Source organism: Plantactinospora sp. KLBMP9567 (assembly GCF_033446045.1).
Classification (GTDB): Bacteria; Actinomycetota; Actinomycetes; order Mycobacteriales; family Micromonosporaceae; genus Plantactinospora.
Window position 1 is genome coordinate 57672 of record NZ_JAWQRR010000046.1, and the last position, 57488, is coordinate 115159.

At 72.9% G+C, this 57488-nt stretch carries 51 protein-coding genes (2 of these 51 cut by a window edge); 32 read left to right on the forward strand and 19 right to left on the reverse strand.

The window, feature by feature from the left end; translation table 11 throughout:
* The 11 genes from R6Y94_RS34910 to R6Y94_RS34960 all read left to right on the forward strand — a co-directional run.
* Nucleotides 1-412: the end of a LacI family DNA-binding transcriptional regulator gene (locus R6Y94_RS34910; RefSeq protein ID WP_318400669.1), read on the forward strand. It extends 719 nt beyond the left edge of the window; 412 of the gene's 1131 nt are visible here — the last part of the coding sequence; the start codon falls outside the window, past its left edge; its stop codon occupies nt 410-412.
* Nucleotides 409-1344 carry a sugar ABC transporter permease gene (locus R6Y94_RS34915; RefSeq protein ID WP_318400671.1) on the forward strand — a complete coding sequence of 312 codons (936 nt, stop codon included), beginning with the start codon at nt 409-411 and terminating at the stop codon, nt 1342-1344. Before R6Y94_RS34910 ends, R6Y94_RS34915 begins: the two co-directional genes overlap by 4 nt.
* Nucleotides 1345-1346: 2 nt before the next feature.
* Entirely contained in the window at nt 1347-2210 is an 864-nt protein-coding gene (locus R6Y94_RS34920; protein WP_318400673.1) for a carbohydrate ABC transporter permease, read from the forward strand.
* Nucleotides 2211-2253: 43 nt separating this feature from the next.
* A complete protein-coding gene (locus R6Y94_RS34925) occupies nt 2254-3546 on the forward strand; it encodes a sugar ABC transporter substrate-binding protein (protein ID WP_318400675.1) in 1293 nt (430 codons plus the stop codon).
* A gap of 2 nt (nt 3547-3548) precedes the next feature.
* Nucleotides 3549-4682 carry an ADP-ribosylglycohydrolase family protein gene (locus R6Y94_RS34930; RefSeq protein ID WP_318400677.1) on the forward strand — a complete coding sequence of 378 codons (1134 nt, stop codon included), beginning with the start codon at nt 3549-3551 and terminating at the stop codon, nt 4680-4682.
* 100 nt (nt 4683-4782) lie between these two features.
* Entirely contained in the window at nt 4783-6150 is a 1368-nt protein-coding gene (locus tag R6Y94_RS34935; protein WP_318400679.1) for an ADP-ribosylglycohydrolase family protein, read from the forward strand.
* Nucleotides 6151-6250: 100 nt separating this feature from the next.
* The gene (locus tag R6Y94_RS34940) at nt 6251-7207 is read left to right on the forward strand and encodes a ribokinase (protein WP_318400681.1); all 957 of its coding nucleotides are present in this window, start codon (nt 6251-6253) and stop codon (nt 7205-7207) included.
* On the forward strand, nt 7204-9156 hold the full coding sequence (locus R6Y94_RS34945; RefSeq protein ID WP_318400682.1) for an SUMF1/EgtB/PvdO family nonheme iron enzyme: 1953 nt from the start codon (nt 7204-7206) through the stop codon (nt 9154-9156). Before R6Y94_RS34940 ends, R6Y94_RS34945 begins: the two co-directional genes overlap by 4 nt.
* A 33-nt stretch (nt 9157-9189) precedes the next feature.
* Complete coding sequence (locus tag R6Y94_RS34950) at nt 9190-11361, forward strand: alpha/beta hydrolase-fold protein (protein WP_318400684.1); 2172 nt, start codon at nt 9190-9192, stop codon at nt 11359-11361.
* A 50-nt stretch (nt 11362-11411) separates the two neighbouring features.
* On the forward strand, nt 11412-12617 hold the full coding sequence (locus R6Y94_RS34955) for a CoA transferase (RefSeq protein WP_318400686.1): 1206 nt from the start codon (nt 11412-11414) through the stop codon (nt 12615-12617).
* A complete protein-coding gene (locus R6Y94_RS34960; protein WP_318400687.1) occupies nt 12617-13444 on the forward strand; it encodes a CoA ester lyase in 828 nt (275 codons plus the stop codon). Before R6Y94_RS34955 ends, R6Y94_RS34960 begins: the two co-directional genes overlap by 1 nt.
* A gap of 20 nt (nt 13445-13464) precedes the next feature.
* Here R6Y94_RS34960 and R6Y94_RS34965 read toward each other — a convergent pair whose 3' ends face one another.
* From R6Y94_RS34965 to R6Y94_RS34980, 4 genes are all read right to left on the reverse strand, one after another.
* Nucleotides 13465-14283: a hypothetical protein gene (locus R6Y94_RS34965; RefSeq protein WP_318400689.1), complete on the reverse strand. Its 819-nt coding sequence runs from the start codon at nt 14281-14283 to the stop codon at nt 13465-13467.
* Between the two features lie 68 nt (nt 14284-14351).
* Entirely contained in the window at nt 14352-15806 is a 1455-nt protein-coding gene (locus R6Y94_RS34970) for a serine/threonine-protein kinase (RefSeq protein WP_318400690.1), read from the reverse strand.
* 16 nt (nt 15807-15822) lie between these two features.
* Nucleotides 15823-18213: a protein kinase domain-containing protein gene (locus R6Y94_RS34975; RefSeq protein WP_318400692.1), complete on the reverse strand. Its 2391-nt coding sequence runs from the start codon at nt 18211-18213 to the stop codon at nt 15823-15825.
* Nucleotides 18214-18453: 240 nt separating this feature from the next.
* Nucleotides 18454-19032 (reverse strand): hypothetical protein, encoded by a 579-nt coding sequence (locus R6Y94_RS34980; protein ID WP_318400694.1) that lies wholly within the window; start codon nt 19030-19032, stop codon nt 18454-18456.
* A 362-nt stretch (nt 19033-19394) separates the two neighbouring features.
* Here R6Y94_RS34980 and R6Y94_RS34985 point away from each other — a divergent pair, with 362 nt between their 5' ends.
* Nucleotides 19395-19961, forward strand: coding sequence for a hypothetical protein (locus R6Y94_RS34985; protein ID WP_318400695.1), 567 nt, complete (start codon nt 19395-19397; stop codon nt 19959-19961).
* 209 nt (nt 19962-20170) lie between these two features.
* Here R6Y94_RS34985 and R6Y94_RS34990 read toward each other — a convergent pair whose 3' ends face one another.
* From R6Y94_RS34990 to R6Y94_RS35020, 7 genes are all read right to left on the reverse strand, one after another.
* Nucleotides 20171-20653 carry a DUF6232 family protein gene (locus tag R6Y94_RS34990; RefSeq protein ID WP_318400697.1) on the reverse strand — a complete coding sequence of 161 codons (483 nt, stop codon included), beginning with the start codon at nt 20651-20653 and terminating at the stop codon, nt 20171-20173.
* Nucleotides 20654-20747: 94 nt separating this feature from the next.
* The gene (locus R6Y94_RS34995; protein ID WP_318400699.1) at nt 20748-21722 is read right to left on the reverse strand and encodes a carbohydrate ABC transporter permease; all 975 of its coding nucleotides are present in this window, start codon (nt 21720-21722) and stop codon (nt 20748-20750) included.
* The gene (locus R6Y94_RS35000) at nt 21719-22681 is read right to left on the reverse strand and encodes a sugar ABC transporter permease (protein ID WP_318400701.1); all 963 of its coding nucleotides are present in this window, start codon (nt 22679-22681) and stop codon (nt 21719-21721) included. The genes R6Y94_RS34995 and R6Y94_RS35000 overlap by 4 nt, the downstream gene beginning before the upstream one ends.
* A gap of 11 nt (nt 22682-22692) precedes the next feature.
* A complete protein-coding gene (locus R6Y94_RS35005; protein ID WP_318400702.1) occupies nt 22693-24006 on the reverse strand; it encodes an ABC transporter substrate-binding protein in 1314 nt (437 codons plus the stop codon).
* A gap of 190 nt (nt 24007-24196) precedes the next feature.
* Complete coding sequence (locus tag R6Y94_RS35010; protein WP_318400704.1) at nt 24197-24454, reverse strand: hypothetical protein; 258 nt, start codon at nt 24452-24454, stop codon at nt 24197-24199.
* A 57-nt stretch (nt 24455-24511) separates the two neighbouring features.
* Entirely contained in the window at nt 24512-25087 is a 576-nt protein-coding gene (locus tag R6Y94_RS35015; protein WP_318400706.1) for a hypothetical protein, read from the reverse strand.
* A gap of 68 nt (nt 25088-25155) precedes the next feature.
* Entirely contained in the window at nt 25156-25635 is a 480-nt protein-coding gene (locus R6Y94_RS35020) for a DUF6232 family protein (RefSeq protein ID WP_318400707.1), read from the reverse strand.
* Nucleotides 25636-25780: 145 nt separating this feature from the next.
* Here R6Y94_RS35020 and R6Y94_RS35025 point away from each other — a divergent pair, with 145 nt between their 5' ends.
* Nucleotides 25781-26554: an enoyl-CoA hydratase-related protein gene (locus R6Y94_RS35025; RefSeq protein ID WP_318400709.1), complete on the forward strand. Its 774-nt coding sequence runs from the start codon at nt 25781-25783 to the stop codon at nt 26552-26554.
* Between the two features lie 109 nt (nt 26555-26663).
* On the forward strand, nt 26664-28286 hold the full coding sequence (locus R6Y94_RS35030; RefSeq protein ID WP_318400711.1) for an acetolactate synthase: 1623 nt from the start codon (nt 26664-26666) through the stop codon (nt 28284-28286).
* Between the two features lie 41 nt (nt 28287-28327).
* Here R6Y94_RS35030 and R6Y94_RS35035 read toward each other — a convergent pair whose 3' ends face one another.
* Nucleotides 28328-30265 (reverse strand): DUF6020 family protein, encoded by a 1938-nt coding sequence (locus R6Y94_RS35035; protein WP_318400713.1) that lies wholly within the window; start codon nt 30263-30265, stop codon nt 28328-28330.
* 242 nt (nt 30266-30507) lie between these two features.
* Here R6Y94_RS35035 and R6Y94_RS35040 point away from each other — a divergent pair, with 242 nt between their 5' ends.
* Nucleotides 30508-31470 (forward strand): ATP-binding cassette domain-containing protein, encoded by a 963-nt coding sequence (locus tag R6Y94_RS35040; protein ID WP_318400715.1) that lies wholly within the window; start codon nt 30508-30510, stop codon nt 31468-31470.
* Nucleotides 31467-32273: an ABC transporter permease gene (locus tag R6Y94_RS35045; RefSeq protein WP_318400716.1), complete on the forward strand. Its 807-nt coding sequence runs from the start codon at nt 31467-31469 to the stop codon at nt 32271-32273. Before R6Y94_RS35040 ends, R6Y94_RS35045 begins: the two co-directional genes overlap by 4 nt.
* Before the next feature lie 143 nt (nt 32274-32416).
* Here the strand turns inward: R6Y94_RS35045 and R6Y94_RS35050 are convergent, their stop codons facing one another.
* From R6Y94_RS35050 to R6Y94_RS35065, 4 genes are all read right to left on the reverse strand, one after another.
* Entirely contained in the window at nt 32417-35674 is a 3258-nt protein-coding gene (locus R6Y94_RS35050; RefSeq protein WP_318400718.1) for an AfsR/SARP family transcriptional regulator, read from the reverse strand.
* An 89-nt stretch (nt 35675-35763) separates the two neighbouring features.
* Nucleotides 35764-36174: a PLD nuclease N-terminal domain-containing protein gene (locus R6Y94_RS35055; protein ID WP_318400719.1), complete on the reverse strand. Its 411-nt coding sequence runs from the start codon at nt 36172-36174 to the stop codon at nt 35764-35766.
* Between the two features lie 27 nt (nt 36175-36201).
* Nucleotides 36202-36528: a DUF202 domain-containing protein gene (locus R6Y94_RS35060; RefSeq protein ID WP_318400721.1), complete on the reverse strand. Its 327-nt coding sequence runs from the start codon at nt 36526-36528 to the stop codon at nt 36202-36204.
* Nucleotides 36525-36917, reverse strand: a complete 393-nt coding sequence (locus R6Y94_RS35065; protein ID WP_318400723.1) for a YidH family protein — start codon at nt 36915-36917, stop codon at nt 36525-36527. Before R6Y94_RS35065 ends, R6Y94_RS35060 begins: the two co-directional genes overlap by 4 nt.
* 42 nt (nt 36918-36959) lie before the next feature.
* On the opposite strand from R6Y94_RS35065, the gene R6Y94_RS35070 reads away from it, so the two are divergent.
* The 14 genes from R6Y94_RS35070 to R6Y94_RS35135 all read left to right on the forward strand — a co-directional run bounded on the left by R6Y94_RS35070 (nt 36960) and on the right by R6Y94_RS35135 (nt 52893).
* Nucleotides 36960-37781: a GNAT family N-acetyltransferase gene (locus R6Y94_RS35070; RefSeq protein WP_318400725.1), complete on the forward strand. Its 822-nt coding sequence runs from the start codon at nt 36960-36962 to the stop codon at nt 37779-37781.
* Nucleotides 37778-38185: a hypothetical protein gene (locus R6Y94_RS35075; RefSeq protein WP_318400726.1), complete on the forward strand. Its 408-nt coding sequence runs from the start codon at nt 37778-37780 to the stop codon at nt 38183-38185. Before R6Y94_RS35070 ends, R6Y94_RS35075 begins: the two co-directional genes overlap by 4 nt.
* 240 nt (nt 38186-38425) lie before the next feature.
* A complete protein-coding gene (locus tag R6Y94_RS35080) occupies nt 38426-39205 on the forward strand; it encodes an electron transfer flavoprotein subunit beta/FixA family protein (RefSeq protein ID WP_318400728.1) in 780 nt (259 codons plus the stop codon).
* Between the two features lie 28 nt (nt 39206-39233).
* Nucleotides 39234-40193 carry an electron transfer flavoprotein subunit alpha/FixB family protein gene (locus R6Y94_RS35085; RefSeq protein WP_318400730.1) on the forward strand — a complete coding sequence of 320 codons (960 nt, stop codon included), beginning with the start codon at nt 39234-39236 and terminating at the stop codon, nt 40191-40193.
* A gap of 198 nt (nt 40194-40391) precedes the next feature.
* Nucleotides 40392-41570, forward strand: coding sequence for a cysteine desulfurase family protein (locus tag R6Y94_RS35090; RefSeq protein ID WP_318400731.1), 1179 nt, complete (start codon nt 40392-40394; stop codon nt 41568-41570).
* Nucleotides 41571-41691: 121 nt separating this feature from the next.
* Nucleotides 41692-42771, forward strand: a complete 1080-nt coding sequence (gene mnmA, locus R6Y94_RS35095; protein WP_318400733.1) for a tRNA 2-thiouridine(34) synthase MnmA — start codon at nt 41692-41694, stop codon at nt 42769-42771.
* A 195-nt stretch (nt 42772-42966) separates the two neighbouring features.
* Nucleotides 42967-43914, forward strand: coding sequence for a methionine synthase (locus R6Y94_RS35100; RefSeq protein ID WP_318400829.1), 948 nt, complete (start codon nt 42967-42969; stop codon nt 43912-43914).
* Between the two features lie 34 nt (nt 43915-43948).
* Nucleotides 43949-44323 carry a VOC family protein gene (locus R6Y94_RS35105; protein ID WP_318400735.1) on the forward strand — a complete coding sequence of 125 codons (375 nt, stop codon included), beginning with the start codon at nt 43949-43951 and terminating at the stop codon, nt 44321-44323.
* Between the two features lie 58 nt (nt 44324-44381).
* A complete protein-coding gene (locus R6Y94_RS35110) occupies nt 44382-45413 on the forward strand; it encodes an ADP-ribosylglycohydrolase family protein (RefSeq protein WP_318400737.1) in 1032 nt (343 codons plus the stop codon).
* A 67-nt stretch (nt 45414-45480) separates the two neighbouring features.
* Nucleotides 45481-47613: an NAD-dependent DNA ligase LigA gene (gene ligA, locus R6Y94_RS35115; RefSeq protein WP_318400738.1), complete on the forward strand. Its 2133-nt coding sequence runs from the start codon at nt 45481-45483 to the stop codon at nt 47611-47613.
* Nucleotides 47614-47791: 178 nt separating this feature from the next.
* The gene (locus R6Y94_RS35120; RefSeq protein ID WP_318400741.1) at nt 47792-50194 is read left to right on the forward strand and encodes a putative bifunctional diguanylate cyclase/phosphodiesterase; all 2403 of its coding nucleotides are present in this window, start codon (nt 47792-47794) and stop codon (nt 50192-50194) included.
* Nucleotides 50195-50335: 141 nt separating this feature from the next.
* Nucleotides 50336-50677 carry an Asp-tRNA(Asn)/Glu-tRNA(Gln) amidotransferase subunit GatC gene (gene gatC / locus R6Y94_RS35125; RefSeq protein WP_203865007.1) on the forward strand — a complete coding sequence of 114 codons (342 nt, stop codon included), beginning with the start codon at nt 50336-50338 and terminating at the stop codon, nt 50675-50677.
* A 5-nt stretch (nt 50678-50682) separates the two neighbouring features.
* Nucleotides 50683-52158: an Asp-tRNA(Asn)/Glu-tRNA(Gln) amidotransferase subunit GatA gene (gatA, locus tag R6Y94_RS35130; RefSeq protein WP_318400743.1), complete on the forward strand. Its 1476-nt coding sequence runs from the start codon at nt 50683-50685 to the stop codon at nt 52156-52158.
* Between the two features lie 45 nt (nt 52159-52203).
* The gene (locus tag R6Y94_RS35135; protein WP_318400745.1) at nt 52204-52893 is read left to right on the forward strand and encodes a GNAT family N-acetyltransferase; all 690 of its coding nucleotides are present in this window, start codon (nt 52204-52206) and stop codon (nt 52891-52893) included.
* Here the strand turns inward: R6Y94_RS35135 and R6Y94_RS35140 are convergent.
* Nucleotides 52881-53153 (reverse strand): NADPH-dependent FMN reductase, encoded by a 273-nt coding sequence (locus R6Y94_RS35140; protein ID WP_318400746.1) that lies wholly within the window; start codon nt 53151-53153, stop codon nt 52881-52883. The two genes, R6Y94_RS35135 and R6Y94_RS35140, sit on opposite strands and share 13 nt — an antisense overlap.
* Nucleotides 53154-53258: 105 nt before the next feature.
* On the opposite strand from R6Y94_RS35140, the gene R6Y94_RS45440 reads away from it, so the two are divergent.
* Both R6Y94_RS45440 and R6Y94_RS35150 read left to right on the forward strand, forming a co-directional pair.
* The gene (locus R6Y94_RS45440) at nt 53259-54029 is read left to right on the forward strand and encodes a hypothetical protein (RefSeq protein ID WP_412102953.1); all 771 of its coding nucleotides are present in this window, start codon (nt 53259-53261) and stop codon (nt 54027-54029) included.
* Nucleotides 54030-54177: 148 nt separating this feature from the next.
* On the forward strand, nt 54178-55260 hold the full coding sequence (locus tag R6Y94_RS35150; protein ID WP_318400747.1) for a hypothetical protein: 1083 nt from the start codon (nt 54178-54180) through the stop codon (nt 55258-55260).
* A 75-nt stretch (nt 55261-55335) separates the two neighbouring features.
* Here the strand turns inward: R6Y94_RS35150 and R6Y94_RS35155 are convergent, their stop codons facing one another.
* Entirely contained in the window at nt 55336-56223 is an 888-nt protein-coding gene (locus tag R6Y94_RS35155) for an alpha/beta fold hydrolase (protein ID WP_318400748.1), read from the reverse strand.
* Between the two features lie 163 nt (nt 56224-56386).
* Nucleotides 56387-57488: the 3' portion of a CehA/McbA family metallohydrolase gene (locus tag R6Y94_RS35160; RefSeq protein ID WP_318400749.1), read on the reverse strand. 131 nt of this gene lie beyond the right edge of the window; only the last 1102 of its 1233 coding nucleotides appear in the window; its start codon lies off the right edge, out of view; it ends in the stop codon at nt 56387-56389.

Consider the following 57488-nt stretch of genomic DNA (forward strand, 5'->3'; position numbering starts at 1 on the left):
CCGGCTGTTCGCCCGGGCCGAGCCCGACGCGCTGCTCTGCGCCAACGACCTGATCGCGGTCGGTGCCCTGCACGCGCTGCTCACCGAGGGGCGCCGGGTACCCGAGGACGTGGCGCTGGTCGGCATGGACGACACCGAGCTGGCGCAGATGGCGTTTCCGCAGCTCTCCAGCGTCTCGCTGGGCTCCGCCGACCGGGGACGTCGGGCGGCCGAACTTCTGCTGGAGCGGATCGCCGACCCCGACCTGCCGCCCCGGCGCGAACACGTCGCGCCGAGCCTGGCGGTACGCGCCTCCAGCGCCGTCGGCCGGCCCACCCGAAGCGGTCCGCCACCGACCCGGCGGCCACCGAGCGGCCCGGCGAGCCGACCTCCGGCGGCCCCGGCCGACGGCGCCCTGGGGGTGACCTCGTGACCACGCTGGCCGAACGACCCGACGTCGACCGGACCGGGCGGGGGGACCGCTCCCGGCGCCGCCGCTCCGACCGGACCACCGTCTACCTACTGCTGCTCCCGTCCCTGCTGCCGGTACTGGTGCTGTCGGTGTTCCCGCTGTTGCGCGGCATCTACCTCGGCTTCACCGACGCCCGGGCCGGCCGGAACGTCGAGGTCAGCTTCACCGGCCTGGCGAACTACCGGGAACTGCTCGGCGACAGCCTGTTCTGGAGTTCCTTCCGGATCGGCCTGCTCTGGGCGTTCGCGGTGACGGTGCTCCAGTTCCTGCTCGCCCTCGGGCTGGCACTGCTGCTCGACCAGCGGCTGCGGTTCCGGGGCGTGGCCCGGGTGCTCGCCGTGGTGCCCTGGGCGATGCCACCGGTGGTGGTCGGCATCCTGTGGCGGCTGGTCTACCACCCGGACGCCGGCCTGCTCAACGAGTTCCTGCACCGGATCGGCGCGGACGGGCTCCGCACCACCTGGCTCGGCGACTTCAACACCGCCCTGCCGGCGGTGATCCTCGTCGGGGTCTGGGCCGGCATGCCGCAGACCACCGTCGTACTCCTGGCGGGTTTGCAGGGGGTGCCGCGCGAGCTGCACGAGGCGGCGGCGATGGACGGGGCCAGCGCGTGGCAGCGGTTCCGCAGCGTCACGCTCCCCTCGCTGATGCCGGTGATCGTGGCGATCACCTCGCTGGACTTCATCTGGAACTTCAACTCGTTCGGGCTGGTCTACGTGCTGACCGCCGGTGGGCCGGGCGGCCGCACCATGCTGCCGATGCTCTTCGCCTACGAGGAGGCGTTCCGGTACGGCAACTACGGCTACGCGGCGGCGCTCGGCAACGTGATGGTGGTGATCGTCGTGGCGTTGCTCGCGGTGTACCTGCGTCGCCGGCTACGGGAGGCGAACTGACGATGGCGCGGACCGACGTGACGCGCAGGCCCGGGCGCCGCAGCCGGGTCGGCCGGGGACTGCAGTACCTGGCCCTCTCGGCGTACCTGGTCTTCCTGGCGTTCCCGCTGGTGTGGCTGCTCTCCACCTCGTTCAAGCCGCCCCGTGAGCTGGTCAAACTGCACCCGACGCTGATACCGGAGAGCCCGACGCTGGCCAACTTCGTGCAGGCGTTCACCGAGCAGGACCTCGGCCGGGCGGCCTGGAACAGCATCCAGGTGTCGCTCGCCTCGGCACTGCTCACCGTGCTGATCGCGACCCCGGCGTCGTACGCGCTGGCGCGCTTCCGGACCCGGCTGGGCACGGTCGCGCTGGGCTGGGTACTCCTCTCCCAGCTCTTCCCCTTCGTGCTGCTGATCATCCCGATCTTCCTGGTACTCCGGCAGGCCGGGCTGGCCAACACGCACGCCGGGCTGGTGCTGATCTACGTGGTCTGGGCGCTGCCGTTCGCGCTCTGGATGCTCCAGGGCTTCGTCCGCAACATCCCGCGCGAGCTGGAGGAGGCGGCCTCGGTCGACGGCGCCAACCGGATACAGACGCTGCGCCGGGTGATCTTCCCGTTGCTCACCCCCGGCCTGGTCGCCACCGCGCTGTTCGCGTTCATCTCCGCCTGGAACGAGTTCTTCTTCGCCCTGGTGCTGATCAAGACTCCGGAGCTGGCGACCCTGCCGGTCGCGCTGGCCCGGTTCGTCGGCATCGAGGGCACCGCCCGGCTCGGGCCGCTGGCCGCCGGCTCGCTGCTGGCGACCATCCCGAGCCTGGTCTTCTTCGCCGTCATGCAGCGCCGGCTGGCCTCCGGGTCGCTCGCGGGCGCTGTCAAGGGATAGCTACACACACCCCCACCACAACCAGCAACAGGAGGTATCCCCCGTGCTCGACAGAGTTTCCCGACGACTCGCCGCCGCCGCGCTGGCGGGCGTCGTCGGACTGGGTGCGCTCGCCGCGTGCGGCGGCGGGAGCGGAGACGACGAGAGTTCCGGTCCGGTCAAGCTGCGATTTCTCAGCCTGGCCTGGCAGAAGGAGTCGCTCCAGGCCAACAAGGACCTGGTCGCCAAGTGGAACGCCGACCACCCGGACATCCAGGTCGAGTACGTCCAGGGTGACTGGAATTCGGTACACGACCAGTTGCTGACCGCCTTCGAGGGCGGCGACGCCCCGGACATCGTGCACTACGAGGCGGCGTCGATCGGCGAGTTCAGCAAGCAGGGCTACCTGGCCGACCTCGCAGGCCTGCTCTCCGACGACTTCAAGGGCCAGATCGACAAGGGGATCTGGGACACCGCGACCTTCGACGGCAAGGTCACCGGCGTGCCGTTCCTGCTGGAGTCGCAGGTCGTGATCGCCAACAAGAAGCTGCTGGACGCGGCCGGCGTCGCGGTGCCGCCCGCCGACGGCGGCTGGACCTGGGACGAGTTCCAGGCCAACGCGCAGAAGCTGACCGGCCCCGGCAGGTACGGCGTCGCCTGGGCGCTGAAGTCGCCGACCAACCGGGTGCTGAACCTGGCGCTCAACTTCGACGGCAAGTACTTCTACACCGACGGCGGCAAGACCGAGGTGCGGATCGGGGACGCCGAGAAGGAGGTGCCGAGGCGGATCCACGACATGCTCTACACCAGCAAGACCGCCTCGCCGGAGGCGCTGGGGATGAGCGGCGCCGACACCCTGCCCGGCTTCTTCGCCGGCAAGTACGCGATGATTCCCGGCTCGGTCTCGCTGCGCCAGCAGATGGTCGAGCAGGCGCCGGCCGGCTTCGAGTGGGTGACGATCCCGCCGGTGAAGGGCATCTCCGCCAACCAGGCCGCCAACCCGCAGACCCTCTCGGTCGCGGCCGACTCGGAGCACCAGAAGCAGGCGGCGCAGTTCCTGGAGTACTTCCTCAACCCGACCAACATGGCCGCGTTGGCCAAGGGCGACTGGCTGGTGCCGACCGGTAAGCAGGCGAACGAGGAACTGGTCAAGGTGACCGGCGGCAAGCAGGGCTGGGACGTCGCGGCGGACAGCGCCAGGGACCTGACCGTGGCGCCGTTCCAGATGGTCGACGGCTACCCGGAGTGGAAGCTGAAGTACGCCACCCCGGCCCTCCAGCAGTACTTTGCCAACAAGATCACGCTCGACCAGCTCGGTACGCAGCTCGTCGACGGTGGGAAGCAGGTCCTGAGGTAACCATGGAACACTTGCTCGACAAGTCGGTCGGCTGCCTGGTCGGCGCCGCGGTGGGTGATGCCCTCGGCGGAGCCACGGAAACGGCGCTGCCCGAGCAGATCCGGGCCCGGTACGGCGGCTGGGTGCGGGGCGTCGCCCCGCCGTTCCACGCCGACTGGGCCACCGCGCGGCCACTGGCGCCGTACCACAAGGGCGACGGGCACATCACCGACGACACGTTGATGACCCACGCGCTGGTGCGGGCGTACGCGAACAAGCGCGACCACCTCGACGCGTACGACGTGGTGGAGCTGCTCGTGCCCGACCTGCTCGAGCGGGTGGTCTACATCCCGGACCTGGAGCGGGAGGGGGTGACCTTCCACCGCCTCGCCGCCGCCGAGCGGTGGCTGGTCACCCGCTTGCACCACGCGCACGCCGACCCCCGGGAGGGCGGTGTCGGCAACATCGTCAACTGCGGTGCCGCGATGTACATGGCCCCGGTGGGGATCGTGAACGCGGGCGACCCGGTCGGCGCGTACGCCGAGGCGGTGGAGATCGCCGGGGCGCACCAGCACAGCTACGGCCGGGAGGCGGCGGCGGCGCTGGCCGCGGCGGTGGCCGCGGCGATGGCCCCCGGCGCGGGCGTCGACGACGTGCTGGCCGCCGTGCTCGACCTGGCCCGGGACGGCACCCGCGCGGCGATCGCCGCCGTGGTCAAGGAGGCCGAGGGGTACGCCGACTGGCGTGACGCCATCGCACCGCTGCGCGCCGCCGTCGCCCCGTACGACACGGTGGGCGAGGAGTACCGCAATCCGGGGCTGGGGGCGCGGCGGCCCAGCCGGCTGCACTCCATCGAGGAGTTGCCGGTGGCCCTCGGCATGCTCGTGGTGGCCCGGGGGAAGCTGTCGGAGGCGGTGCTCGGCGCGGTCAACTATGGCAGGGACGCCGACTCGACCGCGACGATGGCCGGGGCGATCGCCGGGGCACTCGGCGGGGCGGCGGCGGTCCCGGCCGAGTGGTCGGCGACGGTCGCCGAGGCGTCCCGGACCGACCTGGTCGGTCCGGCGAAGGAACTGGGCGAGGTGGCGGCGGAGGTCTTCGCGCTGGACCGGGAGCGGTTCACCCGGCGCGCCGAGCGGTTCGCGGGGCTGTCGTGACCGGCCTGCCGTCGCAGCCGAACCTCCGCGCCGCCGAGGACTGCCGCGCGGCCGGGGCGTGCCCTGCGGCCGGCGGGTGCTGTGCTGCCGGGGTGTGCCGATGAGGCTCACCTGGGTGCAGCCGGAGGACCTGCTGCCGCACGAGCTGGCGGCCAGCGCCGACGAGGGGCGGGACGTCGCGGCGATCGCGCGGCGTTGGGTGGCGGCCGGCGGGTCCGTACTGCCGCCGGCCAGCGGGGCGTCCCCGGAGCCGGCCGGTCCCCGGTTGCGGGCGCTGGCGGCGGAACTGCTCGACGAGTGCGACGCGCTGCCGCCGGCCGGGTCGGCGGCCGAGCCGACCGAGCTGGCCGCGATCCGGGCGAGCTGGCCGACGGGGTACGGGCTGCCGACCGGGGCGCCGGAGCCGGACCGGGTGCACGGCGGCTGGCTGGGCCGGGCGGTCGGCTGCCTGCTCGGCAAGCCGGTGGAGAAGATCCCCCGGCAGGGCATCCGGGAGATCCTGACCGCGACCGGGCGGTGGCCGCTGGCCGGCTACTTCACCGGGGTCGGCTTGCCGGCCGAGGTGGCGGCCCGGTGGCCGTGGAACCGGCGCAGCGCGCCGACCAGCCTGGCCGAGAACATCGACGGGATGCCGGAGGACGACGACCTCAACTTCGCGCTGCTGGCGTTGCGGGTGCTGGAGACGCACGGCCGGGAGTTCACCAGCGCCGACGTGGCCCAGGCGTGGCTGGACTGGCTGCCCGGGGGACGGGTCTTCACCGCCGAGCGGGTGGCGTACCGGAACCTGCTGCTCGGGCTGTCCCCACCGGCGACGGCGCTGCGGCACAACCCGTTCCGGGAGTGGATCGGCGCCCAGATCCGCACCGACGTGTACGGCTGGGTGCACCCGGGCCGGGCGGACCTGGCGGCCGAGCTGGCGCACCGGGACGCGGTCGTCAGCCACCTCCGGGGCGGGGTGCACGGTGCGCTCTGGGTGGCGGCGATGACCTCGGCCGCCGTGGTGGCCTCCGACGTGGACGCCGTACTCGACGCGGGCGAGTCGGTGTTGCCGCCGGGCAGCCGGTTCGCGGCGGCGGTACGCGAGGCCCGGGCGCTCGGTGCCGAGGCGGCGGCCGGCTCGACCGACTGGGAGTCGGTGCTCGACACCCTCTACGCCCGGCACGGCCACCTGCACTGGGTGCACGTACGCAACAACGCCGCCCTGGTGGCGGCGGCGCTGGCGTACGGCCGGGGCGACCTGGCCCGGTCGATCTGCGCGGTGGTCAGCGGTGGTTGGGACACCGACTCCACCGGGGCGACGGTCGGCTCGGTGACCGGGGCGCTGACCGGTGCCGCCGGACTGCCGGCCGAGTGGACCGGACCGCTGCGCGGCCGGCTGCGCAGTAGCATCGCCGGCTTCGACGGCGTGGAGTTCGCCGAGCTGGCCGAGCGGACCCGGCGGCTGGTCCGGGGCGGGGAGGGATCGTGAGCGCGGGCGGGAGGGATCGTGAGCGCGGGCGGGGAGGAATCGTGAGCGCGAGGTGCGAGCGGGTGCCGCGAGCCCGGCAGTCGCGAGAAGGTGGGCCGGCATGACGGGCGGATCCGGCGAGGTCCGGGTGGTGGTGGTCGGCAGCGCCAACCTGGACCTGGTGGTGTCGACGCCGACGCTGCCCAGGCCCGGCGAGACGGTGCTCGGCGACGCGCTGCGGACCATCCCCGGCGGCAAGGGGGCCAACCAGGCGGTGGCGGCGGCCAGGGCCGGGGCCAGGTGCGACTTCGTCGGCGCGGTCGGGCAGGACGGCTTCGCCGACCAGCTCCGGGCCAACCTGGCCGAGGCGGGGGTGGACCTGCGCCGGTTGCGTACCGTGCCGGGGCCGTCCGGGGTGGCGCTGATCGCGGTGGACGCCGGCGCCGAGAACCTGATCGTGGTGGCCCCGGGCGCGAACGCCGAACTGACCAGCCTGGATGCCGACGACCAGGCGGTGGTGGCGGCGGCGGACGTCCTGCTGTGCCAGTTGGAGGTGCCGCTGCCGGCGGTGACCCGGGCCGCCGGGTGGGGCCGGACCGCCGGTACCACGGTGGTGCTGAACGCCGCACCGGCCCGGCAGTTGCCGGTGGAGCTGCTCGACGTGGTGGACGTGCTGGTGGTCAACCAGGTCGAGGCGGCGATGGTGGCCGGCCTTCCCGCCGAGACCGGCCTCGACGCCCTGCTGGACGCCCTGCTGCACCTGGTCCCCCGGGTGGTGCTGACCCTCGGTGCCCGGGGCGCGTGTTACGCCGACCGGCTCGGCCTGCGGCTCGCGGTCGAGGCGCCGACGATCGACGCGGTGGACACCACCGCCGCCGGGGACGCGTTCACCGGGGCGCTGGCGGTGGCCTGGGCACAGCGGCGCGGGCCGGTCGAGCCGGCGGCGGTGACGGCGGCGCTGCGCTGGGCCTGCGCGGCGGGCGCCGCCTGCGCGCGGCGGCCCGGCGCCTCCACCGCGCTGCCCACCCGGGACGAGATCGACGCCCTCTACGCACAGAGCTATCCGGAGCCGGTATGACGTTCAACCCCTATCTGCCGAGGCCGATCGACCTGCCCACGGCGGTGCCGCTGGCGGCCGGTGCCGACCTGTCGGTGCTGGACGAGGCGAAGATCTTCGCCGCCCCGGACGACCCGGCGGACTGGCCGGCCTGGCGGGACCGGCTGACCCGCTGGCGGACCGAGGCGCGGGCCCGGCTCGGCTACGACGGCGGGCACTACGCCGAGATCGCCGGGGACTGCTTCACCGTCTGCCTGGCCTGGCTCTGGGACGAGTCGCTCTACGACGCCGAACGCGGCGTCTTCACCGTCGACAGTTTCCTCGATGGCGCGGAACGCGACTTCGGCGGCTTCGACGGGGTGGTGCTCTGGCACGCGTACCCGGTGATCGGGCTGGACGACCGCAACCAGTTCGACTTCTACCGGCAGGTGCCGGAGCTGCCCGAGGTGGTCCGGGCCTTCCAGGCGCGCGGCGTACGGGTCTTCGTCGACTACAACCCGTGGGACGTCGGCACCCGCCGGCCCCAGCGCACCGACCCGGACGAGGTGGCCGCGCTGGTCGGCTGGCTCGGTGTGGACGGGGTCTTCCTGGACACCCTCAAGGAGGGCGCGGGCGAGCTGCGGAAGACCCTGGACGCGGCCCGGCCGGGCATCGTGCTGGAGGGGGAGTCGCGGGTGCCGTTGGCCCGGGTCGCCGACCACGCGATGTCCTGGGCGCAGTGGTTCGCCGACTCGCCGGTGCCGGGCGTACTCCGGGCCAAGTGGTTCGAGCGGCGGCACCTGCTGCACCACACCCGGCGCTGGCACCGCAGCCACCTCGACGAACTGCACTCGGCCTGGCTCAACGGGGTCGGGGTGCTGGTCTGGGAAAGCGTCTTCGGGGTCTGGGTCGGCTGGAACGAGCGGGACCGGGCGGTGCTGGCGGCGATGCGGCGGGTGCAGCGGAGTCACGCCGCCTGGCTGCGCGCCGAGGACTGGACCCCGCTCGCCGACCACGTCGCCGGGACCGAGATCTACGCCTCCCGCTGGCTGCACGACGGCACTCCGTTGTGGACGGTCGTCAACCGGGGCGGAGCGTACGACGGGCCGTGGCTGGTCACCGAGGAGCGTCCCGGCCACCGCTGGTACGAGCTGACCACCGGCGCCGAGCTGGCTGCCACCCCGGCCGGCCCCGGTCGGGTGGCGATCGGCGGGGCGCTGCCGGCTGGCGGGATCGCCGCCGTGCTCGGCACGGTCGAGGCGCTGACCCTGCCCCGGCACGCCCCCGCCGAAGGTGACCCGAGCTTCCCGGCCCGCTCGGCGGTCCGCCGGGCCGCGCCGGTGGTGCGCCGCGACGACGTACCGGACGGGATGCGGGCGGTCGACGGCGGGCGGCGGGAGTTGCTGGTCCGGCACCGGCAGCGCGAGACCGGGCTGTACGGCGAGGCGCCGTACGTCGACGAGTGGAAGCCGCTGCCACCCCGGCTGCACCAGCCGGTTACCCTGCACCGCACCGTCCGGTTCGGACGATTCGCGATCGGCGAGCGCGAGGTGAGCAACGCCGAGTACGCCGAGTTCGTCCGGGCCACCGGCTACCGCCCGGTCCGGCCGGAGCGCTGGCCGTGGGCGGACGGCGGGCTGCCGGGACCGGCCGACGGGCCGGCCACCCACGTGGAGCTGGCCGACGCCCGGGCGTACGCGGCCTGGGCCGGGTCGCGGCTGCCGACCGAGGACGAGTGGCAGGTCGCCGCCGAGCTGGGACTGCTGCGCCGGGCCGCGCCACTGGTGTGGAACCTGACCGAGAGCGAGCACACCGACGGGCGCACCCGGTTCGTGATCCTCAAGGGCGGCGTGTCGTACCGGGCCGACGGCTCGGACTGGTATCTCGACGGCGGCCCGCAACCTCCGGGGGTGTCGGTGAAGCTGCTGACCCTGGGTGCCGGACTGACCCGTTCGGAGTCGGTCGGCTTCCGCTGCGCAGTCGACCTGTGACCGCCGATTTTCAGACCTGAGGGAGAGGACCGGATGAGGAGACCATGGCGGCTCGGCGGTGTGGCCGGGGTACTGCTGCTCTCGGTCGGCCTGGTCGGCGCCGTGCCCGGCGGGGCCGCCGCGGGCCGGGACCGGGCGGGCACGCTGAGCACGGCGAGCGCGCCGTCGGCGGCGCTCGGCTCGCCGATCGACTACACCGTCTACCTGCCGTACGGCTACGCCGACCGGCGCAACGCCACCGTCCGGTATCCGGTGCTCTACCTGCTGCACGGGCGTGGCGACACGATGTCGGCGTGGACCCGGGTGAAGGCCGACCTGGACCGGGTGATCGCCGACGGCGAGCTGCCGCCGGTCATCGCGGTACTCCCGGACGCGCCGTGGAGCGGCCGGGGAAGCTGGTACGTCGACTCCGGCTACACCGGGGCGGACGACCCGGGCCGGCCGGTCGAGACGGCGCTCACCCGCGACCTGATCTCCTATGTGGACGCCACCTACCGCACCTCGGCACACCGGGGAGCCCGGCTGGTCGGCGGCTATTCGATGGGCGGCGCCGGTGCGCTGCGGTACGCCCTGGCCCACCAGGACCTCTTCGCGAACGCCCTGGTGCTCAGCCCGGCGGTCTACCGCCCGCTGCCGCCGTCGGACTCGTCGGCCCGGGAGTACGGGGCCTTCGGCGCGGGCGAGGAACGGTTCTCCGCCGACGTCTACCGCCGGCTGAACTATCCGGCCCTGTTGCCGACCCTTGACCCGGAGCTGCCGGTGCGGATGTTCGTCGCGGTCGGCGACGACGAGTGGGCCAACCCCGATCCGGTCGACGCCGCGCACGACCTCGACTACGAGGCCGCCACGCTCTACAACACCGTGCGCCGCTCCGAGGCGGTCGCCGCGCAGTTCCGGGTCGTCGACGGCGGCCACGACTGGGACGTCTGGCGGCCCTCCTTCGTCGACGGTCTTCGGCAGCTCGCGCCGACACTCAATGCCACCCCGCCGGCCGGGCTGCCCGGTCCGCCGCTCGGCTCCGCCGGCACCGACTGGGCCGGCGGCATCGCGGCGGCGCCGGACGGCGGCGCCACCATCGGGTACGCCGCCTCCGGCCCGGTCGGCGGCCAGCCGTACGCGGGCGGGCTCGACGCGGTCGTCACCCGGCTCGGGCCGGACCGTCGTACACCACGGTGGACGACGCAGTTCGGCACTCCCGCGAACGAGCGGCTCTACGGCGTCGTACCGGTCGCCGAGGGTGAAGTGCTCGCCGCCGGCTACACCCGGGGCGACCTCGACGGGGCGCATCCGGGCAGCCCGGCCGACGACGGGTTCGTGGCCAAGCTGACCGGCACCGGCGAGCGGGCCTGGCTGACCCAGCTCGGCGACCCGACCAAGGCGGACCGGTTCTACGCGGTCGCACCCGCCCCGGACGGCGGCGCGTACGTCGCCGGCTACACCAGCGGTGCCTACGGTGGCACCAGCGCCGGGGACAAGGACGCGATCCTGGTCCGGCTCGGCCCGGACGGGCGGGTGGGCTGGAGCCGACAGTTCGGAGGTCCCGGCGAGGACAAGGCGTACGCGGTCGCGGCCGACGCCTCCGGCGTCTACCTCGCCGGCAGCACCTCGGCCGGGATGCCCGGCAGCCCGCACCTGGGCGGCACGGACGGCTGGCTGGCCCGGTTCACCCCGGACGGTGCCCGGCAGTGGACGGACGCCGAGGGCGGCACCGGCGACGACCTGCTGACCGGGCTCGCCGTCACCACCACCGGCACCGTGGTCGCCACCGGCGGCACCGGCGGGGAGGCCACCGTCGGCGGCACCGACGTGCTGACCGTGGCGTACGACGGAACCGGCCGGCAGCGGTGGCGGACCGTCAGCGGCGGGGCCGGCGACGACGCCGGTGCCGAGGTGCTGGCGCTGCCCGGCGGCGAGGTCGCGGTGGTCGGATTCACCGGCAGCGCCCTGGGCGTACCGGCCGGTGCGGCCGACGTGCTCACCCTGCGGCTCGACCGGCGCGGCAAGCAGGTGCTGGCGGCGCAGTACGGCACCGCCCGGGACGACGCGGTGGACGCCTTCGGCGAGGAGAACGTCTACGCCACCCGGGCCGGGGACGGAAAACTGCTGGTCAGCGGCTTGACCGTCGGCACTCCGGCCGGCGGTGCCGCCCTCGGCAGCGGCGACGTCTTCGTGGCGTCGGTCGACCCGACCGGAGGACTGCCGTGACGACGGGCGACTCTGCTCCGGCCGTGCCGGCGCAGGGCTCTGGTCCGGCTGTGCCGGCGGAGAGCTCTGGTCCGGCCGCGCTGGCCGGGGTGAAGGTGGTGGAGTTGGCGACGCTCTTCGCCGGCCCGCTCGCCACCGCATTCCTCGGCGACTTCGGGGCCGAGGTGGTCAAGGTGGAGCATCCGGCCAAGCCGGACCCGTCCCGGGGGCACGGTCCGGCGAAGGACGGGATCGGGCTCTGGTGGAAGGTGCTGGGCCGCAACAAGCGGACCGTCACCGCCAATCTCTCCGACCCGGCCGGTGCCGAGGTGCTGCGCCGACTGGTCGCCGACGCCGACGTACTGGTGGAGAACTTCCGCCCCGGCACGCTGGAGCGCTGGGGGATCGGCCCGGCCGAGCTGCACGAGGTCAACCCCCGGCTGGTGATCGCCCGGATCAGCGGCTTCGGCCAGTCCGGCCCGTACGCCCGGCGGCCCGGGTTCGGCACCCTCGCCGAGGCGATGAGCGGATTCGCCGCCGCGACCGGTGAACCGGACGGCCCGCCGACACTGCCGCCGTTCGGGCTGGCCGACTCGGTGACCGCGCTGGCCTGTGCCTACGCGGTGATGCTGGCACTGCGGGCCCGGGACGTCACCGGCACCGGGCAGGTGGTCGACCTGGCGATCATCGAGCCGATCATGGCGATGCTCGGCCCGCAGATCACCTGGTACGACCAGCTCGGCTACGTACAGCCCCGGCTCGGCAACCGGTCGAACAACAACGCGCCCCGGAACACGTACCGGTGTGCGGACGGGCGCTGGGTGGCGGTCTCGACCAGTGCGCAGAGCATCGCCGAACGGGTGCTGCGGCTGGTCGGCCGCCCCGAGCTGGTCGACGAGCCGTGGTTTGCCACCGGCAGCGGCCGGGCCGCGCACGCAGACGTGCTCGACGGCGCCGTCGGGGCCTGGGTGGCGGCCCGGGACTCCGACCAGGTGGTGGCCGCCTTCGAGGAGGCGCAGGCGGCGGTCGCGCCGATCTACGACGTACGCGACATCCTGGCCGACCCGCAGTACACGGCGCTCGGCACCGCAGTCTCGGTGCCGGATTCCGACCTCGGGCCGGTGCGGATGCAGAACGTGCCGTTCCGGATGTCGGGGACGCCGGGGCGGATCCGGCACACCGGCCGGGCGCATGGCCAGGACACCGACGAGGTGCTGGCCGGGCTCGGCCTCACCGCCGAGGAGATCGCGCAGTTGCGGGCGGCGGGAGCGATCTGATGCTGCTCACCCTGCTCTACGTGCCGGGCGACCGGCCGGACCGGTTCGGCAAGGCGGTCGACTCCGGCGCCGACGCGGTGATCGTGGACCTGGAGGACGCGGTGGTGGCGGCCCGCAAGGCGTACGCCCGGGACGCCGCCGCCGAGTTCGTCGCCGCCCCCCGTCGGGTGCCGGTCTTCGTCCGGGTGAACGAGCTGACCGGGCCGGACCTGCCCGCCGACCTCGACGCCCTGGCCGGTGCGCCGGGGCTGGCCGGGCTGCGATTGCCCAAAGTGGAGTCCCCGGAGGCGGTCCGGGCGGTCGGTGCGCGGGTGTCGGTGCCGCTGCATCCGCTGGTCGAGTCGGCGGTCGGGGTGGAGCGGGCGTACGAGATCGCCGGCGCGGACCCGGCGGTCGCCTCGATCGGGCTCGGCGAGGCGGACCTGCGCTCCGATCTCGGGGTGACCGCCGAGGAGGGGCTTTCCTGGGTACGCGGCCGGATCGTCGTCGCCGCCCGCGCCGCCGGCCTGCCCCCGCCGCTGCTGCCGGTCTACCCCAACGTCACCGACCTGTCCGGGCTGGCCGAGTCGTGCGCGGCCGGGCGCCGGATGGGCTTCCTCGGCCGGACCGCGATCCATCCCCGGCAGCTACCGGTGATCGTGGAGGCGTTCCGGCCCTCGGCCGAGGAGGTGTCCCGGGCCCGGGAACTACTGGACGCGGTGGCCGAGGCGCAGACCCGGGACTCCGGCACGGTGGTGCTGCCGGACGGCCGGTTCGCCGACCGGGCGATGGTGGCGGCGGCCCGCCGTACCGTCGAACTCGCCGAGCGGTACCTCTGCGGGAGCTGACCTCGGTGCCGCCGGCCGGCTCACCCGGGCGGCGCCGGCGGCACCGCCTCCTCGTCGAGCAGCCCGAGATCGACCCTGGTGATCGTCGTGGTGACCAGGAGTTCGGTGATCAGATTGTGGTTGAGGGTGTTGCCGACCGGCGGCGGGACCTCCTTCTCGATCAGCCCCGGGACCGTACGGCTGAGCCGGGTGCGGACCTTGGCGACGATGTGGGCCGCCCGCCGCCAGCTCCACTCCTCGGCCGGCTGCAACGCGCCCAGTTCGGCGGCGACCTGAGCCCAGGTCAGCGGCTGCGGCTGTGGTTCGTGCCGCAGGTACCGCTGGCTGAGGCAGGCCAGCACCAGCCTCTCGACCGGGCTCAGCTCCCATCGCTCGCGGTCCCGCGTCTCGGCTTCGTGCCCGTCCGTCGCGCCCGACCGCGAGGTCGACGCGGCGACCCGGACCTCCAGCAGGTGATCCTGGCGCGGGCCGACGATGAACAGCGGCGTGTAGCCGAGCGGCAGCTCGGCCCGGTCGCCGCCGAGCACCAGGCACGAGCCTGGCAACCGGATCGGCAGCCGGCCGATGTTGTTCAGCACCCAGCGCGAGTGCTCCCGGGTGATGATTCCGTGCCGCCGGCTGACGTGCGGGTCACCGGCGCCGACGCAGACGTGCACCTGCGGCTCGTTGCGCCCGAAGACCAGTGGAAAACCGGCGTCGGGGGCGACGCTCATCCCGCCGTTGACCCCGAGCACGAACAGGGTCTCCGGCCGGGCCGGCGGTAGGCCGCGAGCCAGGCTGCCGGTCTCCCTCGACAGCAGGCTGACCTTGCCGGACGACCTGGGAAAGGACATCGTCACCGCTCGTCTCCTTCCGCTGCACACCCAGGACGCCACGGTAGGCGACCGGGTTCGGGAGGGGTCCCGGATCAGACGACGCCGTGGCCGGAGCCGTCGGTCTCCTTGCCGGTGGTGGAGCCGTTGCCGTTGTAGCGCTCGACGCCGTCCAGCAGGACCACGCAGCTTAGGTTGCCGGTGGTGATGCGGTAGTCGATCCGCCAGGTGGTCTGGTTCTCCGCCATTGATATCTCGACGGTCCGCCGGTACGGCAGCGGCACGTTGCGTACCGTCACCGCCTCGCCGTTGACCGTGATGGTCAGGGACTTCAGCGTGGTCCTGCCGAAGACGTAGAACTCCAGCGTACGGGTCTGGCGCACCGCGACGGTGCTGGCCGGGGGCGGTGCGGGCGGGGTGCTGGACCGCGGTGGCGTCGTCTCCGGCCCGGGCTCGTCCGGCAGCAGCGCCAGCAGCCCGGCGGCGGCGCCGGCCACCGCGAGCACCCCACCGGAGAGCAGCAGGGCCCGTCGGTCCACCCGACGCACCGGCCCCGGCCGATCGGTCTCGCCGCCGACGCCCGGCGCTGCCGCCTGCGGTGATCGGGGATGTGCGCGGGCCACGTCGGACGGTCCGCGTCCGAGCGGCTGCGGTTCGCCGGTTTCGATCCTGACCGTCGGCCCTGTCGGCCCTGTCGGCCCTGTCGGCCCCGGGGTCAGCGGGGGCAGCGGGAGCGGCGGGTTTTCCGCCTCGCTGGCATGGAGGTCGATCTCGGCCGTTACGGCCGGCGGCAGCCCGGCGGCACCGGCCGGCCGCTCCCGGATGGCCGAGGCCAGTCGACCGGTCAGCTCGGGCAGGCTGGGCCGGGCGGCGGGATCGGGACGCAGACAGCCGGCGATCAGCGTCCGCAGTTCGTCGTCGGCGAGCCCGGCGAGCCCGTTCTCGGACGGCGGGGCGCCGGTGCTGGCGTACGCGATCGTCGCGCCGAACGAGAAGACGTCGCTCGCCGGACCGACCGGCGTACCGGCCAGTTGCTCCGGGGAGAGGAATCCCCACGAGCCGGCCCGGGCGCCGTCCGGCGCCGTCGAGCCGGGTCCGGTTGCCGTGGCGATCCCGAAGTCGATCACCCGTGGGCCGTCGGCGGTCAGCAGTACGTTCGCCGGCTTCAGGTCGAGGTGCACGATGCCGGCGGCGTGGATCGAGGTGAGCGCCTCCGCGATGCCGGCCGCCAGCGACCAGACCGCGTCGGGGGGCAGCGGGCCGAGCTGGCGTACCGCGTCCCGGAGCGACACCGCCGGCAGGAACTGTGTCGCCATCCAGGGGCGCGGGGCGTCCGGAGCCGCGTCCAGGACCCCGGGGCTGTACCGTCCACCCGCCGCCCTGGCAGCGGCGACCTCGCCCCGGAAGCGCGCCCGGTACGCCGGGTCGACGGCGAACTCGGCGTGCATCACCTTGACCGCCACCGCCCGGCCGCCGACCGAGCGTCCGAAGTAGACGAGCGCCATGCCGCCCGCGCCTATCCTCGCGAGGATGCGGTACTGCCCGATCACTCGCGGATCGTGCTGCTCAAGCGGCCGCACCGGCGACTCCCGTCGGCGGGACCAGCGCTTCCACGTACCCCTCTCGGGTGCCGACGAACACCAGCCCGCCCATACCCACCAGCCCGCTGTTGGACAGCACCGGCGGCCGGACAATGCTCGCCTCGTACGTCCAGCGCAGCCGACCGTCGGCCGCGTCCAGCGCGTACAGCGTCCCGTCGGTGCTCGCCGCGTAGAGCGTGTCACCGGAGAGCCGCACCGCGCTGTCGGCATCCAGGCTCCGGGACCAGCGCGGCTCACCGGTGGCGGCCGTCAGCGCGAAGACCTCGCCGCGACCCCCGGTGGCATAGAGCGTGCCGCCGCCCAGTTGGGGTGGTGAACTGCCGCCGAACGTCGCGATCCGCCAGGCGATCGCCCCGGTGTCGGCGCGTACCGCGTGCAGGGCGCGGTTGCGGTCGACGGCGAAGACCAGTCCCTCGCCGACCAGCAGGTAGAACGCGTAGTCCATCGGGCACCGCCACCGGGTCCGCCCGGTCTTGGCGTTCAAGGCGATCAGTTCGGTGTCGCTTGCCGCGATGACGACTCCGTCGCCTGCGGCGAGGTTGTGGATCTCACCGATCCGCGCCGCCCAACGCTCCCGACCGTCCCGTACCCCCAGCGCCCTGACCGGATCCAGACCGCAACACAGCACCGATCCGGCGACCACCGGCCAGAGCGGAAACTCGCCAAACCGCACCCGGTACCTCCACCGGGTCGTGCCGGAGACCGGGTCGACGGAGGTCAGTCGAGGGTTGCTGCTCTGTGCAACCAGCACCAGGCCGCCGGCGACCGTGCCGGTCAGCGTCGCGGGATGCTTCCAGCGGGTCCGGCCGGTCCGCGCGTTCAGCGCGTACAACTCCTGCTCCTGGGTTTTCGCCAGCACCACGCCACCGGCGGCGAACAACTCCGGGTAGTAGGCGCTCACCTTCGCCCTCCACCTGGGTACCGCCGTCGGTGGGGCGGCGGTCGGGGCCGGCGGGGCGCTCGACGGGGCGGGCGTACCGGTCGGGGCGGCGCGATCCGAACTCCGCCCTCGGAACAGGAACCCGGCGCCGCTGGCGACGGCGAGCGCGCCGACGGCACCGCCGAGCAGGTACCGGCGGTCCAGCCGTCGATTGCCGGCAGGGGTGCCGTGCTTCGCCGGCTCCGCCGTCCCGACGGCCGGCCAGCCGCCCTCGGCACCGGGGACCGGGACCGCCGTACCCGGGACCGGGACCGCCGCACCCGGAACTGCGTTGCCAGGCTCCCGTGTGCCGTGGCCCGGATCCAGTGTGTTGGCACCCGGGGCCCGGGTGTTCGCGTCGGGCGCCCACGTGTGCCCGGTCGGGTCCCGGGTCTTCTCGGCCGGGCCCGATGGGTTCCCGGTCGGGCCCGGTCGGCTCTCGCTCGGTGCCGAGGTGCTTCCGCCTGGTGCGAGGGGGTCTTCCCCCGGGGGTGCCGGCATCGCCGTCGGGATCGGCGTCGAGGCCGTGGCCCGGGCCGCCGACGACCGGAGCAGGTGGCGGGCCTGGGCGGTGCGCCGGTCGATCTCCTCGGCGAGCGACGCGGGCAACCATCCGGTACCCGCCACCGCCCTCGCCATCGCGCCGAGCCGGTCCAACAACTGCGCCGCCGACGGCCGTTGCCCGGGTACCACCCGCAGGCAGGTCGTGATCAGGTCCAACAGCCAGGGATCCGGGATGCCGTCCAGATCCGCCTGGGCCGTCTGTACCCGGTACAGGGTGGTCAGGGTCGCGTCGGATCCGAACGGTTCCCGACCGGTCGCCGCGTACGCCAGCACCGCGCCGAGCGAGAAGATGTCGCTCGGCGGCTCGGTCACGCCGCCGGAGACCTGCTCCGGTGACATGAACCCCGGGGTGCCGATGATGGAGCCGACCTGGGTGATCGCGGTGGCGTCCTCGGGTCGGGCGATGCCGAAGTCGATCACCCGTGGGCCGTCGGCGGTCAGCATGACGTTGCCGGGCTTCAGGTCGCGGTGGGTCAGGCCGACCCGGTGGATGCCGGCGAGCGCCTCGGCCAGGCCGGCGGCCAGCAGGCGTACCGCTGCCGGCGGCAGGTGTCCCTCGGCCCGGACCGCCTCCCGGAGCGAGAGGCCCGGCAGGTAGGCGGTGACCAGCCACGGCGCGGCGGCCTCCGGGTCGGCGTCCAGTACTGACGCCGTGAACGCACCGGTCACCGTGCGGGCGGCGGCCACCTCGCGCCGGAACCGGGCCCGGAACTCGAAGTCGCTGTGGAACCGTTCCCGGACGACCTTGACCGCGACCGCTCGGCCACCGGGTGAGTGTCCGAGGTAGACCACGCCCATCCCGCCCCCGCCCAGCCGGGCCGCCAGACGGTACGGGCCGACACGGTCCGGGTCGGACGGCAGTAGCGGCTTCAACCTCTGCCCTCCCGGTGCCGTGACGCGGTGCGGTGCGGCCGTCGACACGATCACGGAAGGTCGTCATATCGACCGGGCCACCTAACGTCCGACTGTAGTCAGTCCGCCCCGACCATCGGCAGCCCGTCCGGCGCACCCGTCCCCGGCAGGCGGGTACGGGCCCGGCCGCGACGGCCGGGCCCGATCGGGCGGCACAAAAGCGCCGTCCGCCCCCCTTTTTTTGGTACGGCCTTGTCCGTCCTAACCCGACACCAGACGCAGTACGCCGGCACCGTCGGAGGTCCAGCCGGCCAACTGCACCAACAACGCTCCGCGTTCCCGTGCCGGTCGCTCCGGTACGCCGTCGGCGCCGCAGGTGACCACGCCTCCGCCGCCGCCGAGATAGAACTTCATCACGCCGCAGCTCTTCAACGTGCCGGATCCGCCGGCACCGGTCGGCATTGTCAGCTTGAAGTCGAGCTGGACGTCCCGCTTCACCTTGGTCACCGAGAAGGTGCCGCCGTCCACCCTGATCCGGACCGGTTTGGTCACGGCCACCTCGCAGGTGCCGTCCGCGCAGGCCGCGTAGCGCCGGCCGTCGGCGGCGGCGCGGACCCGGATCGGAGCTGGGGTGGTGGCGTCGGGAGCGGGGGTGGGGGTCGGCGAGGCGGTGGCGACGGCGGATGCGGCGGTACTGGACGGGCTACTGGTCGGGTTTTCCGCTACGTCGCTGTCGCGCCGTGCGCCGCAACCGGCCGAGAGCAGTACGGCGAGCAGCGCGCATCCGGTCTGCCACGAGATCCTGCGGGCCACGCCGGTGGCGGCGGTAGAGACAGTCATCATCGGCTCCTGATGCTGGGCTCGGATGTCCACCCGTTTCTAACCCGGACTCCCGGGGACCCCTCCCGAGCCGAGCCGCGTGCCCGCGAGGCCCGGCGACTTTGTCCACCTCGATGAGCGGCGCTCTGACGAGTGAACCATTTTCAACCTGAACCGCGCGGCGCTCACACACCGCGTCCGACCTAGCGGTCGTGCTCCGACGGACCGCAAGGGAGGTTGAAAAAGGGTTCAGTGGTAGTTGCTCTTGCATGCGCTGTAACGAATCCATAGAGCCTCGTGTGCACCCCATCAGCGCCGGCAACGGGCCGGAGATGCGATCTCTGCGACGACCGGTAGCCGGTACGGGACAAGGAGCCGGGTCTGTGATCGTTGTTAACGAGCTTCCCGTGCCACCCGTTCTGGTCGAAGTAGTCAATAATGGGCACTGGTCCCCTCCGGCTGACAAGCGGCTGATGTCCGGGGTTTTTGGCGAGGACCCGGACTATCCCGCGTTCTACAGCTTGAAAGCCATGGTGGAGCGGACCGAAAGCCTGTTCAATCTCGACCTTGATATTTTGATCTGGTATCTGGGGGACGTCGATGGCGTTGACCGACCTGGAGTCATATCCGCGGACCGCACCGTGCTCATCGGTGATCTGGGTCTGGAGCGCCCCTTCGCGCTCGACTACTCGGAATCGATTTCAAACCCCGGCGTGATATTTTTCGCCGAGAATGGACGGTGGCGGCAGGTTGCGCCTGATATCGCTTCGCTGCTCGCCGGCGCGTCCCAAATACATGCCCCTGGATCGGCGGTGGTCTGCGGTGACAGAGGAGGGATCGCTGATTTCGCACGCACTGATGCTCCGCAATTTCACGATCTGTCGTTCTGGTGCCGAACTAATGATCGGCGACGGCTTCGGTTGGAGTCCAGACGGCCCAGGCTCCTGTAGTCGATGTCGCGAGGTGGCAGCCTCGGCGGATCAGAGGTGGCCATCCGGCAGCCGAGGACGGCCCTGACTGATAGTCGTTTGGAGTGGAGTCGGGCAGTGGACCAGCAGCGCGGCGTCGATTTTCGACCGGCTTCGAGGAAACGTCCCAGTCGCCAGGTGAAGCTGCCGGCACGAGGCCGGCGCGAGCCGTGTTCAGCCCTGGGTTCGGGTCAGCGGTCGCCGCTGTGCTGTTCGATGGCGCGCTGGATCGCCCGGTAGATCTGCCCGAACCGCAGCGCGTCCGAACTGCGTAGCAGCATGACCTCCTCACCCCCGTACTGCACCCACAGCTCCTGCACCTTCGCGCCGCGCTCGTACGACCGGTCGAGCCAGTACAGCGGCACCTCCAGGAACGGGAAGAGCGCGAGCGCGCCGACGACACAGACCGCCAGGACGATCGCGGCGAGCCTCCACTCGCCCCGGTCCTGGGCCGAGTACGCCAGCGACAGCACGCAGACCATCACCACCAGCGGCGGGATCGACAGCAGGAAGATGAGTACACCCCGCCCGGCGAGCCGCCCCCGGGTCCGGGCCGTACCCCGGCCTCTGGCGTGCCAGAGGTACGACACCTCGGCGATCGGCACGCTGCGCCCGTTGACGTGGATGGTCTCGGAGGTTACCCGTACCGTGTCGTCCCGGTAATAGAGCGTCACCGTTCCAGCAAAGCGCGACCGCCGACGCCCGGCTACTCCCGGACCCGGTCGGATTCGGGTCAGCCCGAGGGCTGGACATGACCACCCGCGAGCCTCAGCCCTTGTTGGCGCCGAGGGTCAGCCCGGCGACGAACTGCCGTTGCAGCACGAAGAAGACGATCAGTGTCGGCAGCGCGACCAGGATCGACCCGGCCGCCAGCAGGTTGTAGTCGGTGAAGTAGACCGACCGCAGGTTGTTCAGGGCACTGGTCACCGGCAGCTTGTCGCCGGTGGACATCAGCACGACCGCCCAGAGGAAGTCGTTGTAGATCCAGGCGAATTCCAGGGTGCCGAGCGCGCCGAGCGCCGGCCGGACCAGCGGCAGCACCACCTGCCAGTACTGCCGCCACACCCCGGCACCGTCCACCGTGGCCGCCTCGATCAGCTCGCGCGGGATGGTGTCCATGTAGTTGCTCAGCACGAAGACGCAGAACCCGGTCTGGAACGCGACGTGGATCGCGATGATCCCCCAGTACGAGTCGTAGACCAGCTCCGACGGCCAGCTCATCCACCACGGCAGCGGGAGCTTGGTGTACGTCAGGTAGAGCGGGGTCAGCACCACCTGCTGCGGCAGCAGGTTGCCTGCGGTGAAGAGGATCAGTAGTAGCCGACCGCCGGGCAGTCGGCGCCGCGAGATCAGGAACGCCACGAACGAGGCGAAGAAGAGCGTCAACACCACCGCTGGTACGGCCACCAGCAGGGTGTTCAGGAAGTGCCGGGGCAGGTTGCCGCCCTGCCACGCCTGCACGTAGTAGTCGAAGTTCAGCGTCTTCGGCAGCGAGAAGTAGCCCTCGGCGGCGGTCTCCGCGTACGGCCGCAGCGAGGCGTAGAGCGGCAGCAGCAGCGGTACGAGCCAGCCGAGCGCCATCGCCCAGAGGAAGACCCGGACCACCACCCGCCACGGGCTCACCGGCCGCTTCCGGCGCGGGCCGCCGGCTAACGCCGGCCGACGCCCAGCGGTAACCCGCTCCTCGACCCCGACCCCGCTGGCGCTGCCCACGCCGCCGATCCCGCCCACCCCGCTGCTCATGCCTCGTCCTCCCGCCGGAAGACCTGCACCAGGTAGGCCGCGATGAAGCCGGTAGAGATCAGCAGCAGGATCACCGCGATCGCCGAGCCGTACCCGATCCGGCTGGCCTCCCCGACGATGTTGTCGGTGACCAGCACCGAGAGCAGTTCCAGACCATTGCGCCCTCGGTTGATCGCGTAGACGACGTCGAACGCCCGCAGCGCCTCGATGACGGTGATCACCAGCACGATCACGTTGACCGGGCGCAGCGTCGGGAGGACCACCCGGAAGAAGGTCTGCGCCTCGTTCGCCCCGTCGATCGCCGCCGCCTCCTTCAGAGCCGGGTCGACGGCCTTCAGCCCGGCCAGGTAGAGCAGCATGACGTACCCGACGTGCCGCCAGCCGACCAGCAGCAGTACCGACCAGAGGTTGATCGACGGGTCGCCGAGCCAGTCGACCGGGTTGTCGGTCCGGCCCAGGAGCGCGTTCGCCGCCCCGTAGTCGCGGGAGAAGATGAGCTGGGCGAGGAAGCCGACCACCGCCAGCGAGAGCACCACCGGCAGGTAGAAGGCGGTCTGGTAGAAGCGGGTGAACCGCATCTCCCGGTCCAGCAGCACCGCCAGGAACAGCCCGAACGGGGTGGCGACCAGGCCGAGGAAGGCGAGCCAGAGCAGGTTGTGCCGGACCGCCGGCCAGAACGGCGGATAGTTGCTGACGATGTTGACGTAGTTGTCCAGCCCGACCGGCCGGATCTCGCCCAGCCCGTCCCACGAGGTGAACGACAGCCCGATCGAGGCGAGCGCCGGCCCCCAGATCAGCGCCAGGTCGAGCAGCAGCGGCAGGCCGAGCAGCAGCCCGATCACCGCGATGTCGCGCGGGGTGAACCGGCCGATTCGGCGCCGTCGTCGCCGGGCCGGTGACCGGGGTACGTCCCCCGCCCGCCCAGCCTCGACCGGCGGTGCCGTCGGGATCGGGGTCACCGGCACCGCCCTCAGGAGGCGAAGATGGTCTTCTTCTGCGACTCGATCCGCCTACACAGCCCGTCGACGTCGTCCGGCTTGTTCAGGAAGCTCTGCAACGAGGGGATCATCACCGTGGAGGCGAAGTCCGGCCGGGTGTCCCGGTCGAGGAACTGGGAGATCTGCTTCGCCCCGCCGACCAGCTCGACCGCCTTCTTCTGCAGGTCGCTGTAGCCGCTGGTGTCGGCGCCGTTGTGCGTGGCGACGTTGTTCGGGTCGCTGCGCAGGTACGCGTTCTGCGCCTTGGCGCTGGCCAGATAGCGGAGCAGCTCCTTCGCCCCGTCGACGTTCTTCACCTTGCTGGAGATCATGAAGCCGTCGATCGGCGCCTCGACCGCGTCCTGCCCGTGCGCCTCGACGATCTGCGGGAACGGGAAGAAGTCCATGTCGGCCGCGACCTCGCCCTGGAACTGTTGGCCGACGAACATGCCGAGCAGGTACATCCCGGTCTGCTTCTGGCCCAGCGACTGCGCCGCCTCCTGCCAGGTCCGTCCGTTCGCCCCCGGCTGGCAGTACGGCAGCAGCTCCCGCCAGAGCGTGAAGACCTGCTTGACTCGGCTGTCCTCCCAGGACTCCTTGCCGGCCATCAGGTTGACGTGGAAGTCGTACCCGTTGCTGCGCATGTTGATGTAGTCGAAGGTGCCCATCGCGGGCCAGCCGTCCTTGTCGGCCATGGCGATCGGGATCAGCCCGTCCGAGCGCATTCTCGCGGCCAGCGCCTTGAGATCGTCCCAGGTCTTCGGGACCTGGTAGCCCTTCTCCCGGAACACGCTCTTCCGATAGAACATCGCCCACGGGTAGTAGTAGAACGGCACGAAGTACTGCTTGCCGTCGGTGCCGGTGGACGCCTGTTTCATCGCGGCGGAGAAGTCCCCACCGATCGACTGCCAGATGTCGGAGATGTCGGTGGCCAGCCCCTGGGCGGCGAAATACTGCATCCGGAACCCGGAGAACCAGCTGAAGACGTCGTCCGGGGTCGCCTGGAGATAGCGGGTGATGTTCTCCTGGAAGGTGTTGTGGTCGACCGTGTTGATTTTCACGTCGAGCCCGGAGCCGGCGAGCACCTCGGCGAGCGCCTTCTTCGGCACCTCGTCGGAGTAGTTGGAGCCAAGGGTCACCGTCCCGCCGCCGCTGCCGCCCTCGGTCGGCTTCTCACAGGCCGCCAGCCCCGCCGGCAGGGTCAGCGCGCCGGCCGCGTACGCGGCACCGCCGAGCAGACGACGTCGGCTCAGTGGACTCGACGCGGCGTGGGAGGTCGGGGACGGGCTGGACGGAAAAGTCGCCATCGTGTCTCCTCGCGCCGCTGCGGGACGGATCGACACCGCCGCGCAGCAGCCGATCCGCGCACGAAACCTGCTGGCAACAGTAGGAGGGTAGGCGGAAGAGGGTCAAGAACTTAGATCAATGGATGCCGGATCGACCGGGGCGCGGCCCACGATCGCAACCGGTGAGTCGTCGTCGCCCGCTGGCGACGGCCTATGCGCCGAGGACGTCGTCGACGGTGGTGGCGTTGACGGCGCGGCGGAGCCAGGTGTCGAGCTGGGCCAGGTCGGTGCAGGCGAGGATCCGCTCTCGGGCCTCGGCGGGTATGGTCACGCCTCGCCCGTCGAGCACGGTCAGGATCGCCCGGGCCTCGCCCCGGGCCTCACCCCGGGCCTCGCCCTGCTCCTCGTGTTTGGCGGCGAGTTCCCGGAACAACTCGCTGTGGTACTCGTACCTCGCAGTGGTGGTCATGAAAGCCTCCCAACGAGTCCGGGCCGCCGCCGGCAGCCCGGCCAGTACAACGTCATATTACAAGATCGCGGTCTTCGGATTGACTGAGCGAAGCGCTGCCATCAGCGCCGGGAAGGTGGCTTCCACCCGGGCGTCGTGGCCGTGGCAGATGGCCGAGAGCACGGCCAGTGCCGGGTTGGTCCGGGCCAGGTCCACGTCCACGACCAGCGGGACATCGCTGGGTGTGAAGATCAACGGCCGCAGTGCCAGGCTCAATCCGTCGAACTCGAAGATGCCGCGGTAGCGGCGGGCGGTCCGCAGGTCGGGGCAGTAGACCAGCAGCGCGGCGTCGACGTCCAACTCGGCTTCGAGCTGGGCCACGTAGAGCTTCCAGGTGCGTCGCTTCGTGGAGTCCCAGCCGCGCTGGATCTCCAGTACGACCGCGAGCAGCGGCTGGTCGCTCGGGTCGCAGAAGAGCAGCATGCCGTCCGCGTGGTAGGTGCGTGGGACCAGCACCCGTACGTCCGTGGCGTGCGGACGGGCGTGGTGGTAGTCGGGAACCTTCACGTCGAACACGTGCCTCAGCAACCAGGCCACCAGGCTCGGGTCGAGCTTGGCCAGGGCAACCGGGGACTCGTGCTCCGCACTCGGCATGGCCGGTACGTTAGGAGAGGGGTACGACACCCGGCGTGATGGTGCGGGTGTCGCGGCGCTTCCGCCGGTCAGCGGTTGCGGCTGGGAGTGACGGTTGCGAACTGCTCGACGGCCCGCTCCAGGGCCCGGTAGACCTGGCCGAACCGCAGCGCGTCGCCGGTGCTGAGTAGCCGGACCGGCACCCCGCGCCACTGCGCCCAGATCTCCAGCCGGTGCGCGCCCCGGGCGTAGCTGCGGTCGACGTGCTCCAGCAGATAGTCGGCGACCGGTGCGGCGGCGAGCCCGACGAGTATGGAGGCGCCGACGACCGCGATGGTGGCGGTGAGCGAGGTGTGCAGGCGTACCGCGATCAGGATGCCGACGACGGCGGCGATCAGCGGGCCGGCGAGCCCGGCCAGCAACGCGCCCCGGCCGGCCAGGGTGCCCCAGGAGCGGGCGCCCCGGACGTGCCAGACCCGGGCGACCTCGGCCAGCGGATAGGCCCGACCGTCGACCCGGATCGCCTCGGAGGTGATCCGTATCGTGCGGTCGTCGTAGTACGTGGTCATCGCCGTTCCGCTCGGGTGAGTCCGACGTGCTCAGGGTATCTGGAAACGGTACCCCGCAGGGGCCATGGTGAATCCCCACCGATCTGCCGGGGCTGGCAGAACGCCCGTTAGGGTGAGCCTCGCGACTTCGACGTGGAGGTGGGTTGTGGGCGACTTCGTCCGGGTGGAGACCAACGAGGGCATCGGCACGATCCGGCTGGACCGGCCGCCGATGAACGCGCTGAACACCGGAGTGCAGGAGGAGTTGCGCGCCGCCGCCACCGCGGTCTCCGCCGACCCGGACGTCCGCGCGGTCATCGTGTACGGCGGGGAGAAGGTCTTCGCGGCCGGCGCGGACATCAAGGAGATGGCCGACATGTCGTACGTCGACATGGCCGAGCGGGCCGCCGACCTCTCCAGTGCGCTCGGCGCGCTCGCCCGGATCCCGAAGCCGGTGGTCGCGGCGATCACCGGGTACGCCCTCGGCGGCGGCTGCGAACTGGCGCTGGCCTGTGACTGGCGGGTGGTCGCCGAGGACGCGAAGCTCGGCCAGCCGGAGATCAAGCTCGGCATCATCCCCGGCGCGGGCGGCACCCAGCGGCTGGCCCGGCTGGTCGGCCCGGCCCGGGCCAAGGATCTGATCATGTCCGGCCGGATGGTCGACGCCGCCGAGGCGCTCCGGATCGGCCTCGCCGACCGGGTGGTCCCGGCCGAGTCGGTGTACGCCGAGGCGGTGGCGCTGGTCCGGCCCTACCTGACCGGTCCGGCCCAGGCGCTGCGGGCGGCGAAGCTGGCCGTGGACGGCGGGCTGGAGATGGATCTCGCCTCCGGGCTGGCCTGGGAGAGCCAGCTCTTCGCCGGGCTCTTCGCCACGGACGACCGCCGGGAGGGGATGGCCGCGTTCGTCGAGAAGCGCCGCCCCGACTTCACGGGTCGGTGAGCACCTTCCCGGGATAGGTGAGTGTCGTTCACGTTATTTCCGACCGGCCGGTAACCTCGCAGGAACCCCGGCGGACGAGCGGCAGGCACGGCGGACGACAGGAGCGGCGATGACGGAACGGATCGAAGGACACGGCGGCGACCTGGCCCTGGCGGCCCTGCGGGCGTACGGCGTGCGGGAGATGTTCACCCTCTCCGGTGGCCACGTCTTCCCGCTGTACGACGCGGCGCACCGTACCGACTTTCCGATCTACGACGTCCGGCACGAGCAGTCTGCCGTCTTCGCCGCCGAGGCGGTGGCCAAGTTGCAGCGCCGGCCGGGGCTGGCCGTACTCACCGCCGGTCCCGGGGTCACCAACGGGATCTCCGGGCTGACCAGCGCCTTCTTCAACGCCTCCCCGGTGCTGGTGCTCGGCGGTCGCGCCCCGGCCTTCCGCTGGGGTTCGGGCAGCCTCCAGGAGATCGACCACGTCCCGCTGGTCGCACCGGTGACCAAGCACGCGGGCACGGTCTGGTCCACCGACGACGTACCGGGTGCGGTCGCCGAGGCGCTCAGCACGGCGCTGACCCCGCACCGGGGGCCGGTCTTCCTGGACCTGCCGCTGGAGGTGATCTTCTCCACCGGTGACGTGGAGCCGCCGGCCGGACCGGCGGTCGCGCCCGTCGAGCCGGACCCGGACGAGGTGGCGAAGGCCGTCCGGCTGATCGCCGCAGCCGAGCGCCCGGTGATCATCGCCGGCTCCGACGTCTACGCCGGGGACGCCGTCGAGGCGCTGCGGGCCGCCGCCGAGGCGCTCCGGGTACCGGTCTTCACCAACGGGATGGGTCGCGGGGCTCTGCCGCCCGGCCACCCGCTCGGCTTCGCCAAGGCCCGCCGGGCGGCGCTCGGCGGCGCAGACCTGGTCGTGGTGGTCGGCACCCCGCTCGACTTCCGGCTCGGCTTCGGCGACTTCGGCGACGCCCAAGTGGTGCACGTGGTGGACGCGCCGAGTCAGCGGGCCCAGCACGTCGAGCCGGCCGTCAGCCCGGCGGGCGACCTGCGGCTGATCCTGACCGCCTTCGCCGAGTATTCCGGTGAGCGGGCCGACCACGAGTCGTGGCTCGACGGTCTGCGTACCGCCGAGGAGGCGGCCCGGGCCAAGGACGCGGCGGCGATGGCGGCCGAGACCGACCCGATCAAGCCGGCCCGGGTCTACGGCGAACTGCGCCGGGTGCTCGCCCCGGACGCGGTCACCATCGGCGACGGCGGCGACTTCGTCTCGTACGCCGGGCGCTACCTGGAGCCGGCCCAGCCCGGTACCTGGCTCGACCCGGGCCCGTACGGCTGCCTCGGCACCGGCATGGGCTACGCGATGGGTGCCCGGGTGAGCTACCCGGACCGGCAGATCTGCGTGCTGATGGGCGACGGCGCGGCCGGATTCTCGCTGATGGACGTCGAGTCGCTGGTCCGGCAGAAGCTGCCGGTGGTGATCGTGGTCGGCAACAACGGCATCTGGGGCCTGGAGAAGCACCCGATGCGCGGCATGTACGGCTACGACGTCGCCGCCGACCTCCAGCCCGAGCTGCGCTACGACCAGGTGGTGAGCGCGCTCGGCGGTGCCGGCGAGACGGTGGCGAAGGCGGCCGACCTGGGACCGGCGCTGGAGCGGGCGTTCGACGCTCAGGTGCCGTACCTGGTCAACGTGTTGACCGACCCGGCCGACGCCTACCCGCGCTCGTCCAACCTCGCCTGATCCGTCCACCCGCGCTCGGCGAGACCCGCTCGGCGCGGTGGTCAGCGGTACCGGTCGGCGGAGTCGGTCCACCATTCGGCCGGGCCGATCGGCGGTGGCCGGAATCCGGGCTCGTCCGCCGCGTCGACCTGGTCGGTCCAGTCGGGCCGCGGGCCCGGTTCGAGCTGGTCCGCCGGTTCGAGCTGGTCCGCCGGTTCGAGCTGGTCCGCCGGTTCGAGCCGGGATGCAGGATCGAGCCGGTGATCCGGGTCGAGCGGGTCGGCCGGGCCGGCGATGCCGGGTTCGGCGACCACGGTCAGGTCGGTGACCCGTAGCGGCGGCTCCCCACCCGCGCCGGCCGACGCCCCGGTCCGCCACGCCCGGTTCGCCGCCCGGGCGCCCGAACCGGCCCGGTCCGGGTCGCGGGCCGCGAGCAGCGGCAGCAGCAGTACCCCGAGCACGAACGGGGCAGCCATGTAGCGGGCGGCCTGGGCGTTGTTGACGGCCAGTACCGAGAGCTGGTTGCCGAGGCTCAGCGTGGCCAGCGCCAGCAGTGCCCGGTCCCGCCGGCGCCAGGCCAGCAACCCGACCGTCAGGTACGCCAGGTAGGCCCAGGTCGCGCCGCGCCACAGCAGCCACTCGGGCCGGCCGACCCGGCTGGCGAGCACGTCCGCCACGTCGCTGACCTGCTCGGCCAGCGGCTGGCTGTACGCGACGGCCAGCACCTCCGCCCGCTGGAACCTCGGATCCCGCTCCAGATAGGTCGGCAGCGCCCAGGCGGTCGGGTTGGCCCGCAACCCGCCCGCCGGAGTGGGCCGCCAGGCGATCGAACTCCGGCAGATCCGGGCGGCCAGCACCGTCTCCGGCGACCGGCGTACCAGCCGCCACCAGGCCGACAGCAGGTCCTGGTGGTGTGCCGCCGCGGCCTTGCGGTCGAAGTCGGGGTGGTAGACGGTCGAGTCGACGGTGTAGCAGTCCGCCGACTGCCGCCAGTGCGACAGGGGCGCCACCTTGGTCAGCATGGCCAGGTCGGCGGCGGGGAAGTCGGCCGGCCGCTCGGCGTACCCGATCGCGAGGTCGGCGAGGAACGCCTCGTAGGCCACGATGGACTCGCTGTCCCGTACCCCGAGGGCGGGCAGCAGGGTCCAGTTGGTCAGCAGCGCGACCGTGGCGGCCACCACCCCGGCGAGCAGGATCCGCAGCGCCGTTCCGCGCAGCAGCAGGGCCAGCAGCACGGTGACGATCGCCGCCACCACGAAGCCGTTCTGCCGGAACAGGCAGCTCAGGGTCAGCTCGGCGGCGAGGGCGCCGAGTAGTTTCCAGGGCATCCGCCGGGTGTTTCCGGCCGGACCTCCGCCCTTCCGCGGCGCCGGTGCGGTGTGCCGGACGACCGTACCGGCGGTCCACCGGCTCGGCCAGCCACCATCGGGACCAGGACCGTGCGCCCGGTCCTGCGCACCGGTAACCGCCGGTCGGCGTGCCGCGAGCATCCGGGCGACCGTGCCGAGCAGGAAGACGTGGCAGACGACGAACGGCACGTCCTTCCAGACGCAGACCGTGAAGGTGCCGACCGGAGGCAGCGCCACGATCACCACCGCCGCGGTGGTCCAGGCCCAGGCCGGTCCGCCGATCCGGCGCAGGCCGGTGACCGCGTACGCCAGGCCGGCCGCCAGCGCGGTGGTCTGCATCAGGGTCAGCCACCCGATTCCGCCGGTGAGCCGCACGGAGAGCCAGACCAGTCCGGTGTAGCTGACCGGGTGGTGGGTGTTCCAGTTGCCGGTGGTGGCCTGCCAGACGTGGTCGAGCGAGTCCGGGCTGAAGAGTCCGGGATAGCGGGCGGCCCACCAGAACAGCAGTACCGCCTGGGTCAGCCCGAAGGTCAGCCCGCCGAGCCTCGCCGACGAACCCCCGAGCCACCCCGGCCGGTGGGGCCGGCGGTCGTCGGATTCCGCCGACCCGTCCGCCGGCCATGCCGGCCCGGTCACCACCCCGTGTGCCATGCCTGTCGTCCTTCGCCCCGGGCGCGGCCGCGCCGACCTGCGGTGCGAGGGGTGGTGGGCACCGATCTGGGCCATGCTACGGCCGCCGTCCGCCACGAGTCCCCGGAACGGCCGACTACGCACCGGCCGGGGCCGCCCGTGCGCGTCAGCCGGTTGTCAGCGCCGAGCAGCCGGTGTCAGCCCGGAGTCAGACCCGTTGGTCAGGATGGGGACACCGATGAAAGACCGACGGGAGACAGTTCATGAGTTACGCCATCCGGGCCGAGGGGTTGGTCAGACGCTTCGGCGAGACCACCGCGCTGGCCGGCGTGGATCTGGGAGTACGGGCCGGCACCGTCTTCGGCCTGCTCGGCCCGAACGGGGCCGGGAAGACCACCGCGGTACGGGTACTCGCCACCCTGCTCCGGCCGGACGCCGGCACCGCCACCGTGGGCGGGTACGACGTACTCCGCCAGGCGCACCAGGTGCGGCAGGTGATCGGCCTCACCGGCCAGTACGCCTCGGTCGACGAGACGCTGACCGGCACCGAGAACCTGCTGCTGATCGGCCGGCTGCTCGGGATGTCCCGGGGCGACGCCCGGTCCCGGGCCCGGCAACTGCTCGCCGAGTTCCACCTCTCCGACGCGGCGGACCGGGCGGCGAAGACATACTCCGGAGGAATGCGGCGGCGGTTGGACCTGGCGGCGAGCCTGGTCGGCCGGCCCCGGGTGCTCTTCCTGGACGAGCCGACCACCGGGCTGGACCCGCGCAGCCGTACCGAACTCTGGGGCATCGTCCGGGACCTCGTCGGTTCGGGGGTGACCGTGCTGCTCACCACCCAGTATTTGGAGGAGGCGGACCAGCTCGCCGACGAGATCGCGGTGATCGACCACGGCCGGGTGATCGCCCAGGGCACCTCGGAGGAGCTGAAGACGAAGGTCGGCGGGCAGGCGCTGGTGGTCCGCCCGGCCGACCCCGGTGACCTGGCCGTGGTGGTCGGCGTGCTGCGGGAGGTGGCCGGTGCCGAGCCGGAGCTGAACCAGCAGACCGCGACGGTGCCGGTCAGCGGCGGCGAGGTGCTGCCCGCGGTGGTACGCCGGCTCGACGACGCCGAGGTCACCATCGCCGAACTCGCGCTGCGGGGCGCGAGCCTGGACGAGGTCTTCCTGTCCCTCACCGGTCACCGGGCCGAGGACGGGACCGAACTGGCGGGGGTGCCGGCATGACGACGATCAGCGCACCCATGCCGGTACCCACCCGGCGGGTCGGCCCGCTGGTCGGGCTCCGGCACACCATGACCCTGGCCTGGCGGAGCCTGGTGCAGATCAAGCACAACCCGATGGAGCTGCTCGACCTCAGCATCCAGCCGCTGATGTTCGTGCTGCTCTTCACGTACGTCTTCGGCGGCGCGATCGCCGACAGCCCCACCGACTACCTGCGGTTCATGCTGCCCGGCATCATGGTGCAGAACGCGCTCTTCGCCACCATGACCACCGGGTTCGGGCTGAACACCGACCTGACCAAGGGAGTCTTCGACCGGCTCCGCTCGCTGCCGATCGCCCGCTGGGCGCCACTGGCCGGGCGGATCCTCGCCGACACGGTCAAGCAGGCGTGGTCGATCGCGCTGCTGCTCGGCATCGGCGTGCTGCTCGGCTTCCGGATCGGTACCGGCCCGCTCGGCCTACTCGGCGCGTTCGCGCTGTTGCTCGCCTTCTCGCTGGCCGCCGCCTGGATCTCGGTGCTGGTCGGTGTGCTGGTGAGCGATCCGGAGAAGGTGCAGATCTTCGGCATGATGGTGATCTTCCCGCTGACCTTCACCAGCAACGTGTTTGTGCCGACCGAGAGCATGCCCGGCTGGCTCCAGGCATGGGTGAAGGTCAACCCGGTCTCCACGCTGGCCGACGCGCTGCGCGGGCTGCTGGTCTCCGGACCGGAGTCGGGGCCGATCGTGACCTCGCTGCTCTGGGTGCTCGGCATCGCGGTGGTCTTCGCCCCGCTGGCCGTCCGGGCGGTGATGCGGCGGGTGTGAGCCGGTCCGACATCCCGGGGCGTGCGGCGCCCCGGGAGGTGCGGCATCCGGGAGATGCGGCACCCGTGGGGTGCGACGGCACGGATGCGGCAACACGTGGGTCCGGGAAGTGCAGAGGTGGTGCCGGGGCGTGGAGTCGCGGGTCAGCCGACGGTTTCCTGGACCAGTGCGGGCAGTGCGGCCGGCGAGCCGGCGGCCTGCCCGCCCCGGCCGAACGCCTCGGCGAAGGCCACTTCGCCGAGCGCGGCCCGGACGGCCGTCTCGATCCGGGCGCCGTCCAGCAGCGAGCGGTCCGGTCCACCCCGGACACCCGCCGCCGCCCCGAGCAGCCGGGCCGCGTCGGCCGGTCGGCCGAGCCGGAGCGCCAGGTCGGCGAAGCCGGCCAGTACCGCGCCGAGCACCGGGGCGTCGTAGAACTCCAGCGCGAAGCCGAGTGCCCGGTCGTGGTGCTGCCGGGCGCCGGGCAGGTCACCGAGGGCGGCGGTCACCGCGCCGTGCGAGGAGGCGAGCATCGCCCGCCACTGCGGAGCCATCCGCCGATCCGTGGTCAGCCCGGTGGCCTGGTCGAGCCGCTGCCGGGCGCCGACGAGGTCGCCTCGAACGCGCAGGATCTCGGCGTACTCGTGGGCGACCGCCGCCCGGCACTCGTCCGAGCCGATCCGCTCCGCCTGCCGGTCGGCGTCGATCACGAGGTCGAGTGCCCGGTCGTGCTCGCCGAGCTGCCACAGTTCGTGGGCCAGCCGGACCTGCATCACCGGCAGGTCCTCGGCGGCGCCGACCAGGCGGATCAGTTCGATCGCCTCACTCTGCAACCCGGCGGCCCGGCCGTGCTCACCCCGCCGGCTGGCCAGTTCGGCGAGGGCCGAGAGGGAGTACCCGGCGCCCCACCGTTCGCCGATCGACCGGAAACCCTCGAGCGCGGCGGCCATGTTGGCCTCGGCGGCGTCGCCGGACCCGCCGCTGTTGAGTTCCGCGTGGGCGTGGGACATCCGGGCGGTCGCCCGGACCCACGGGTCGGGGTCGTCGAACCGCGTGGCCAGGACGTCGAGCGCCGGCTCGGTCAGATAGGACTCGAACATCACCGATATCGGTTTGATCAGACGCAGCAGCGGGTGGGCCGGCCGCTGCCCCTCGGCGGTCCGGGCCGCCCGGGCCAGCCACTGCCCGCCCTTGGCGAACTCGCCCTCGGCCGCGAGCAGGTTCATCCCGGTCAGCAGCTCGGCGATGGCGACCTCCGCCGGGGGCAGCCGGTCGACCCCGGGCAGGGCCATCGCCGCGACGGCCAGTTCGACGCCCTCGACCCGCATGCCCCGCATCCACCAGTACCAGCCGAGGGCCGCGACGAGTCCCACCGCCGTCGCGGCGGATCCGGTACCGATCGCCCAGCGCAGCGCGGCATGCAGGTTGTCGTGCTCGGCGGTCAGCCAGCCGAGCCAGCGAAGCTGGTCCGCGCGGCGAAGTTCGGCGTCGGCGACCCGGGCGACCGCGAGGAAGTCCTCGGCGTGCGCCCGCCGGATCCGGTCCGCCTCGCCGGCCTCGGCCAGCCGGCGCAGCCCGTACTCCCGGGTGGTCTCCAGCATCCGGTAGCGCGGCTCGCCGTTGCCGGTAACCACCACGAGCGACTTGTCGACGAGTGCGGAGAGCCGGTCGAGCACCCCGGCCCGGTCGAGTACGCCCTCCGGCCCGGCGCCGCTCTCCGGTCCACCGTCCTCCAGTGCGCAGATCCGCTCGATCGCGTCCAGGGTGGCCCCGCCGCTGAACACTGCCAGCCGGCGCCAGAGTGCCCGTTCGGCGTCGTCGAGCAGGTCCCAGCTCCAGTCGAACACCGCGCGCAGGGTCTGGTGCCGGGGCCGCGCCGTGCGGCTGCCGCCGGTGAGCAGCCGGAACCGGTCGTCGAGTCGGGCGGCGACCTGGGCCGCGGTCATGCTGCGCAGCCGGGCGGCGGCCAGCTCGATGGCGAGCGGCATGCCGTCCAGCGACCGGCAGATCCGGACCACCGCGGCGACGGTGTCGTCGTTCACGGTGAAGTCGGGGCGTACCGCGCCGGCCCGGTCGGCGAGCAGCCGGACCGACGGGTACGCCATCGCCGTCACCGGATCGGCGTGCGGCGGCGGCAGCGGCAGCGAGTCGACCGGACAGAGCGTCTCGCCGGTGATGCCGAGCGGCTCCCGGCTGGTGGCCAGGACCCGCAGTTGCGGGCAGGCGCCGAGCAACCGGTCGGCGAGGGTGGCGGCGGCCTCGATGACGTGTTCGCAGTTGTCGAGCAGCAGCAGCATCCGCCGGGACCCGATGGCTCCGGCGAGTCGGTCGATCGGGTCCGTCGCCTCCCCGGCGGGGACGCGGTTGCGGGCGGCCAGCAGGCCCTGCTCGCGCAGCCCGAGCACCTGGAGGATGGTCTGCGGCACCTCGGCGCCGTCCGTCACCGGGGCGAGTTCGACCAGCCACAGGGCGTCACAGGCGCGGCCGGACAGCGTACGCGCGGCCTCGACGGCCAGTCTGGTCTTGCCGGCGCCGCCCGGACCGGTGAGGGTGACCAGCCGGGATCCGGAGAGCAGCTCGGCAACCCGGCTGATCTCCGGCTGCCGGCCGACGAAGCTGGTCAGCGGGGTGGGCAGGTTGTCGGCCGGCGCGTCGCCGGAGGTGCTGCCCGTTTCGGGGGCCGGCGGGACGGGCGTGGCCTCCCGGAGCAGTTCGAGGTGCAGCGCGGCGAGTTCGGGGGCCGGCTCGGTACCGAGGGTTTCGGCCAGAGTGCGCCGCAGCCGGGCGTACGCGGCCAGCGCCTCGGCGGACCGCCCGGTGGCTGCCAGTGCCCGGACGAGCTGCCCGGTGAAGCGCTCGCGGAGCGGGTGTGCCTCGGCCAGGGCACGCAGCTCCGGTACCAGCACGGCAGCCTCGCCGGAGGCCAGCCGGGCGTCGATCCGCTCCTCGACGGCGGTCAGCCGCAGCTCGTCGAGGCGGGCCGCCGGTCCCCGGGCGAACCCGGCGTGCGCCACGTCGGCCAGCGCGGGGCCCCGCCAGAGGCCGAGCGCATCGGCGAGCACCTCGGCGGCACCGGGCGGGTCCGAGCCGAGCATGGCCCGGCCGGTGCCGACCAAGCGTTCGAACCGGCGTACGTCCACCGCCGCCGGTTCGACCGCCAGCCGGTAGCCGGTCGGATGCGACTCGATCGGGGCGTCCGGCACGGTACGCCGGAGCCGGGAGACCAGCGCCTGCAACGCGTTCGCCGCACCCGCCGGCGGTTCGTCCTCCCACAGCCCGTCGATCAGCCGGCCGGTGTCGACGACCCGGTCGGCGTCGAGCGCGAGCAGGATCAGCAACCGGCGCAGCCGTGCACCGCTGACCGGCACCGGCGCCCCGGTGTCGGCCGTGACCTCCAGCGGCCCGAGCATGGCGATCTGCACGGGCTCGATTGTGCCTGGCACGGTCACCGGGCAAGCCCGCGATATCGACCCGGTGGCCCGGGTACGCCCGAGCGGGACCCGGCCGCCGGTCAGACGTCCGGCTTGTCCTCTTCCCGGGGCGGCTCGCTGTCCCGGCGCCGCAGTTCCTCCTCCCGGCGCCGGAGATCCCGCTCCCAGCTGTCGAGCAGTTCGCGGTCGCGCTTCGACCGCTCCTCGTCCAGGGAACGGAGGAACTCCGGGTCGTCGTCGGGGGCCAGTGGCGGCCGGCGGTCAGGGCCGCCGGCCGGACGGCCACCGGCAGCCGGCCGTTCGGGGCCGACCGGACGGCCGGCGACGAACCAGGCGATCGAGCCGACCAGCGGGAAGAACAGGATGATCAGAACCCAGGCGAACCGGGGGAGCGCGCGGATCTCGTCGTCCTCGGCCGACAGGCAGCTGATCAGAGCGACGACGGCCAGGATGAGCTGTCCGATGGCGAGGAGCGCGTAGAGGCGGACCATCTGGCCATGATGACGTACCCGATCCCGTCAGTGCACCGACGCCAGCACCAGCAGCAGGCCGAGTCCGGCGAAACCGACGGTGATCAGGGCGATCAGCGGTAGCCCCCGGCCGGGGTGGCCACGCCGGCCGGTCGACCGGGGGAAGGTCACCGCCAGTACGCCGAGCCAGCCCAGCCCGGCCAGGACGACCAGCGCCCCGACCATCCCGTTCGACACGGCCAGCCGGGCGGTGAGCACCGCCACCACACCGACCGCGAGCACGGTGCGCCGCCACGCCAACCGGGTCCGCTCGGCCGCCAGCCCGACGTCCCGCCCCGGCCCCCGGTGCTCCGGACCCACCCGTTCCGGGCTCACGGGTTCCGGGCCGCCTGCACCAGCACCGCCACCACGAGCAGTACGGCACCGACCCCGACCAGCAGGGCGAGTACGGCGGGAAACCGCGAGGCGGGAAGCTCGTGGCCGAGCCGGATGGCCCGCTCGGTACGCGCCCAGTGGTCGACCGCCCGTACCGCCACCGCGCCGCCGAGCAGCAGCAGTGCCACGGCGAGGGCCTCGCGCAGGTACGGGACCGGCATCGGCGGCAGGAACTGCGCCACGGCGAGCCCACCGGCGATCAGCGCCAGGCCGGTACGCAACCAGGCGAGGAAGGTGCGCTCGTTGGCGAGGGAGAAGCGGTAGTCCGGCGTCTCGCCGACCTCCCGGAGTTCGCGCGGGTCGAACCACCGCCGGATCGCCTGGTACACGTTCGGAGATTATCGGGTGGACATCGGCCGTAGCCTGGGCGGGTGACGGACCTCGACGCCGACCTGCTGCGGACGGCCTACGACAGCCAGTTGCGGGCCCGCCCGCCGGAGCCGGTGCCGCCGGGTGTCACGGTGGAGCGGGACGGTCCGCTGCTGCGGATCGAGGGCCTGGACCGGGGCGGCTTCCTGACCTACCGCGACCTGGGTGGGCTGACCGGGGCGGCGCTGGACGAGCTGATCACGCGGCAGCGGGACCACTTCGCCGGGCTGGGCCAGCCGGTCGAGTGGAAGCTGCACGGCCACGACCAGCCGGCCGACCTGCCGGACCGGTTGGTGGCTGCCGGCTTCGTCCCGGAGGAGCGGGAGACGGTGGTGATCGGCCCGGTCGCGCCGCTGGCGGCGACGCTGCCGGTGCCACCTGCGGGGGTACGCCTGCGTGAGGTGACCGAGCGCGCGGACCTGGACCGGATCGCCGGGCTGAAGGCGCGGGTCTGGGGTGGCGACGACGACGGGAGCTGGCTGGCCGACGGATTGGAGCGGGAACTCGCCGCCGGTGCCGAGCTGGACCAGCCGCCGCTGACCATCGTGGTGGCCGAGACCGACGACGAGCTGGTCAGCGCCGCCTGGGTCCGGTTCGTCTCCGGCACCCGGTTCGCCACCCTGTGGGGCGGGGCGACCCTGCCGCACTGGCGCCGCCGGGGCATCTACCGGTCGCTGCTGGCCCATCGGGCCCGGCTGGCCGACGCCCGGGGCTTCAGCCTGTTGCAGGTGGACGCCTCGGAGGACAGTCGGCCGATTCTCCAGCGGCTCGGCTTCGTCCCGGTCACCACCACCACGCCGTACGTCTACACTCCGAAGCCGTGACGCAGCCGCTGACCGAGGAGGAGCGGGCGATCCTGAAGGGGGCCGCGTTCGGCGCGGTCTTCCTGGTGTCGAGCGCCGAACCGGGCGCGTTCTCCATGATCAAGGAGAGTCTGGCCGCGTCGAACGCCTTCGCCGGCACCACCGGGTTGGTCCGGGAGCTGCTCACCACCGGCGCCCTGCCCCGGTTGCCCGGCGGGTCGCCGGCCGAGGTGCCGGCGATGGTGCTGCCCGCGCTGCGCCGCTCGGTCGAGATTCTCCGGTCGAAGGCACCCGACGAGGTGGCCAGCTATCGCTCGGCGGTGTTGCGGGCCACCGAGGAGGTGGCCCGGGCGCACGACGGGATCAGCCCGAGCGAGGCGGCGGTGATTGCCACCGTCCGGGAGGCGCTGGACGCGGACGGCTGAGCCGGGCGGCGTCCCCGGGCCTGGTGTGGGGACGGTGAGCCGGGTCACTCCGGGGTGCCCGCGGCGCTATGCTACTTGCGGGTAACATTAGCCGTAAGTAATGCCACACCTTCTCGCGCGCCGAGCCGTCGGTCTTTGGTTGACCGATCGTTAAGGAGGCGGGAGGCTGCTCCCGAGCAACCCCGGCGGATCGCCACGGTCGGCCGGGATCGCCATTCACAGGAGGGTCGTCGAAGCGCGATGAACATCGTCGTACTCGTCAAGCAGGTGCCCGACTCGGGCGCGGACCGCAACCTGCGCAGTGACGACAACACCGTCGACCGGGGGTCGGCAAACAACGTCATCAACGAGATGGACGAGTACGCCATCGAGGAGGCGTTGCGGATCAAGGAGGCGCACGGCGGCGAGGTGACCGTGCTGACCATGGGCCCGGAGAAGGCCGCCGAGTCGATCCGCAAGGCGCTGTCGATGGGCCCGGACAAGGCCGTGCACGTGCTCGACGCCGCCCTGCACGGGTCCTGCGCCGTGGCCACCTCCAAGGTGCTCGCCGCGGCCCTCGGCCAGCTCGACGCCGACCTGGTGCTCTGCGGCGCCGAGTCGACCGACGGCCGGGTGCAGGTGATGCCGCACATGCTCGCCGAGCGGCTCGGCATCGCCGCGCTGACCGGCGCCCGAAAGCTGACCGTGGAGGGCGGCAACCTCACGGTGGAGCGGCAGACCGAGGAGGGCTACGAGGTGGTCGCCGCCGCGACCCCGGCGGTGGTCTCGGTCTGGGACACCATCAACGAGCCGCGCTACCCCTCCTTCAAGGGCATCATGGCGGCCAAGAAGAAGCCGGTGCAGACGCTCTCCCTCGCCGACCTGGGCGTCGCCGCCGACGAGGTCGGCCTTGCCGGCGCCACCAGCACCGTGCTGGCGCACAGCCGCCGCCCGGAGCGCGCCGGCGGCGAGCGGGTCACCGACGACGGCACCGGCGGCACGAGGCTGGTCGAGTTCCTCGCCACCGAGAAGTTCGTCTGAGCGCGACCGGGAATCAGGAGGAGAAGTCATGACCGAGGTTCTCGTCGTCGTCGAGGCCACCCGCGAGTTCGGCGTCAAGAAGGTCACGCTCGAACTGCTCACCCTCGCCCGCGAGCTGGGTACGCCGGCCGCGGTGGTGCTCGGCGGTCCCGGCGCCGCCGCCGCGCTCGGCGACCGGCTGGGCGAGTACGGCGCGGAGAAGATCTACGCGGCCGAGCACGAGGAGATCGACGGCTACCTGGTGGCGCCGAAGGCGACGGTGCTGGCCGAGCTGGTCCGCCGGGTACAGCCGGCCGCCGTGCTGCTCGCCTCCAGCCAGGAGGGCAAGGAGATCGCCGCCCGGCTGGCGGTCAAGCTGGACAACGGCGTACTCACCGACGTGGTCGGACTGGCCGCCGACGGTACCGCCACCCAGGTCGCCTTCGCCGGCTCGACCATCGTCACCTCGAAGGTGACCCGGGGCCTGCCGCTGGTGACCCTGCGGCCGAACTCGGTCACCCCGAGCCCGGCCGCCGCCACACCCACCGTCGAGCAGCTCGACGTCGTGCTCGGCGAGACCGACCGGCTGGCCCGGGTGGTCGACCGGGTGGCCGAGCAGAAGGGCACCCGGCCGGAGCTGACCGAGGCGTCGGTGGTGGTCTCCGGCGGGCGCGGCGTGGGCAACGCCGACAACTTCAAGCTGGTGGAGGAGCTGGCCGACCTGCTCGGCGGCGCGGTGGGCGCGTCCCGGGCGGCCGTCGACTCCGGGTTCTATCCGCACCAGTTCCAGGTGGGCCAGACCGGCAAGACCGTCTCGCCGCAGCTCTACGTGGCGCTCGGCATCTCCGGCGCGATCCAGCACCGGGCCGGCATGCAGACCTCGAAGACGATCGTCGCGGTGAACAAGGACGCGGAGGCGCCGATCTTCGAGCTGGCCGACTTCGGTGTGGTCGGGGACCTGTTCAAGGTCGTACCGCAGGCCGCCGAGGAGATCCGCAAGCGGCGGTAGCAGACGAGCGGTCCGGCGGTGACCGCCCGCCGGCCGCTGTGTGACCTGCGATACCCGGCCGGGCTGCCCCAGGGCACCCGGCCGGGTTCCGTCGCTGGCCAGAGGTTGATCGGCCCGCCGGGCGCCGGCGCCGGGCCGGTGGGGCACGGCCGGGCGGCCGAGTGGGCGGCCCGGACTCTGGCATTAGGCTGGATGCTGATGACTTACCTTGATCACGCGGCCACCACGCCGATGCTCGACGAGGCGTTGGAGGCGTACGTTGCGACCGCTCGCGAGGTCGGTAACCCGTCGTCACTGCACGCCGCCGGACGGTGTGCCCGGCGCAAGGTGGAGGAGTCCCGCGAGCGGGTCGCCGCCGTCCTGGGCGCCCGGCCGTCCGAGGTGGTCTTCACCGGGGGCGGTACCGAGAGCGACAACCTCGCGGTCAAGGGCATCTTCTGGGCGCGCCGGGCCGGCGCCCCCGGCCGGACCCGGGTGGTGGCGAGCGCCGTCGAGCACCACGCGGTGCTGGACTCCGTCGAGTGGCTGGCCGCCCGCGACGGGGCGACCGCGAGCTGGCTGCCGGTCGACCGGGCGGGCCGGCTCGACCCGGACCGGCTCGCGGCCGAACTCGACGCGCACGCCGACGAGGTCGCCCTGGTCACCGCGATGTGGGCGAACAACGAGGTGGGCACCGTACAGCCGATCGCCGCGCTCGCCGAGGTGACCGCCGCGTACGGCATCCCGTTCCACACCGACGCGGTGCAGGCGGTCGGCCAGGTACCGGTCGACTTCGCCGCCAGCGGGGTGGCCGCGCTGACCGTCACCGGGCACAAGCTCGGCGGGCCGGTCGGGGTGGGCGCGCTGCTGCTCGGCCGGGACGTCGGCTGCACACCGGTGCTGCACGGCGGCGGGCAGGAGCGGGACGTCCGGTCCGGCACCCTGGACGCCGCCGGGATCGTCGCCTTCGCCGTCGCGGTCGAGGTCGCGGTCAAGGCCCAGCAGGACTACGCGGCCCGGGTCGCCGCGCTCCGCGACGACCTGGTGGCCCGGGTCCGGCAGGCGGTGCCGGAGGCGCTCTACAACGGCGATCCGGTCGACCGGCTGCCCGGCAACGCGCACTTCTCCTTCCCCGGCTGCGAGGGGGACGCCCTGTTGATGCTCCTCGACGCGCAGGGGATCGCCTGCTCGACCGGGTCGGCCTGCTCGGCCGGGGTGGCCCAGCCCTCGCACGTGTTGCTGGCGATGGGTGCCGACGACGACCGGGCCCGGTCGTCGCTGCGGTTCTCGCTCGGGCACACCTCGACCGTCGAGGACGTGGACGCGTTGGTCGCCGCGCTGCCCGGGGTGGTCGACCGGGCCCGCCGGGCCGGGGCCGTCAAAGCCGCCCGGAGCTGATCGGCCGGGCCGGTGAGCCGGGCGACGGCCGGTCCGGTGGCCAGGACGGTCCGCCGGTCCGGTGGCCAGGACGGTCCGCCGGCCGGGCCGGCTACGCTCGTCGGGTGGAGGGGATGGACCGGTGAGGGTACTGGCAGCGATGTCCGGCGGGGTCGACTCGGCGGTCGCCGCCGCGAGGGCGGTGGAGGCCGGTCACGACGTCACCGGCGTACACCTGGCGCTGGCGCGCAATCCGCAGACGTACCGGACCGGTGCCCGGGGCTGCTGCACGCTGGAGGACTCCCGGGACGCCCGACGGGCGGCGGACGTGCTCGGCATCCCGTTCTACGTGTGGGACCTGGCCGACCGGTTCCACGAGGACGTGGTGGAGACCTTCGTCGCCGAGTACGCGGCGGGGCGTACCCCGAACCCCTGCCTGCGGTGCAACGAGAAGATCAAGTTCGCCGCCGTACTGGACCGGGCGGTGGCGCTCGGCTTCGACGCGGTGGTCACCGGCCACCACGCCCGGCTCGGCCCGGACGGGCTGCTGCGGCGCAGCGTCGACCTGGCCAAGGACCAGTCGTACGTGCTGGCGGTGCTGACCCGGGAGCAGCTCGACCGGTCGATCTTCCCGCTCGGCGACTCGACCAAGGCGCAGGTACGCGCCGAAGCGGCCCGCCGTGGCCTGGCGGTCGCCGACAAGCCCGACTCGCACGACATCTGCTTCATCGCCGACGGCGACACCCGGGGCTTCCTCGCCGAACGGCTGGGTGAGGCACCCGGTGAGATCGTCGACGCTCGCACCGGCGCGGTGGTCGGTGCGCACAGCGGCGCCTACGCCTACACGGTGGGGCAGCGCAAGGGGCTGTCGCTCGGTGTGCCGGCCCCGGACGGGAAGCCCCGGTACGTGCTCTCGATCACCCCGAAGACCAACACGGTGACGGTGGGCCCGGCCGAGGCGCTGGAGGTTTCCACGGTGGCCGGCGAGCGTCCGGTCTGGACCGGAGCGCCTCCACCGGAGGGCGTGCTCGACTGCGAGGTGCAGTTGCGGGCGCACGGCCAGGTGGTGCCGGCGGCCGTCCGGCTCGACGGGGCGGGGCTCCGCGCCGAGCTGCGCGAGCCGGTCCGGGGGGTGGCGGCCGGGCAGGCGATCGTGGCGTACCGGCCCGATCCGGGCGGCGATGTCGTCCTCGGCTCCGCCACCATCAGCGCCGCCGCCTGAGCCCGGTCCGACCCGTCTCCGGCGTACCCCGGGAGGAGGCGGCCGGACGGGGAGGCGCCGGACGGACCGCCGGTGCCGGGATAACCTGCCGACGTGACCGATCAACAGCAGGTGCCCGACCAACTCGCGGAATCGACGACGGCGACCGGGCCGGCCTGGCCGTGGCCGGCCGGGGCGGCCTCCGGCATCGGGTCGATGCCCGACACCGACATCGCCGAGGCGCAGCGGATCGTCCTCGGCGAGCTGCCCGTGCCGCACCTGCCCGAGCTGCCCGCCCGGGGACCCGGCGCCGACCTGGTGGGCCGGAGCGCCGCACTGCTGGTGGATTTGCCGGTCGAGCTGTACGCCGCCCGGTGGCGGATCGCCGGCCGGCCGGGGCGGGACCTGCGGCAGGCGCTCGACCTGCTGGAACGTGACCTGGACCAGATGACCGAGCAGGCCGGCGAGTTCACCGGCACCTTCAAGGTTCAGGCGGCCGGGCCGCTCACCCTGGCCGCCAACGTCGAGCTGCCGGTCGGCGGCTGGATGCTCCGCGATCCGGGCGCGGTCCGGGAACTGACCGAGTCGCTCGCCGACGGGCTGCGCGGGCACGTGGCGCAGGTCCGCCGCCGGCTGCCCCGGGCCACGGTGCTGCTGCAACTGGACGAGCCGGCGCTGCCCGCCGTACTGGCCGGGCGGATTCCGACCGAGAGCGGGCTGGGGGCGTACCGGCCGGTCGAGTCGGGGACGGCGGCCGGCCTGCTCCGCACCGTGGTGTCGGCGGTCGACGCGCCGGTGGTGCTGCACTGCTGTGCCCGGGACGTACCGCTGGAGCTGGTCCGGTCCGCCGGCGCGGCCGCGGTCGCCCTCGACCTGGCCCTGGTGGACCGGCTCGACCCGGTCGGCGAGGCGATCGACGCCGGGCTCGGCCTCTTCGCCGGGGCGGCACCGGCGCTGCCGCCGCCGGGCGGGCGCGGGCCGTCGTCGGCCCAGGTCGCCGATCGGGTACGCCAACTCTGGGACCGGCTCGGCTTCCCCCGCGCCCGGCTCGCCGAGCAGGTGGTGGTGACCCCCGCCTGCGGGCTGGCCGGCGCCACCGACGAGTACGCCCGAACCGTCCTCACCGCCTGCCGGGACGCCGGCCGCCGACTCGCCGAGGAGTAGGTTTCCTGTCACATTCCATGGGCAGGATGGGGGAATGATCGGTCACCTGCGTTCCGTCGTCATCGACTGCCCTGATCCCCGCGCCCTGGCCGGCTTCTACTCCGAGCTGCTCGGGCTGCCTGTTGACGACCGCCACGCCGACGACGAGGACGGCTGGGTCGTGCTCGGCGGCGGGCCCGGCGAGCACCCCCGGCTCGCCTTCCAGCGGGCGGTCAACCTGCGTGAGCCGCGCTGGCCCGACCCGCACCGTCCGCAGCAGTTCCACCTGGACGTCACCGTCGAGGACGTCGACGCGGCCGAGGCGAAGGTGCTGACGCTGGGCGCCACCCGGCTGCCCGGTTCCGGCCAGGGCTGGCGGGTCTACGCCGATCCCGCCGGGCACCCGTTCTGTCTCTGCTGGGACGACTGACCCGCCCGACCGGCCGAGCGGGTGGCGGCGCCGGAAGTACTCGGGGAAGATGGCCGCCATGCATGATCCGGTTGCCGCCCCGACCGCCTCGCCGACCGTCGCCCGCGCCTCCGGTTCGCTGTTCGGGCTGGCCTACGGTGACGCGCTCGGTGCGCCGACCGAGTTCCTGCCGGTCGCCGAGATCCAGCGGCGGTACGGCCCGAGCGGCCCCCGCGACCTGGTCGGGCAGCCGGCCCGGGTCACTGACGACACCCAGATGGGGCTGGCGGTCGGCTGGGCCCTGCACGACGCCGGCCCGGCGGTCACCCCCGAGGTGCTGGAGCCGCTGCTCCGGCAGCGCTTCGTGGCCTGGGCGCAGAGTCCGGAGAACAATCGCGCCCCCGGGATGACCTGCCTGCGCGCCTGCGGCGGGTTGGCCGAGGAGGTGCGCTGGCAGGCCGCGACCATCGCCGACTCGAAGGGCTGCGGCGCCAATATGCGGGTCACCCCGGTCGGCCTGGTCCCCGACTACGACCTGGAGACTCTCGCCGGAGTCGCCCAGTTGCAGGCCGGACTGACCCACGGGCACCCGACCGGGCTCGCGGCGAGCGAGCTGACCGCGTACGCGGTCCGGGTGCTGCGGGACGGCGCCGCGCTGACCGAGCTGCCCGGCCTGCTGCGGGAGCGGGCCGTACGACAGCGCACCGTCTACCGGGCGGACTGGCTCGGCGACCTGTGGCAGCGGCCCGCCGTCGACGACCCGGTCACCTTCATCGCCCGGGGCTGGGACGAGTGCCTCGGCGTGCTCGACGCACTCGACGCGGCGTTGGCCGGGCCCGACGACGGCACCGATCCGTGCGCGGCCACCGGTGCGGGCTGGATCGCCGAGGAGGCGCTGGCCACCGCCCTGCTCTGTGCGATCCGGCACGCCGACGACCCGGTGTCGGCGCTGGCCCGGGCCGCCACCACCTCCGGCGACTCGGACTCCATCGCCTGCCTGGCCGGCGCGTTCGTCGGTGCGGCGTACGGGATGGCGGGCTGGCCCGCCGACTGGCCCGACCGGATCGAGTACGCCGACCAGCTCAGCACCCTCGGCGCCACCTGGGACTGAGCCGCCCACCTCGCTGTGCGTGTCGGGCCCGGCGGTTACGTTTGCGGGGAGGTACGAGGAGGTCGAGGTGTCCGAGGAAGCGATCCCGCAGCAGGTCGGGCCCGAACAGGAGGCGGCGGCCGGGGCGGAGCCGACCGCCGGGGCGCGGGACCGGCACGCCGAGCTGAGCACCGAGATCACCGACCACCAGTACCGGTACTACGTGCTCGACGCGCCGATCGTCTCGGACGCCGAGTTCGACACGCTGCTGCGCGAGCTGGAGGCGCTGGAGGAGCGCTATCCGGCACTGCGTACCCCGGAGTCGCCGACCCAGCGGGTCGGCGGCACCTTCTCGACGCTCTTCACCCCGGTGCCGCACATCGAGCGGATGATGTCGCTGGACAACGCCTTCACCCAGGAACAGTTGACGGGTTGGGTGGAGCGGATCGAGCGGGACGCCGGCGGCCCGGTGGACTACCTCTGCGAGCTGAAGGTCGACGGGCTGGCCATCAACCTCACCTACGAGCGGGGCCGGCTGGTCCGGGCCGCCACCCGGGGCGACACCCGGATCGGCGAGGACGTCACCGTCAACGTACGCACTCTGCGGGAGGTGCCGGAGCGGCTCACCGACGGCACCGATCCGGTGCCCGAGCTGCTGGAGGTGCGGGGCGAGATCTACTTCCCGGTGGCCGCCTTCGCCGATCTGAACGCGGGGCTGGTCGAGCAGGGGAAGCCGCCGTTCGCCAACCCACGCAACGCGGCGGCGGGCAGCCTTCGCCAGAAGGATCCCCGGATCACGGCGAGCCGGCCGCTGCGGCTGGTCGTACACGGGCTGGGGGCGCGGCAGGGGTTCGCGCCGGTGGCCCAGTCCGAGGCGTACGCGGCGCTGCGCGGCTGGGGGCTGCCGACGAGCGACCGCTGGCGGGTGGTGCCGGACCTGGCCGGCATCCAGGACTACATCGAGTACTACGCCCAGCACCGGCACGACGTCGAGCACGAGATCGACGGGGTGGTGGTCAAGGTCGACCCGGTCGCCATCCAGGGCCGGCTCGGCTCGACCAGCCGGGCGCCCCGCTGGGCGATCGCCTTCAAGTACCCGCCGGAGGAGGTCACCACCGAACTGCTCGACATCGAGGTCAACGTTGGCCGGACCGGCCGGGTGACCCCGTTCGCCGAGCTGAAGCCGGTGAAGGTGGCCGGCTCGACGGTGGCTCGGGCGACCCTGCACAACGCGCACGAGGTGGAGCGCAAGGGCGTGCTGATCGGCGACACGGTGGTGATCCGTAAGGCCGGTGACGTGATCCCGGAGGTGCTCGGGCCGATCGTGGAGCTGCGCCCGCCGGACGCCCGCCGGTTCGAGATGCCCACCCGCTGCCCGGCCTGCGGCACCGTGCTGGCGCCGTCCCGGACCGGTGACGTCGACATCCGCTGCCCGAACACCCGGACCTGCCCCGCCCAGCTCCGCGAGCGGATCTTCTATCTGGCCGGCCGGGAGGCACTGGACATCGAGGTACTCGGCTTCAAGGCGGTCGGCGCGCTGCTCGACGCGGGGGTGATCACCGACGAGGGCGACCTCTTCGGTCTGGACGAGGAGCGGCTGGCCCAGGTGCCGTTCTTCGTCAAGAAGGACGGCACGCTGGGCCGGAACGCGCAGAAGCTGCTGGAGAGTCTCGCCGCCGCGAAGGACCGGCCGCTGGCCCGGGTACTGGTGGCGCTCTCGATCCGGCACGTCGGCCCGACCGCGGCCGAGGCGCTGGCCCGGGAGTTCGGCTCGGTCGCCGCGATCGAGGCGGCCGGCGAGGCGGAACTGTCGGCGGTGGACGGTGTCGGGCCGACTATCGCGGTCAGCCTGCGGGAGTGGTTCGACGTGGACTGGCACCGCGAGGTGCTGCGCAAGTGGGCCGAGGCGGGCGTACGGATGGCCGAGGAGCGGGTCGAGCAGGGTCCGCGCCCGCTGGAGGGGCTGACCATGGTGGTGACCGGGACGCTGTCGGGGTACACCCGGGACCGGGCGGCCGAGGAGGTGCGGATCCGGGGCGGCAAGGTCAGCGGGTCCGTCTCGAAGAGGACCGACTTCGTGGTGGTCGGCGACAACCCGGGCTCCAAGGCGGAGAAGGCGGCCGCGCTGAAGGTGCCTATGCTCGACGAGGCCGGCTTCGCGGCGCTGCTCTCGGAGGGTCCGGAGGCGGCGGGTAGGCTCGTAATCAGTGACGATCAGTGATGGGTCAGTCAGCTCTGCGTAACGAAATCATGTGGGCAAGATGCGCCGTATTTCAAGTTAGTCACGACTAGGCCCGATTCGCGTCGGTCGCCCCCCACGCGGCCCGGGTCAGGGCGTTTCATGGGGGGCACGCCGCGCGGCAGCCGCCGCGCCCAGACCGAGAGGCTCGGGAGGTCACATGGAGGCCGCCGTGCTGCGGAACTCCGTCCCTCCAGATCGGACGGCGCCGTTCTTCGGCTTCGTCTGGGCTGTCGTCGGCCTAGCCGTCGGGGTCTCCGCCGTGTCGCTGCTCGCCCTGCCCGGCGAGCTGTCCCGGCTGCCGCTGGCGTTCTGGCTGATGGCGGCCCTCGCGGTCACCTTCGACGCCCGCCCGTTCAGCCCGCACGCCGAACGGCGCAGCATGTCCGTCTTCCCGTCGATCTGCTTCACCTTCGCCATCGCCCTGGAGTGGGGGCCGGGGCCGGCCATCGCGGTGCAGGCCGCCGCCGTGCTGGTCTCCGGCTGGCGGATGCGGTACGCGCCGTGGCGCACGATCTTCAACATCGCCCAGTACGCCTGCGCGCTCGCCGCCGCCGACGCGGTCGTCCGGCTCGTGCCCGGCGACGGGTTCGGATCGACCGGCCGGCTCCGGCCGCTCGACGTGCTGGTCGCGATCGGCGCGGCGGGCGCCTGGCTGACCGTCAACCACGGCCTGGTGGCCAGCGCCGTCCGGCTGCGCTTCGGCGGTCGGTGGTGGACCCGGATCCGGCAGGGGCTCGGCTTCGAGCTGCTCGCCACCGGGTCGCTGCTGCTGCTCGCCCCGGTGCTGGTCGCCGCCGCCCGGACCAGCCCGGCGCTGGTACCGATGATGGTGCTGCCGCTCTACGCGGTCTCCCGGATGGCCCGGCTCTCCGCCGAGCGGGAACAGCTCGCCCGGCAGGACCCGCTGACCGGGTTGGCCAACCGCGAGGCGTTGCTCGCCGAGGTGACCGAGCAGGTGGCGGTGCACGCCGAGCTGGCCGGCAAGCAGGCGCCCGGGGGGCAGTTGGCGCTGCTCCTGCTCGACCTCGACCGGTTCAAGCACGTCAACGACGCCCTCGGGCACGCCGTGGGGGACCGGCTGCTGGTCGAGGTCGCCGCCCGGCTGACCACGGCGGTACGCCCACCGGACGTGATCGCCCGGCTCGGCGGGGACGAGTTCGCGATTCTGGCCACCCGGCTCGACGGGGTGGCGGACGCCCGGCGGGTCGCCGACCGGGTCGTCGGGGAACTGGTCGACCCGGTGCCGCTGGACGGGCTGCCGCTGGACGTCGGGGGCTCGATCGGGATCGCGCTCTATCCCGAGCACGGCGCGGACTTCGCCACCCTGATGCGGCACGCCGACGTGGCGATGTACGACGCCAAGCACCGGGGCGACCCGGTGGCGGTCTACGCCGCCGAGTCCGACCACAACTCGGCCGAGCGGCTGAGTCTGCTGGCCGATTTGCGCCGGGTACTCGAGACCGGGGCCGACGACGCCGGTGAGATCACCCTCTACTACCAGCCGCAGATCGCGATCGCCACCGGCGAGGTGGTCGGGGTGGAGGCGCTGCTGCGCTGGCGGCACCCCCGGCGCGGCATGGTCGACCCGGAGGAGCTGATCCGGGTCGCCGAGCAGAGCGCCGTGATGCGGCTGCTGACCCGCCGGGTCGTCGACGACGTGGTGGAGCAGCTCGCGAAGTGGTCCGCCGCCGGGCTGGAGCTGCGGGCGGCGGTCAACGTCAGCGTCCGCGACCTGCACACCGGGGAGATCGCCGACCAGATCGCGGAGCGGCTCGCCCAGTACGCCGTACCGCCGTCCCGGATCCAGTTGGAGATGACCGAGGGCGCGTTGATGGCCGACCCGCGCCGGGTGCTGGCCACCATCTCCCGGCTGGACCGGATCGGGGTGGCGATCTCCCTCGATGACTTCGGCACCGGTTACTCGTCTATGCAGCACCTGCGGCGGCTGCCGCTGGCCGAGGTGAAGGTCGACCGGTCCTTCGTACTCGGAATGGTGGCCGACGCCGACGATGCCGCGATCGTCCGGTCGGTGATCGAGCTGGCCGGTGCCCTGGGGCTGCGGGTCGTCGCCGAGGGGGTGGAGGACGAGCGCACCTGGCGGCTGTTGCACGAGGCCGGCTGCGAGGCCGCGCAGGGCTGGTTCTTCGCCCGGCCGATGCCGGCCGAGGACCTGGTCACCTGGCTCGCCCGGTACCGGCCGGTCAGCCCCGCCGCCCGGCTCGGCACCGGCGGGTCCGGCCCGGCCGGCGCGGAGCGGCCCGGCTCCGGTGCCCGGACCGAGCGGAACGGCGGCCCGGGTGAACAGGACGGCGACCGGGCGGTGCGGAACGCCGACCCGGCCGGGACGCGGAACGCCGACCCGACGGCAACGCGGAACGGCAACGGTGCAGTGCAGCACGGCGAGCGACCCGGGCAGCCGGACCGGCCCGCCGGGGTGGACGCTCCGACGACCGAGCTGGACGTGCTGGCCGCGCCGGTCGATCCGGCCGCGCCGGTGACGAGGCCCGGTGGTCCGGCGAAGGCCGAGGCGGCGGCCCGGCTGCACCCGAGCGTGGAGTGAACCGGCTCCCGCAGGGGAGTCGGGGGCGGCGGCGCTCGGGGTGACAAATAGACTCGCTCAGGTCACGGCGCGCGTGCCACGCTGCGCCGGGAAAGTCGACGGCGGAAGCCGCATAGACGTCAAGGCATGAAGGGGGCACCGATGTCCGCCATCTCCCGCGAGGAGGTCGCGCACCTGGCGCGACTGTCGCGGCTCGCCGTCACCGAGGAGGAGCTGGACACCTTCGCCGGCCAGCTCGACGTGATCCTCCAGGCCGTCGCGCGGGTCGGCGAGGTGGCCGCCGCCGACATCCCGCCCACCTCGCACTCGGTGCCGCTGACCAACGTGCTCCGCGACGACGTGGTGGTGCCCGGGCTGACCCGGGCGGAGGCGCTCTCCGGGGCACCGGACAGCGAGGAGGACCGGTTCCGGGTGCCGCGCATCCTGGACGAGGACGAGCCGCCCAGCCCGCGCGGTGAGGGCCCGGCGGAAGGGAAAGCGTGACCACCATGGCTGACGTGACCAGGATGACCGCGACCGAGATCGCGGCCCTCATCGCCGGCGGCGAGGCGTCCGCGGTCGAGGTGACCCAGGCGCACCTGGACCGGATCGCCGCGGTCGACGACCGGGTGCACGCCTTCCTGCACGTCGACAGCGACGGTGCGCTGGAGGCGGCCCGCGCGGTCGACGCGAAGCGAGCCGCCGGGGAGGAGCTGGGCCCGCTGGCCGGGGTGCCGGTGGCGGTCAAGGACGTGCTCACCGCCAAGGGCGTACCGACCACGGTCGGGTCGAAGATCCTCCAGGGGTGGCGCCCGCCGTACGACTCGACGATCGTGCGCCGGCTGCGCGCCGCCGGCACGGTGATGCTGGGCAAGACCAACATGGACGAGTTCGCGATGGGCTCGTCGACGGAATACTCGGCGTACGGGCCGACGGGCAACCCGTGGGACCTGAGCCGGATTCCGGGCGGCTCCGGCGGGGGCAGCTCGGCCGCGTTGGCCGCGTACGAGGCGCCGCTGGCGATCGGCTCGGACACCGGTGGCTCGATCCGGCAGCCGGGGGCGGTGACCGGCACCGTCGGGGCGAAGCCGACCTACGGCGGCACGTCGCGATACGGGCTCGTCGCCTTCTCGTCGTCGCTGGACACCCCGGGCCCGTGCGCGCGTACCGTGCTGGACGCGGCGCTGCTGCACGAGGTGATCGGCGGGCACGACCCGCGCGACTCCACCTCGATCCCGGCGCCGGTGCCGGACGTGGTCGCCGCCGCCAGGGCCGGCGCCGGCGGCGACCTGACCGGAGTCAGGCTGGGGCTGGTCACCGAGTTCTCCGGCGAGGGCGCTGAGCCGGGGGTGATGGCCGCGTTCCGGGACGCCGTCGACGCGCTGACCAAGCTCGGTGCCGAGGTCGTCGAGGTCTCCTGCCCGCACTTCCAGTACGCGCTGCCGGCCTACTACCTGATCGCGCCGAGCGAGTGCTCGTCGAACCTGGCCCGCTTCGACGGGGTGCGGTTCGGGCTGCGGGTCGGTGACGACGGCGTGCACTCGCTGGAGGAGGTCATGTCGCTGACCCGGGACGCCGGCTTCGGCCCCGAGGTCAAGCGGCGGATCATGCTCGGCACGTACGCGCTCTCGTCCGGCTACTACGACGCCTACTACGGGCAGGCGCAGAAGGTGCGTACCCTGATCACCCGCGACTTCACCGCCGCGTTCGAGCAGGCCGACGTGCTGATCTCCCCGACGACGCCGTTCGTGGCGTTCCCGTTCGGCTCGCGCACCTCGGACCCCTACCAGATGTACCTGGCCGACCTCTTCACCATCCCGACCAACCTCTACGGCGGCCCGGGCATCTCGGTGCCGTGCGGGCTCTCCGAGGGGCTGCCGGTGGGCCTGCAGATCATGGCGCCGACGATGGCGGACGACCGGATGTACCGGGTCGGCGCCGCGCTGGAGTCGGTGATCGGCACCCTCACCCCGCCGGAGCTCTGACACAGGGACGCAACGAGACCGGCCATTGGCGAGGGAGGGAGATCGATGGCACTCGGCTCCACCGGCCCGGCCCGGACCGCCGAGACCTACCCGGTCCCGGCGCTGATGATGGCCTGGGGGCGCGGCTGGGCGGTCTCCCGGGGGACGTCCGCGCCGGTCGAGGTGCCCGGCGGCTTCCGGGTCGACGTCGGCCTGCCGGGCCATCGGGTACGCCACGTCCTGCACACCTACGACGCCGACGCGCTCGGCCGGCTCGGTCGGGAACTGACCGCTCCGGGCACCTGGATCAAGGTGAGTGGGGATCCGGCCGAGTTCTGGGCCGCCCTGCCCGAGGGGTGGACGATGGGCCCGGCCGGATACCTGATGAGCGTGCGGTTCCGCGCGGAGCCGGTCCGGCCGCCGGCGCCGTACACGGTCCAGGTCGATACCGAGCCCGGCGGCGAGGTGGTCGTCGCGACGGTGCGGGACGGTGCAGGCGGCAGGGCCGCGTGGGGGCGGCTGGCGCCGGCCGGGGAGTTCGGCATCGTCGACAAGGTCGAGACCGAGGCGGCACACCGGCGACGCGGCCTGGGCGCTGTGCTGATGCGTACCCTCGCGGCGCGGGCGGCGGCGGGCGGGCTGCGTACCGGAATCCTGGTTGCCACCGACGACGGACGGGCCCTCTACCGGATCCTCGGCTGGGTCGTCCGCTCCGACGTGCCCGCGGCGTACCGCCCGGAGGTTCACCCCGGATAGGGGCTGTCGAGGCGCCCGCTGCGCAGGGCGCTCGCCCACCAGGTCAGCTCGTCGAGAATCGTCTCGGCGGCCTGCCGGGTGGCTGCGTCCACGGTGAGCACACCGTCGCGGCCGACGAGACTCCAGGGTGCGGTCGGCGCGGCGCAGTTGCGGGTGGTGGCGGCGTACAGCTCGGCGAAGACCGGGCGCAACTGTTCGGCGGCCCGGATGCCACCAGATCCGGCGCCGTAGCAGACGAAGGCGACGGGCTTGAAACGCAACGAATGTTGAGGTCAAGCCTTCCGGGTATCGCAGGCGTCGCGAGTGTCGCCGCCGTTGCGGACGTGCAGCCGGAGATGTCGGTCGGGCTGGCCATAATCGAACGCATGCCGGACCGAGGACCGCCGCCGGAGGGGCCGGCGCAGGACACCGTGACGCTGTGGCGGCCGACCGGACAGGCCGAACTGGACCTGGTGGCAGCCTCGGGTTGGCGGGCCTGGCCGGCGCGGCTGCCCGAGCAACCGATCTTCTACCCGGTTCTCAGCCGCGGCTACGCCACCAGGATCACCCGGGAGTGGAACGTCCCTGCCGGCGGCGTCGGGTACGTCACCTCGTTCCAGGTACGCCGGCAGTTCCTCGACCGCTATCCGGTACGGCAGGTGGGCGGCGACGACATTCGCGAGTACTGGATCCCGGCCGAGGAACTGGCCGAGTTCAACGCGAACATCGTGGGTGCGATCGTCGAGCAGGCGGACTACCGGGGGCCGGTGCCGGCCGAGGAGTTCGGCGTGGCGGAGTCGCTCGGGGCCGTGCTCCCCGCCGCCTGGCGCGACTACCTGCGGAGCGAGTCGTGGTTCCACCGTGGCTGGCTGCCCAGCGGGTGCTACCTCTGGCTCTACCCACCGCACGAGTCGGTCGAACTTCTCGACGCCTGGGGCGAGGAGGCCGCCGCCAACCATCCCGGTGTCGCGATCATCGGTGGCGACGGCTCACGGGAGCATCTTGTGCTGGATCTTCGGCAGGATCCGGTACCGGTGCTGTTGGTCGACATCAGCAGTGCGGGCTGGGCGGAGGCGATCCCCCAGGCCGACGACGTCGGTTCCTTCGTCGAGCGGGTCGAGTCAGGTCAGTTCGACATCACCTGGGACGAAGCCTGAGGGCGCGAGCTGGCGGGCCGGCCCGGCGTCCAGTCGTGTCCAACCAGGTCCAGGATGCCCGGCGACACCGCTGGACATCGGTGACCCTCTTCCTCAGTAGCCGCGCCGGCGGGGCCGGCGCAGGTGTCTACCGAGGAGGAGCCAGGCCATGAGAGTTTTAGCGGAGCGGGCCACCTGGGCAACAACGGTGGCGATCGCGCTGGTGACGGCAGCGGTACCCGCGCTGGTACTGAGCCAGTCGGCGAGCGCCGCACCCGCACCGGGTCTGGACCCGGGCGCGACCGCGGAGGCGTGGGTGGCCGGTCGGGCCGCGTACGGGCCGGGCGTCACCGAGCACCAGGCGATCGTGGCGTACTGGACGCCGGAGCGGATGCGGGCGGCGCGGCCGGTCGAGGAGTCACCCGCCTACCAACAGGCGGTCAAGCGGTACGTCGACAGTGGACAGGCCGCCGGCCAGGCGGTCGACCGGGGTGCCCGGCTGACGGTCCCGCCGACCGCCGGTGAACTGGGTACCCCGAACGCCGGTCCGGTGCCGGCGGCGTTGAACCCGAACTTCGCCTCCAACCACCCGACCGCGCGCACCAGTGGCAAGGTCTTCTTCACCCTGGCCACCGGCAACTTCGTCTGCTCCGGCACGGTGGTCAACTCCGAGGGTCAGGACACCGTCTGGACCGCCGGGCACTGTACCCACCCCGGCGGCCCGGGTGGCGCGCCGGCCACCAACTGGGCCTTCGTGCCCGCGTTCGACGACGACCTCGCCAACCCCCGGCCGTTCGGCACCTGGACCGCGTCCCGGCTGTTCCCGGCGCCGGGCTGGACCGCCAGCTCGAACTTCAACGAGGACATGGCGGTGGCGGTCATGAACACGCTCAACGGCCAGCACATCGTCGCCCGGCTCGGCGGCCAGGGCCTAGACGTGAACCGGGGCCTGAACGTCCCGATCAACGCCTTCGGCTACCCGCAGGAGGCGCCCTTCGACGGCGGCAACCTGATGCGCTGCTCCGGCACCTCGCAGCCGGAGTCCGCCGGCGCCACCCAGACGATCCGGATCCCCTGCGACATGACCCGGGGCTCCAGCGGCGGCGGCTGGCTGCTCAACTGGGACGGCAACTTCGGCTTCCTGTACGGCGTCAACAGCCGGATCGACCGGATCGTCAACCCGACGATCATGATCTCGCCGTTCTTCGACAACACCGCGCTGAACCTCTACAACCAGACCAGGAACCTCTGATCGTCCGGGCGGTCGCTGTCTGACCGACGCTGTCCGGGGTGGGCCGGTGGACCGGCCGCCCCGGGCAGTGCCGTGTTATCGGGCCATCACCGGCTGCCGCTGGTTCCGGCCGAGGAACTCGCGGATGTGTCCGACGATCTCGTCGACGTGGGTCTCCAACGCGAAGTGGCCGGTGTCGAGCAGGTGGATCTCGGCGTCCGGCAGGTCCCGCTGGAAGGCGCGGGCACCGTCCGGGCCGAAGATCGGGTCGTTGGCGCCCCAGACCGCGAGCAGCGGCACCCGGGTCTGCCGGAAGCACTCCTGGGCCCGTGGATAGAGGTCGATGTTCGTCTGGTAGTCCCGGAAGAGCTGGAGTTGGTTGTCGTGGTTGCCGGGCCGGCCGAGCACCTCCATCGCGTGGTGCCAGGCGTCCGGGCTGGCCAGGCTGACGTCCGGCACCCCGGTCTCGTACTGCGCCCGGACCTCCGGCTCGGTGAAGGCCCGCCGGGCGGCGGCCTCGTTCTCCGGTCCGGGATCCTGTGCGTACGCGAAGAGCGGCTTCCAGAACTTCTCGACGAACCCCTCCTGGTACGCGTTCCCGCTCTGGCTGATGATCGCCGATATGCTCTCCGGCCGGCGCAGCAGCAGCCGCAGCGCTATCGGCGCACCGTAGTCCTGCATGTAGACGGCGTACCGGCGGATGTCGAGCTGGTCCAGCAGCCCCATGGTCACGTCGGTGAGCGCGTCGAAGGTGTACGGGAAGTCGCCCAGCGGCGGGACGGAGGAGTAGCCGAACCCGATGTGGTCCGGCGCCACCAGGTGGTAGTCGTCGGCCAGCGCCGGGATCAGGTGCCGGAACATGTGGGAACTGGTCGGGAAGCCGTGCAGCAGGACCAGTGGAGGGGCGTCCGGCGGGCCGGCCTCGCGGTAGAAGACGTCCAAGCCGTCGACCGTCGCGGTCCGGTGGTGTACTCCGCCGATCATCGTTCCTCCTGGATCGCCCCGTCCGATCTGCACCTTTCTCCCCATATTGCCCGCGGCCCTGCCTCCTCCGGGCGGGTATCGACGCTGGCGGACGTACCCGATCCGGTCCGGGAACGGCGGGGCCGGCGCGCCGACGGCGGCCGACCCCGACGGAGCTGGCGGGTCAGGGCTGGAGGAACCACGGACTGGTGTACGCGACACCCCAGTCGTTGCACGGGTGGTTCGCCGGCCCGGGGCTGGCGTTCGGCTGGGTCGGGTCGGAGATCCGCAGCACCACCCAGTGCCCGTCGGCGATGTCGAGCGGCACGGTGAACTGGACGACTCCCCGACCGGCCTCGATGTCGACCACCTCGGGCACCACCGGCGCGTCGCTGCCCGGCCGGAGTACCTGGATCCGCAGCGGCCTGCCCACCCAGTCGGGTCCCCGGTCGAGGTCGACCGAGAAGGTCACGTCGGCCCGGCCGACCGGCAGGACGCCGCCCATCCGGACCCCGTTCGCGGTCGCGTCGAGCCGCAGCCCGGAGACCCGGGTGGCGAAGAACCGGCGGGCCCGCATCGCGGCCAGCACCTCCTGCCGGGTGTTCTGGGTGACCCAGAGCCCGGTCCGGCCCTTGCCCTCCGGGAAGCCCCAGTTGGTGCCGTGCTCGTCGGAGACACCGGTGAGGCCGGGCCGCCAGCCGGCGTTCAGGCAGGCGACCAGCGGAGAGGTCTGGCCGCTGCCCCAGCCGTCGAAGAGGTAGTCGTCGCCCCGGTTGAACATCTCCAGCCCGATCATCGGCTCGCGGACCCCGGCGACGTACCGGAAGTTGTCGAACCGGCCCACCTCGCGCCCGGGATGGTTGAATCCGGCCACCCCGCCGGAACTGCCGATCCAGTCGTAGAGCCGGCTCATGCTCGACGACTGGAGCAGGTCGGTGTAGTTGCCGGTGAACCAGACGTTGACGTGCCCGAGCAGCGGATGCGACCACTCGAAGCCCCGGATCGCGGTGTACTGGCCGGGGTCGTCGGCGGCGTCGGCCAGTTGACCCGTGCGGTCCCACTCCGACCGGGACAGCCCCTCGATGGAGAAGAGCGTGCTGTGGTCGGTGAGCGCGGCGACGTCCAGGCCGGCCTCGCGCATCGAGGCGAAGGCCAGCGCCGGGTCACCGTCGCCGTCGGACATTAGGGTGTGGTTGTGCAGGTCGGCGTGGACCAGCGTGGTGCCCTGGGTGATCAGGGAGGCCCGCGAGGCGCCGGTGCCCGCCGCCCGGTTCGGCCCAGCCGCC

Excerpts from the sequence above, each read along its gene's own strand:
- R6Y94_RS34995 (WP_318400699.1), bottom strand. The coding sequence starts at position 21,722 with ATGAGCAGCGGGGTGGGCGGGATCGGCGGCGTGGGCAGCGCCAGCGGG.
- R6Y94_RS35120 (WP_318400741.1), top strand. The coding sequence starts at position 47,792 with ATGGAGGCCGCCGTGCTGCGGAACTCCGTCCCTCCAGATCGGACGGCG.
- gatA (WP_318400743.1), top strand. The coding sequence starts at position 50,683 with ATGGCTGACGTGACCAGGATGACCGCGACCGAGATCGCGGCCCTCATC.
- R6Y94_RS35035 (WP_318400713.1), bottom strand. The coding sequence starts at position 30,265 with ATGGCACACGGGGTGGTGACCGGGCCGGCATGGCCGGCGGACGGGTCG.
- R6Y94_RS35085 (WP_318400730.1), top strand. The coding sequence starts at position 39,234 with ATGACCGAGGTTCTCGTCGTCGTCGAGGCCACCCGCGAGTTCGGCGTC.
- R6Y94_RS35135 (WP_318400745.1), top strand. The coding sequence starts at position 52,204 with ATGGCACTCGGCTCCACCGGCCCGGCCCGGACCGCCGAGACCTACCCG.
- R6Y94_RS35080 (WP_318400728.1), top strand. The coding sequence starts at position 38,426 with ATGAACATCGTCGTACTCGTCAAGCAGGTGCCCGACTCGGGCGCGGAC.
- R6Y94_RS35005 (WP_318400702.1), bottom strand. The coding sequence starts at position 24,006 with ATGGCGACTTTTCCGTCCAGCCCGTCCCCGACCTCCCACGCCGCGTCG.
- R6Y94_RS35150 (WP_318400747.1), top strand. The coding sequence starts at position 54,178 with ATGAGAGTTTTAGCGGAGCGGGCCACCTGGGCAACAACGGTGGCGATC.
- R6Y94_RS35020 (WP_318400707.1), bottom strand. The coding sequence starts at position 25,635 with ATGACCACGTACTACGACGACCGCACGATACGGATCACCTCCGAGGCG.
- R6Y94_RS35045 (WP_318400716.1), top strand. The coding sequence starts at position 31,467 with ATGACGACGATCAGCGCACCCATGCCGGTACCCACCCGGCGGGTCGGC.
- R6Y94_RS35055 (WP_318400719.1), bottom strand. The coding sequence starts at position 36,174 with ATGGTCCGCCTCTACGCGCTCCTCGCCATCGGACAGCTCATCCTGGCC.
- R6Y94_RS35090 (WP_318400731.1), top strand. The coding sequence starts at position 40,392 with ATGACTTACCTTGATCACGCGGCCACCACGCCGATGCTCGACGAGGCG.
- R6Y94_RS45440 (WP_412102953.1), top strand. The coding sequence starts at position 53,259 with ATGCCGGACCGAGGACCGCCGCCGGAGGGGCCGGCGCAGGACACCGTG.
- R6Y94_RS35105 (WP_318400735.1), top strand. The coding sequence starts at position 43,949 with ATGATCGGTCACCTGCGTTCCGTCGTCATCGACTGCCCTGATCCCCGC.
- R6Y94_RS35015 (WP_318400706.1), bottom strand. The coding sequence starts at position 25,087 with ATGCCGAGTGCGGAGCACGAGTCCCCGGTTGCCCTGGCCAAGCTCGAC.
- R6Y94_RS34960 (WP_318400687.1), top strand. The coding sequence starts at position 12,617 with ATGCTGCTCACCCTGCTCTACGTGCCGGGCGACCGGCCGGACCGGTTC.
- R6Y94_RS34930 (WP_318400677.1), top strand. The coding sequence starts at position 3,549 with ATGGAACACTTGCTCGACAAGTCGGTCGGCTGCCTGGTCGGCGCCGCG.
- gatC (WP_203865007.1), top strand. The coding sequence starts at position 50,336 with ATGTCCGCCATCTCCCGCGAGGAGGTCGCGCACCTGGCGCGACTGTCG.
- R6Y94_RS34940 (WP_318400681.1), top strand. The coding sequence starts at position 6,251 with ATGACGGGCGGATCCGGCGAGGTCCGGGTGGTGGTGGTCGGCAGCGCC.
- R6Y94_RS34945 (WP_318400682.1), top strand. The coding sequence starts at position 7,204 with ATGACGTTCAACCCCTATCTGCCGAGGCCGATCGACCTGCCCACGGCG.
- R6Y94_RS35030 (WP_318400711.1), top strand. The coding sequence starts at position 26,664 with ATGACGGAACGGATCGAAGGACACGGCGGCGACCTGGCCCTGGCGGCC.
- R6Y94_RS35100 (WP_318400829.1), top strand. The coding sequence starts at position 42,967 with ATGCCCGACACCGACATCGCCGAGGCGCAGCGGATCGTCCTCGGCGAG.
- R6Y94_RS35155 (WP_318400748.1), bottom strand. The coding sequence starts at position 56,223 with ATGATCGGCGGAGTACACCACCGGACCGCGACGGTCGACGGCTTGGAC.
- R6Y94_RS35110 (WP_318400737.1), top strand. The coding sequence starts at position 44,382 with ATGCATGATCCGGTTGCCGCCCCGACCGCCTCGCCGACCGTCGCCCGC.
- R6Y94_RS35010 (WP_318400704.1), bottom strand. The coding sequence starts at position 24,454 with ATGACCACCACTGCGAGGTACGAGTACCACAGCGAGTTGTTCCGGGAA.
- R6Y94_RS35040 (WP_318400715.1), top strand. The coding sequence starts at position 30,508 with ATGAGTTACGCCATCCGGGCCGAGGGGTTGGTCAGACGCTTCGGCGAG.
- R6Y94_RS34935 (WP_318400679.1), top strand. The coding sequence starts at position 4,783 with ATGAGGCTCACCTGGGTGCAGCCGGAGGACCTGCTGCCGCACGAGCTG.
- R6Y94_RS34950 (WP_318400684.1), top strand. The coding sequence starts at position 9,190 with ATGAGGAGACCATGGCGGCTCGGCGGTGTGGCCGGGGTACTGCTGCTC.
- R6Y94_RS34980 (WP_318400694.1), bottom strand. The coding sequence starts at position 19,032 with ATGACTGTCTCTACCGCCGCCACCGGCGTGGCCCGCAGGATCTCGTGG.
- R6Y94_RS34920 (WP_318400673.1), top strand. The coding sequence starts at position 1,347 with ATGGCGCGGACCGACGTGACGCGCAGGCCCGGGCGCCGCAGCCGGGTC.